The 56,870-nt window shown below is 61.1% G+C and carries 54 protein-coding genes, 1 tRNA gene and 1 pseudogene (1 of these 56 running past the window's edge); 30 read left to right on the forward strand and 26 right to left on the reverse strand.

All coding sequences use genetic code 11. The annotated features are described in order from the left end of the window. The 4 genes from I6I71_RS03640 to leuA all read right to left on the reverse strand — a co-directional run. Positions 1–778: the 5' portion of a Mur ligase family protein gene (locus I6I71_RS03640; protein WP_201822298.1), read on the reverse strand. The gene continues 512 nt to the left of window position 1, outside the view; 778 of the gene's 1,290 nt are visible here — the first part of the coding sequence; it begins with the start codon at positions 776–778; its stop codon lies off the left edge, out of view. Positions 779–788: 10 nt separating this feature from the next. Further along, entirely contained in the window at positions 789–1,787 is a 999-nt protein-coding gene (locus tag I6I71_RS03645) for a DNA polymerase III subunit epsilon (RefSeq protein ID WP_201822300.1), read from the reverse strand. Positions 1,788–1,823: 36 nt separating this feature from the next. Then, positions 1,824–3,248, reverse strand: coding sequence for a hypothetical protein (locus I6I71_RS03650; protein ID WP_201822302.1), 1,425 nt, complete (start codon positions 3,246–3,248; stop codon positions 1,824–1,826). 65 nt (positions 3,249–3,313) lie between these two features. Beyond that, positions 3,314–5,143: a 2-isopropylmalate synthase gene (leuA, locus tag I6I71_RS03655; RefSeq protein ID WP_052205576.1), complete on the reverse strand. Its 1,830-nt coding sequence runs from the start codon at positions 5,141–5,143 to the stop codon at positions 3,314–3,316. A gap of 414 nt (positions 5,144–5,557) precedes the next feature. On the opposite strand from leuA, the gene I6I71_RS03660 reads away from it, so the two are divergent. The 3 genes from I6I71_RS03660 (at position 5,558) to I6I71_RS03670 (ending at position 9,712) form a co-directional block, all read left to right on the forward strand. Next, positions 5,558–7,036, forward strand: coding sequence for an HNH endonuclease signature motif containing protein (locus tag I6I71_RS03660; protein ID WP_201822304.1), 1,479 nt, complete (start codon positions 5,558–5,560; stop codon positions 7,034–7,036). Positions 7,037–7,362: 326 nt separating this feature from the next. Further along, positions 7,363–8,733 (forward strand): N-6 DNA methylase, encoded by a 1,371-nt coding sequence (locus tag I6I71_RS03665; RefSeq protein WP_201822314.1) that lies wholly within the window; start codon positions 7,363–7,365, stop codon positions 8,731–8,733. Between the two features lie 757 nt (positions 8,734–9,490). Continuing rightward, positions 9,491–9,712 (forward strand): PspC domain-containing protein, encoded by a 222-nt coding sequence (locus tag I6I71_RS03670; RefSeq protein WP_083278895.1) that lies wholly within the window; start codon positions 9,491–9,493, stop codon positions 9,710–9,712. Here I6I71_RS03670 and I6I71_RS03675 read toward each other — a convergent pair. Then, a complete protein-coding gene (locus tag I6I71_RS03675; protein WP_201822316.1) occupies positions 9,647–10,510 on the reverse strand; it encodes an ABC transporter ATP-binding protein in 864 nt (287 codons plus the stop codon). The genes I6I71_RS03670 and I6I71_RS03675 overlap by 66 nt on opposite strands. Before the next feature lie 78 nt (positions 10,511–10,588). Further along, positions 10,589–11,419, reverse strand: coding sequence for a DMT family transporter (locus tag I6I71_RS03680; protein WP_201822318.1), 831 nt, complete (start codon positions 11,417–11,419; stop codon positions 10,589–10,591). Positions 11,420–11,509: 90 nt separating this feature from the next. Between I6I71_RS03680 and I6I71_RS03685 the strand changes: the two genes are divergently transcribed. After that, positions 11,510–12,775: an aspartate kinase gene (locus I6I71_RS03685; RefSeq protein WP_201822320.1), complete on the forward strand. Its 1,266-nt coding sequence runs from the start codon at positions 11,510–11,512 to the stop codon at positions 12,773–12,775. A 39-nt stretch (positions 12,776–12,814) separates the two neighbouring features. Then, on the forward strand, positions 12,815–13,846 hold the full coding sequence (locus tag I6I71_RS03690) for an aspartate-semialdehyde dehydrogenase (RefSeq protein ID WP_201822328.1): 1,032 nt from the start codon (positions 12,815–12,817) through the stop codon (positions 13,844–13,846). A gap of 151 nt (positions 13,847–13,997) precedes the next feature. Here I6I71_RS03690 and I6I71_RS03695 read toward each other — a convergent pair whose 3' ends face one another. Continuing rightward, positions 13,998–14,207 (reverse strand): hypothetical protein, encoded by a 210-nt coding sequence (locus I6I71_RS03695; protein ID WP_052205570.1) that lies wholly within the window; start codon positions 14,205–14,207, stop codon positions 13,998–14,000. 79 nt (positions 14,208–14,286) lie between these two features. Between I6I71_RS03695 and I6I71_RS03700 the strand changes: the two genes are divergently transcribed. Both I6I71_RS03700 and I6I71_RS03705 read left to right on the forward strand, forming a co-directional pair. Next, positions 14,287–14,598, forward strand: coding sequence for a hypothetical protein (locus I6I71_RS03700; RefSeq protein WP_052205569.1), 312 nt, complete (start codon positions 14,287–14,289; stop codon positions 14,596–14,598). A gap of 272 nt (positions 14,599–14,870) precedes the next feature. Next, positions 14,871–15,110: a hypothetical protein gene (locus I6I71_RS03705; protein WP_201823741.1), complete on the forward strand. Its 240-nt coding sequence runs from the start codon at positions 14,871–14,873 to the stop codon at positions 15,108–15,110. Here the strand turns inward: I6I71_RS03705 and I6I71_RS03710 are convergent. Then, positions 15,032–15,307, reverse strand: a pseudogene (locus I6I71_RS03710) (recombinase family protein). The gene I6I71_RS03705 and the pseudogene I6I71_RS03710 sit on opposite strands and share 79 nt — an antisense overlap. Before the next feature lie 249 nt (positions 15,308–15,556). On the opposite strand from I6I71_RS03710, the gene I6I71_RS03715 reads away from it, so the two are divergent. After that, positions 15,557–17,092 (forward strand): catalase, encoded by a 1,536-nt coding sequence (locus I6I71_RS03715; RefSeq protein WP_236587432.1) that lies wholly within the window; start codon positions 15,557–15,559, stop codon positions 17,090–17,092. Positions 17,093–17,193: 101 nt separating this feature from the next. Here the strand turns inward: I6I71_RS03715 and I6I71_RS03720 are convergent, their stop codons facing one another. The 8 genes from I6I71_RS03720 to I6I71_RS03755 form a co-directional block, all read right to left on the reverse strand. Further along, entirely contained in the window at positions 17,194–18,636 is a 1,443-nt protein-coding gene (locus tag I6I71_RS03720; protein ID WP_201822332.1) for a YkvI family membrane protein, read from the reverse strand. Between the two features lie 66 nt (positions 18,637–18,702). Beyond that, positions 18,703–19,275: an RNA polymerase sigma factor gene (locus I6I71_RS03725; RefSeq protein ID WP_201822334.1), complete on the reverse strand. Its 573-nt coding sequence runs from the start codon at positions 19,273–19,275 to the stop codon at positions 18,703–18,705. Next, entirely contained in the window at positions 19,262–19,621 is a 360-nt protein-coding gene (locus I6I71_RS03730; protein WP_201822336.1) for a Na+/H+ antiporter subunit G, read from the reverse strand. Before I6I71_RS03730 ends, I6I71_RS03725 begins: the two co-directional genes overlap by 14 nt. Continuing rightward, positions 19,621–19,899 carry a cation:proton antiporter gene (locus tag I6I71_RS03735; RefSeq protein ID WP_052205563.1) on the reverse strand — a complete coding sequence of 93 codons (279 nt, stop codon included), beginning with the start codon at positions 19,897–19,899 and terminating at the stop codon, positions 19,621–19,623. Before I6I71_RS03735 ends, I6I71_RS03730 begins: the two co-directional genes overlap by 1 nt. Before the next feature lies 1 nt (position 19,900). Further along, on the reverse strand, positions 19,901–20,326 hold the full coding sequence (locus I6I71_RS03740; protein ID WP_201822338.1) for a monovalent cation/H+ antiporter subunit E: 426 nt from the start codon (positions 20,324–20,326) through the stop codon (positions 19,901–19,903). Further along, positions 20,327–21,865, reverse strand: a complete 1,539-nt coding sequence (locus I6I71_RS03745; protein ID WP_201822340.1) for a monovalent cation/H+ antiporter subunit D family protein — start codon at positions 21,863–21,865, stop codon at positions 20,327–20,329. It abuts the gene before it with no gap. Then, positions 21,862–22,302 (reverse strand): cation:proton antiporter subunit C, encoded by a 441-nt coding sequence (locus tag I6I71_RS03750; protein ID WP_201822342.1) that lies wholly within the window; start codon positions 22,300–22,302, stop codon positions 21,862–21,864. The genes I6I71_RS03745 and I6I71_RS03750 overlap by 4 nt, the downstream gene beginning before the upstream one ends. Before the next feature lie 3 nt (positions 22,303–22,305). After that, entirely contained in the window at positions 22,306–25,215 is a 2,910-nt protein-coding gene (locus I6I71_RS03755; RefSeq protein ID WP_201822344.1) for a DUF4040 family protein, read from the reverse strand. 120 nt (positions 25,216–25,335) lie between these two features. Between I6I71_RS03755 and I6I71_RS03760 the strand changes: the two genes are divergently transcribed. The 4 genes from I6I71_RS03760 to I6I71_RS03775 all read left to right on the forward strand — a co-directional run bounded on the left by I6I71_RS03760 (position 25,336) and on the right by I6I71_RS03775 (position 34,576). Further along, entirely contained in the window at positions 25,336–26,715 is a 1,380-nt protein-coding gene (locus I6I71_RS03760) for a hypothetical protein (RefSeq protein ID WP_201822347.1), read from the forward strand. 345 nt (positions 26,716–27,060) lie between these two features. Then, positions 27,061–30,009, forward strand: coding sequence for an adhesin domain containing protein (locus tag I6I71_RS12020; RefSeq protein ID WP_236587384.1), 2,949 nt, complete (start codon positions 27,061–27,063; stop codon positions 30,007–30,009). Further along, positions 30,006–33,209, forward strand: a complete 3,204-nt coding sequence (locus I6I71_RS12025) for a G5 domain-containing protein (RefSeq protein WP_236587385.1) — start codon at positions 30,006–30,008, stop codon at positions 33,207–33,209. Before I6I71_RS12020 ends, I6I71_RS12025 begins: the two co-directional genes overlap by 4 nt. Positions 33,210–33,361: 152 nt before the next feature. Continuing rightward, positions 33,362–34,576 carry an ATP-binding protein gene (locus tag I6I71_RS03775; protein WP_201822349.1) on the forward strand — a complete coding sequence of 405 codons (1,215 nt, stop codon included), beginning with the start codon at positions 33,362–33,364 and terminating at the stop codon, positions 34,574–34,576. Here I6I71_RS03775 and I6I71_RS03780 read toward each other — a convergent pair. Next, positions 34,565–35,317, reverse strand: a complete 753-nt coding sequence (locus I6I71_RS03780; protein ID WP_201822351.1) for a hypothetical protein — start codon at positions 35,315–35,317, stop codon at positions 34,565–34,567. The two genes, I6I71_RS03775 and I6I71_RS03780, sit on opposite strands and share 12 nt — an antisense overlap. Before the next feature lie 315 nt (positions 35,318–35,632). Here I6I71_RS03780 and I6I71_RS03785 point away from each other — a divergent pair, with 315 nt between their 5' ends. After that, positions 35,633–36,799, forward strand: a complete 1,167-nt coding sequence (locus tag I6I71_RS03785; RefSeq protein WP_201822353.1) for a hypothetical protein — start codon at positions 35,633–35,635, stop codon at positions 36,797–36,799. Positions 36,800–36,953: 154 nt separating this feature from the next. Here I6I71_RS03785 and I6I71_RS03790 read toward each other — a convergent pair. Both I6I71_RS03790 and I6I71_RS03795 read right to left on the reverse strand, forming a co-directional pair. Continuing rightward, positions 36,954–37,030 (reverse strand) — tRNA-Pro (locus tag I6I71_RS03790). A gap of 121 nt (positions 37,031–37,151) precedes the next feature. Then, positions 37,152–38,042, reverse strand: a complete 891-nt coding sequence (locus I6I71_RS03795) for a metallophosphoesterase (RefSeq protein ID WP_201822355.1) — start codon at positions 38,040–38,042, stop codon at positions 37,152–37,154. A 24-nt stretch (positions 38,043–38,066) separates the two neighbouring features. Here I6I71_RS03795 and I6I71_RS03800 point away from each other — a divergent pair, with 24 nt between their 5' ends. Further along, positions 38,067–38,516 (forward strand): GatB/YqeY domain-containing protein, encoded by a 450-nt coding sequence (locus I6I71_RS03800; protein WP_201822357.1) that lies wholly within the window; start codon positions 38,067–38,069, stop codon positions 38,514–38,516. Positions 38,517–38,521: 5 nt separating this feature from the next. Here the strand turns inward: I6I71_RS03800 and I6I71_RS03805 are convergent, their stop codons facing one another. Next, positions 38,522–40,969 (reverse strand): transglycosylase domain-containing protein, encoded by a 2,448-nt coding sequence (locus I6I71_RS03805; protein ID WP_236587386.1) that lies wholly within the window; start codon positions 40,967–40,969, stop codon positions 38,522–38,524. A 143-nt stretch (positions 40,970–41,112) separates the two neighbouring features. Here I6I71_RS03805 and I6I71_RS03810 point away from each other — a divergent pair, with 143 nt between their 5' ends. The 4 genes from I6I71_RS03810 to I6I71_RS03825 are packed head-to-tail and all read left to right on the forward strand — an operon-like array spanning position 41,113 to position 42,954. Beyond that, entirely contained in the window at positions 41,113–41,475 is a 363-nt protein-coding gene (locus tag I6I71_RS03810; RefSeq protein ID WP_083278896.1) for a WhiB family transcriptional regulator, read from the forward strand. A gap of 27 nt (positions 41,476–41,502) precedes the next feature. Then, entirely contained in the window at positions 41,503–41,658 is a 156-nt protein-coding gene (locus I6I71_RS03815) for a DUF4177 domain-containing protein (protein WP_180950503.1), read from the forward strand. Beyond that, the gene (locus I6I71_RS03820; protein WP_201822359.1) at positions 41,658–42,131 is read left to right on the forward strand and encodes a RidA family protein; all 474 of its coding nucleotides are present in this window, start codon (positions 41,658–41,660) and stop codon (positions 42,129–42,131) included. Before I6I71_RS03815 ends, I6I71_RS03820 begins: the two co-directional genes overlap by 1 nt. Positions 42,132–42,141: 10 nt before the next feature. Continuing rightward, positions 42,142–42,954, forward strand: a complete 813-nt coding sequence (locus I6I71_RS03825; RefSeq protein ID WP_201822360.1) for an MBL fold metallo-hydrolase — start codon at positions 42,142–42,144, stop codon at positions 42,952–42,954. A gap of 82 nt (positions 42,955–43,036) precedes the next feature. Here the strand turns inward: I6I71_RS03825 and glxR are convergent, their stop codons facing one another. Further along, on the reverse strand, positions 43,037–43,720 hold the full coding sequence (glxR, locus tag I6I71_RS03830; protein WP_052205548.1) for a CRP-like cAMP-activated global transcriptional regulator GlxR: 684 nt from the start codon (positions 43,718–43,720) through the stop codon (positions 43,037–43,039). 62 nt (positions 43,721–43,782) lie between these two features. Next, the gene (locus tag I6I71_RS12160) at positions 43,783–43,905 is read right to left on the reverse strand and encodes a hypothetical protein (RefSeq protein WP_256388253.1); all 123 of its coding nucleotides are present in this window, start codon (positions 43,903–43,905) and stop codon (positions 43,783–43,785) included. Between the two features lie 23 nt (positions 43,906–43,928). Between I6I71_RS12160 and nth the strand changes: the two genes are divergently transcribed. Genes nth through I6I71_RS03850 form a run of 4 tightly spaced genes read left to right on the forward strand, consistent with a single transcriptional unit; the run spans position 43,929 to position 47,190 of the window. Continuing rightward, the gene (gene nth, locus I6I71_RS03835) at positions 43,929–44,735 is read left to right on the forward strand and encodes an endonuclease III (RefSeq protein WP_201822362.1); all 807 of its coding nucleotides are present in this window, start codon (positions 43,929–43,931) and stop codon (positions 44,733–44,735) included. Beyond that, the gene (locus tag I6I71_RS03840) at positions 44,728–45,333 is read left to right on the forward strand and encodes a TlpA family protein disulfide reductase (RefSeq protein WP_236587387.1); all 606 of its coding nucleotides are present in this window, start codon (positions 44,728–44,730) and stop codon (positions 45,331–45,333) included. Before nth ends, I6I71_RS03840 begins: the two co-directional genes overlap by 8 nt. Further along, on the forward strand, positions 45,334–45,990 hold the full coding sequence (locus I6I71_RS03845) for an NUDIX hydrolase (protein WP_201822364.1): 657 nt from the start codon (positions 45,334–45,336) through the stop codon (positions 45,988–45,990). Between the two features lie 21 nt (positions 45,991–46,011). Further along, complete coding sequence (locus I6I71_RS03850; protein ID WP_201822371.1) at positions 46,012–47,190, forward strand: MarP family serine protease; 1,179 nt, start codon at positions 46,012–46,014, stop codon at positions 47,188–47,190. Positions 47,191–47,206: 16 nt separating this feature from the next. Here the strand turns inward: I6I71_RS03850 and I6I71_RS03855 are convergent, their stop codons facing one another. The 3 genes from I6I71_RS03855 to I6I71_RS03865 all read right to left on the reverse strand — a co-directional run bounded on the left by I6I71_RS03855 (position 47,207) and on the right by I6I71_RS03865 (position 49,383). After that, complete coding sequence (locus I6I71_RS03855) at positions 47,207–47,974, reverse strand: alpha/beta fold hydrolase (protein ID WP_201822373.1); 768 nt, start codon at positions 47,972–47,974, stop codon at positions 47,207–47,209. 9 nt (positions 47,975–47,983) lie between these two features. Beyond that, entirely contained in the window at positions 47,984–48,514 is a 531-nt protein-coding gene (locus I6I71_RS03860; RefSeq protein ID WP_052205542.1) for a phage holin family protein, read from the reverse strand. 77 nt (positions 48,515–48,591) lie between these two features. Then, on the reverse strand, positions 48,592–49,383 hold the full coding sequence (locus I6I71_RS03865; RefSeq protein ID WP_201822375.1) for an HAD family hydrolase: 792 nt from the start codon (positions 49,381–49,383) through the stop codon (positions 48,592–48,594). 184 nt (positions 49,384–49,567) lie between these two features. On the opposite strand from I6I71_RS03865, the gene ssd reads away from it, so the two are divergent. The 7 genes from ssd (at position 49,568) to I6I71_RS03900 (ending at position 53,917) form a co-directional block, all read left to right on the forward strand. Beyond that, positions 49,568–50,587, forward strand: coding sequence for a septum site-determining protein Ssd (gene ssd, locus I6I71_RS03870; protein WP_201822377.1), 1,020 nt, complete (start codon positions 49,568–49,570; stop codon positions 50,585–50,587). Then, positions 50,584–51,723 (forward strand): TadA family conjugal transfer-associated ATPase, encoded by a 1,140-nt coding sequence (locus tag I6I71_RS03875; RefSeq protein WP_201822384.1) that lies wholly within the window; start codon positions 50,584–50,586, stop codon positions 51,721–51,723. Before ssd ends, I6I71_RS03875 begins: the two co-directional genes overlap by 4 nt. Beyond that, positions 51,720–52,484, forward strand: a complete 765-nt coding sequence (locus tag I6I71_RS03880) for a type II secretion system F family protein (protein ID WP_201822391.1) — start codon at positions 51,720–51,722, stop codon at positions 52,482–52,484. The genes I6I71_RS03875 and I6I71_RS03880 overlap by 4 nt, the downstream gene beginning before the upstream one ends. After that, positions 52,481–53,059 (forward strand): type II secretion system F family protein, encoded by a 579-nt coding sequence (locus tag I6I71_RS03885; protein WP_201822399.1) that lies wholly within the window; start codon positions 52,481–52,483, stop codon positions 53,057–53,059. The genes I6I71_RS03880 and I6I71_RS03885 overlap by 4 nt, the downstream gene beginning before the upstream one ends. A gap of 72 nt (positions 53,060–53,131) precedes the next feature. Next, entirely contained in the window at positions 53,132–53,323 is a 192-nt protein-coding gene (locus I6I71_RS03890) for a DUF4244 domain-containing protein (protein WP_070494245.1), read from the forward strand. A 19-nt stretch (positions 53,324–53,342) separates the two neighbouring features. Then, positions 53,343–53,615, forward strand: coding sequence for a hypothetical protein (locus I6I71_RS03895; protein ID WP_201822403.1), 273 nt, complete (start codon positions 53,343–53,345; stop codon positions 53,613–53,615). Next, entirely contained in the window at positions 53,612–53,917 is a 306-nt protein-coding gene (locus tag I6I71_RS03900; RefSeq protein ID WP_201822405.1) for an Rv3654c family TadE-like protein, read from the forward strand. Before I6I71_RS03895 ends, I6I71_RS03900 begins: the two co-directional genes overlap by 4 nt. Here I6I71_RS03900 and I6I71_RS03905 read toward each other — a convergent pair. Further along, complete coding sequence (locus I6I71_RS03905; protein ID WP_201822415.1) at positions 53,914–56,313, reverse strand: DEAD/DEAH box helicase; 2,400 nt, start codon at positions 56,311–56,313, stop codon at positions 53,914–53,916. The two genes, I6I71_RS03900 and I6I71_RS03905, sit on opposite strands and share 4 nt — an antisense overlap. A 175-nt stretch (positions 56,314–56,488) precedes the next feature. Here I6I71_RS03905 and I6I71_RS03910 point away from each other — a divergent pair, with 175 nt between their 5' ends. Further along, on the forward strand, positions 56,489–56,692 hold the full coding sequence (locus I6I71_RS03910) for a cold-shock protein (protein ID WP_052206482.1): 204 nt from the start codon (positions 56,489–56,491) through the stop codon (positions 56,690–56,692). Positions 56,693–56,870 lie beyond the last annotated feature (178 nt).

The following is a 56,870-nucleotide window of genomic DNA, read 5'->3' on the forward strand; positions in this document are numbered from 1 at the left end:
GCTGCAGCGACAACCCCACGGTGCGCTCCGGCGTGTGCAAGCCGTCCGCGTCCACGCTGTAGGAGGGGGTGGGGCGGCGGAACTCGCGGCCGTCTTCAAGTGGCTCGACCGCAAACCAGTCGTCCTCCGTGCGCACGATGTGCCCGCCGGAGCGTGGGTTGGTCACGGAATCACCGGTCCAGCCGGCGCCAGCGGCCACCCACACCACGTTCGGGTGATCAAAGGCAATGGAGGTAATCAGTACGTCATCGCAGTTCGCCACAATCGTGGCCTGCGGGTTTTCCTCTACGGCGGCGCGAAGCGCGCGCTCAATCTTGGTAATCTCGCCCACGCGATCCAGCTGGTCACGCGTCAAATTCAACAGCACGATCGCCTCCGGTTTGAGGCGCTTGGCCACGTGCGGCACGTGCAGCTCATCAACCTCCAGCACAATGTGGGAGGCGTCCTTGCCCGCCAGAAGTGCGGAGATAATGCCAGCGTCCATATTGTCGCCGCCATCATTGGTGGCCACCGTGTACTTAGAACGCAACGCGCTTGCCAGCATGTTGGTGGTGGTGGATTTACCGTTGGTGCCAGTCACCAGCACCGCCGGGCGACCAGCGGCGACCGTGTCCATAATGTTCGGATCAATTGCACCCGCAACCAGGCCGCCGATCATGCCGCCGGCGCCACGGCCGGTGGCCTTCGATGCTGTGGTGGCCAAACGCGCAGCACCCAACGCCAGTGAGGATCGCAGGCGGGCAAAGCGTCCTTGTGTAGAGCGCTTGTTGTCAGTCATGCAGGATAGGTTACTCTCCCGCACCCGCACTGTTGTCCGCCATTGTCTGCACGGCGGCTTCGAACTCGCTGGCAGTCAGAATTGGCACGTCTTTCCTGAAGGCGTGCATTGCTTTGCCGCGCAGCTCAACGCCCTTGGCCAACGCTTCGGACACCACTACAGATGTCTGGCGGGTGAGCTTCTCGGCGTACTTCAGCCCAGCGTCCACACCCGCGGCGATCAGCACATCGGGGTTCACGGTCACATCATCCGTCACCACAAACTCCATGCCGCGCTGCAGGCCTTCCGCAGGCGTGTACACCACACGCTCCGCGTTCCTGGCGTTCGCCGTCTGCGTGTGCCCGGCGGCGCGCGAGGAGTTACCGGCCTTCGCCGCATCCACCCGCACCTGCGAGCGCTGCAGGCCAAAACGGTCGCCGGCAAGGTCAGCCGGGTTCAGCGAGACCACCTCGCCGGCCTCTTTCAGCGCCAGGAACATGGCGATCAGGGTGCGCACACGCGCATCGCCAGACACCGGCACCACGCCGATGAGTTCCGCGACGTGCTCCAACCGTGCGTCCACAGGAATGTGGCCCTGCCTGCGCACAGTAGCCAGCACGTCCACAATCGCCTCTGGTTTTGGCACGTGCCCCACGCGTTGGCGGTGCTTATTACCACGCCCGCGCCGGGAGCGGTTCGCGCGCGCCGCAGCGTTCATCGCCCGTTTCGCCTCAGAGACGATCATGCCCCAGTCAAGGGGGGAGTCGTAGAGGACTAACGTTTTTGCGTCGATAAGCTTGTCCAGCGTGCGCAATTGCCTGGCAAAACGGGGTGCCTGCGCGAAATCGCCCACCTCAAGGCCGTGGGTGTGGCGCGGGCCCGGATCCGTGCCCGGGTTGAGCACCTGGTGGAATTCCTCGCCGATGCGCCCGGCGGCATCAAACGTGACCGCGTCAATGGTGAGCAGCCGCGCGTTGGAGGGATGGATCCCATTCGCCCGCACGGACAGCGCGACGTAGGGGTAAGTCATTCTTGCAGCGTAGCAGGGAGCTTTTGCTTGCCGACGCTACGGCGCAACCCTATACAACGGCTGATCCAACGGCACATTGCTTCGGACCTTGAACGGCCCAAAGTTCTGCTCGTGCGGGTGCTCGTTTGGCGGAGCAACCTCAGGCGCAGGTGCTGGTGCAGGCGCTTCCTCCACAGGGGCAGGTGCTGGTGCCGGAGCCGGAGCGGGCGCTGGTGCCGGAGCAGGTGCCTGGACCGGAGCTGGTGCCGGGGCCTGAACTGGGGCCTGGACCGGGGCTGGTGCGGGCGCCGGAGCCTCAACAGGAGCCGGAGCCGGTGCCTCAACAACTTGCGACGAGGGAGTCACAGGCTTGACTTCCTGCGAACTGGTGGACGGCTTCTCGCTGGAGGTTGCCGTGCTACTTTCCGGGCTGCTTTCCGCTTCGGAGGTGACTTCGGAGGTCTCTGCATGCCCGTAGTTGGCAACAACGGAGTCGCGCTCCTGCATAAACGACGAGGTCAACGCGCTCAAGCCGCCAATGGTCAAGGCCAAGGCGCCAGCCGCGGCGATCATGCCAACGGCGTGCAAGGTGCGCTTGCGTGCGCGGGACGGGGTGCCTGCGGAAGAAGCACCAGCGGCAGCCACTGCAGGTGCATCGACGTCAGTCACGGCACTTACAGCGTCATCATCCGCACTGTAGTGTTCAGCCGCAGACACGGCCGGAATCACAGACGTCTGCGCAGCCGACTCCGCCATCGGCAGCGGGCGGACCTTGCGAGTGTCCTCCAGCGGCGGGATCGGGCTAATAGCCGGGAACTCGCCGGTGTTTACAGCGCCGATAGACAGCGAGAGCACTGGCGCCCCACCGATCGGGGAGTGGTAGCCACGTGCCACCGGGACCAGGCCGCGGCGCTCCATGGAACGCAGCGTCGGCGCAACCTCTGCACCCTGCGCCGGGTCCAGCTGCGCTACCTCAACACCGTCGATGTATGCGGAAACCTCACCAGCATCATCAAAGCCAAGCGTGACCAGGATCTGCTTGCGTTCCAAGTCCTTGGCCTGCTCGGCCTCTGGGAGGTAGTCCAGCTCAATGGAATGGCCATCTGCCAGGAATGCCCACGGCTGCGCCGGCGGTTCATTCACCGGCAAGATCAAACCCGGGCGTGGAAGGCGAACAACCAGCTGCACCGAGTCGCCCGCGGTGGCACGTGCAGTAGCGTGCGGGGTCAGGCCGCTGTGGGCAAGGGAGGAAAGCTCCCAAAACTCCTGCGCATCATGCCCACTCATGGTGCCAAGCACTTCATCTTGGAACGTGATGTCAAAGCCAGTGCCGTTAGGAACCAAGGCCACGCCCAAGTCCGCCACAGCGCTGTCCCCCAGATGGCGCATGACGGCAGGCGTGAGCACGTCCACGGCCGGGACGTTTCTCACCGCACCCAGGCCGTGATCCGGAATCACGTATGCCGACAACTGCTTGTTCATAACCGCAACCTTACACGTATGTACAAATGCGCACAATGAACGTTTCGGGGTGTCCGCAGGATGGACTACACGCCACCAGTCTTGCCTTCGGTCAGGCCGCGGTTGGCCGCAGACACAATCGCCTTCAAAGACGCGCGCGTGGTCGAGCCCGCAATACCCACGCCCCATGCGTTAGTACCGTCAATATCTGCGTAAATGTAGCAGGCTGCGTCCGCATCATCGCCCGCCGTGCGGGAGCGCTGGGAGTAATCCTGCACCTCAAAATCAATGCCCAGTGACTCCAAGGCGTTGGCAAACGCCGCAATAGGACCGTTGCCGGTGCCGTTGATCTCACGCGCCTCGCCGTTGAATATAACGTTGGCCTGAATAGCGGAATCGTCCTCATCGCTAGCCGCGCCGGTAACCTCATAGTCCACCAACTCCAGTGGGGAATCCAGATCCAGGTACGTGCTGGCGAAGATGTCCCACATGTTCTTGGAGTTAACCTCGCCACCTTCTGCATCCGTGATGTTTTGCACCACAGCGGAGAATTCCGGCTGCATCGCCTTCGGCATGTTGATGCCGTGGTCCGTCTTCATGATGTAGGCCACGCCGCCCTTGCCGGACTGGGAGTTCACGCGAATCACAGCCTCGTAGGTACGGCCCACGTCCTTCGGATCCACCGGCAGGTACGGGACCTCCCACACGGTCTCACGCAGCTCCTCCCACGTGACGTCCGTGCTGGAAGCGCCCGGGTGCACCTTCTGCGCCAGGGCGTCCAGGCCCTTGTTAATAGCGTCCTGGTGCGAGCCGGAGAACGCCGTGAACACCAGCTCACCGCCGTATGGGTGGCGCTCCGGAACGCGCAGCTGGTTGCAGTACTCCACGGTCTGACGGATCTTCTCAATGTCAGAGAAATCAATCTGCGGGTCCACGCCCTGGGTCATCATGTTCAGGCCCAAGGTGACCAGGTCCACGTTGCCGGTGCGCTCACCGTTGCCAAACAGGCAGCCCTCAATACGATCCGCGCCGGCCATGTAGCCCAGCTCCGCCGCAGCCACGCCGGTGCCGCGGTCATTGTGCGGGTGCAGGGACAGGATGATGCTGTCACGCTTGGCAAAGTTGCGATGCATCCACTCAATAGAATCCGCGTACACATTCGGGGAGATCATCTCCACCGTGGACGGCAGGTTAATAATGATCGGGTTTTCCGGGGTGGCGCCCATGGTCTCTACAACCGCGTCGCACACCTCCAGCGCAAAATCCAGCTCGGTGCCGGTGAAGGACTCCGGCGAGTACTCCCAGCGCCAGTTGGTGTCCGGGTAGTCATCTGCAATGTCACGAATCAGCTCACCAGCATCCGTGGCCAGCTTCTTAATGGAGTCACGATCCTTGCGGAACACCACCTCACGCTGCAGCTTGGACGTGGAGTTGTAGAAGTGCACAATCACGTTCTTCGCGCCAGAGCATGCCTCAAACGTGCGGCGAATCAGGTGCTCACGGGCCTGCACCAGCACCTGGATGGTCACGTCATCCGGGATCATGTTGTTCTCAATGATCTCGCGCACAAAGTCAAAGTCCGTCTGGGATGCGGACGGGAAGCCGACCTCAATCTCCTTGAAGCCCATCTCAACCAGCAGATTGAACATGCGGCGCTTACGCTCCGGGCTCATCGGGTCAATCAGGGCCTGGTTGCCATCGCGCAGGTCCACCGCGCACCACTGCGGCGCAACCGTGATCTTCTTGTCTGGCCACGTGCGGTCCGGCAAGGTGATGTCCTCAACCTCTTTGGCAAACGGCAGGTAGCGGTCTACCGGCATCTGGGAGCCGCGCTGCTTGTTCCAGCTTGGCTGGCCTTCATTACGAGGGCCGTTCGGGGTGATGATTTCGCGTGGCGCAAAAATTTCGTTGCTCATGTGGGTACTCCTAAATTACGTTTCGTACGGGTCCACGGCCGGCCAACAGAAACTCCGCGACGGGGTGCCGGCCGTGTTACCTGGCCTGATTCCCGCCGCGGCGTAGAAGGAGAAGCGCCTTTTGCGACATGTGGCGTAGCTTACACCACTTCGCGCGCAGTTGTGTGTTTTACATTCGCAGTGGGGCCGTTCGTCGATGCTGTTCGAACGCCCGTTTGGCATTTTCTTATCGACGGAAAGAGCGTGTGGAATCGGTCGCTATACTGAATGCAACCGCCAGTCTGGCTGGTGAATGTACGTGTGGAAATAGTGGAATACATGCTGGTTTAGCCCTTGCACATAGAACATTTAGGCGGGTATAATTAGGGGCATAAAACAACGGGAACATAGGGAACACAACACTGGGGGTAGACCGTGGGCGAACCATACTTCCGCACACAGCGACCAGAAGATCCACTAAGCGCAGTCAGCCAACGCTTCCGCGATGGCTACTGGGAGGTCTTCGGTCACTTCGCCACACCTGGGACAAGCATTGCTATTGATGATTTCGATCTGGAAGTAGTCGCCATCAAGCAAGCAACCGGCTGGGGCAAAGGTGAAATAGAGCAAGCGATCTTCTCGCACGCACGCCTGCAACATTTGCCGAAACTACGGGCACTCCAAGCCGAGACCCGTGTGATGGATCTGCAGCACCTGCGTGCCATTGACAATGTTCTTGCTGAACTCGGCCCAGACATCGCCGAGGAAGCCTACGGTCAATTTGATGCAATGTTGACGCTCACGTTCACCCCAACACGAGCTGGGCAACTCACCCCACAAACCGCAACGATTACCCGGCGTATCCGGGAAATGATTAAACGGATTGACCCAACGTGCGCCTACAACCCGAAGCGGCGCAAGCAGCGTATCGCCCAAGCACATGCTGCTGATGACACAGTCTCGTTTGAGCAGTCTGCACAGTCCGGGACTGTGAAAACGTTGGTGACGTTAGCGACGAATCCGTTAACTGCACAGGTAGTACGCGAGCATGTGTTGGCTACCGCTCGTGAACACAAAACATCGATGGCAGATGCGATGGTGAAACTACTGTCCGGGGAGATCACCCCAACGAAAACCACCCTGCACGTGTTCGTACCAAAAGGTCGTGAAGCTGGTGGGCCAGCCTACGTCCCAGGGGTAGGCGCCTTGACCCCAGAGGCAACCGTGGCACTCGATGACCTCCTAGCATCAGCGAAAATCACCGAAGTCGACATGGAACAAGAACTCCAGGCACACACGGATAGTTACACCCCAACCGAAGCAATGCGACGCGTGGTCTGTGCCCGTCACACCCACTGTGTGTTCCCGGGGTGTACGATGCCTTCGCGGTTATGCCAGTTGGATCACCGCATCGCGTTTAACCAGGGAGGCAAAACCACACCGAGTAACTTGTTTCCGTTGTGCCAGAAGCATCACAATTTGAAAACCGATAAGCGCGGCTTCTACGTCCCGGATCCTGATACCGGTGAAATCTTGTGGTTATTTTCCAACGGCACGTATGAAACCTGCATGCCGGATGGCTTGATTGACTACAACACTCAAGCGGCGGCCCCACGATGGAAGAGCAACCTTGAGCAAGTGTGTGCTCGTCGCAGTACTGTGGCGCAGTTTTACGCCAAAGGCCACAAAATCCTTGATGATTTTGACCACCACCACAACCTGGACCAAGCCGACGCGCAAATCAAAACACTGGAGGAAGAATACGGCCTTCACTTCCTCATCAAGGCGGTACTTCCGGAGCCGTTGCCAAAAGAACCCGATTATTCCGAACCACCCTTCCCAGACCCAGAGTATGACTACGGGTGGCCGGAAAACTACGACCCAGCAGAACTACTCGACACCCGACCCCAATAAGAAAAAGAGGCCATTTTTCCGAAGCGGTGGAGAAGACTCCCCCAACTAGCCAGAAACGTTAACCGGATGCTTGGCTCACCAGAGGGTTTTGCTCCAGGCACGGGTTGTCAACTAAGTCCTAACTTCAGACAGCGGGCGTGGACGTAGGTAGCAAAATTGGAACAATCTGCCCTAATTAAAAGCGTCTTGAGGTCGCAGTTGGCTCCAATGCGGGAGCGAAACGTCAGCTGTGCTGATATAGATTGGTCGATGGCTGCAGGGTTGCACTGTGCTGCCTTCGTTAGCCACTCGTTAGCTAAAAGGTTAGCTAAAAGGAGGTGCTGCAGGTGGGAGAAGAAGGGCAGGCAATTGAAGGACGGGAAATCCTGTTCGCGCTGTGGCGGTCCCTAGAGGAACTTGAGAAGGAAGGAGAAGGGGCAGATCTGATAGATTGCGCCCTCACTTTGCTCGCGCTCCGGGCCGTCCTAGAGCGTACAGATCCGCTGGCATGGGAGAAACTGAGCCATGACAGGGCGGTTGAGCAGGACAGCAAGATTAGATCGCTGAAACTCGCTGTCCTAGGCGCTAAAACTGCCAGAAAAGATAAAAATAACAATGATTGGGCCTCTCCAGACTTAGTGGCCCACTTAGTCTCTGCTGTATCCGATCCTAGGATCGGGGAGACTCCCCAGTCCACAATCTCCTTTGTAGCTGCCTACCAATTCCTCCTCGAAAAGTCTTCCCAATACTTGCAGCCCGACTTCTTAGGCCCCCCTCCACCCGCTTATGTCTGCAACCTCATCGCGGAGTTGCTTCGTCCATGCCAAGGATCGGCTTACGATCCATGCGCTAGATCAGGACAACTGCTACTAGAGCTTGACGGGCACCAGCAAGCCGTAGGCCTGCACGGAGAACGCTTACGGCTTTATGGCCAGGAAAACAATCCTAAGCGGTGGCAGCAAGCACATGAGCAAGCTCTGATCCGTGGCACCAACATCGATTTGGGAAAGGGGCCATTAGACGACCTGTTCGGAAATTACCTTAATGACGGGTTGGGGCTAGGGGGATGGTGGTTTCGACGAGAGCTTCATCCGGGACTGAAGTGCGATTTTGCGGTCTGCTATCCTCCTTCCTCTTTTATCGACTATGGGCTTGAGTATGTCCTACTGGACTCACGCTGGGAATTTGGGCCAGGAATCCCCGACCCCGCAGATTTTGCGTGGTTGCAGTTGGCTCTCCATCATTTAGTTCCAGGTGGCACGGCTGCAGTTGTGCTCTCTGCAGACACCCTTTCCAGTGATGAGCCAGAGCTCGCCCGCGTACGGCGGAATATGGTCGGCGAAGGGATCGTCCGATGCATCATTAGCTTGCCGTCGGCCCCGCAGTCTAATCACGCTAGTCCGACCGCATTGTGGGTGTGCACCCAGAAAGGCCCGGAGAGTTCAGTGGGCAGCATCGATCCACTCACTCAAGAAGTGCTACTGATTGACCTTGACAATGGGAAATTGCTTAACGAGAGCGCAACAGGAAAATTCGGAGAGGATATTGTCCTCCCTCAAAGAGTGGCTGATCTATACCATCGATGGGTTGAAAATTCATCCATTAACCCCAAAAATGAAGTTGCAGCTACGAGCATGAGTGTCTCCATAGCAGAGCTTTTGGGAAGTGGTGGAAATCTAGCTCCCGCCCATTGGCTTTCACAATACTCGACACGCTAGATGTGTTAGGAGAGCCAACCCCCTGCACGGTACCTGGTCACGCTCATGCAGCTGAGGAAGTCAGGAGGACCGACAGTGACCCGTCTAGCTAATTCGTCCACATTCTTGATGATCAAGTTGTCCCTCAGCAGCGGGCCTCAGCGTCTTCCACGTGAGATGTGTTGAGCGTCTCGCCGAACACTACGGCGGCCGAATCAGCAACACTGACACCACCGTCCGTGCCATCAAAGAAGCAGCCCAACGAGAAGGACTCATTGAGTAAATATCGGCAGAAAGGCAACCGCTAAAAGGCCCAGCTTTACGTAGCTGGGCCTTTTAGCGGTTGTCTAGGGCTTTTTAGTCGCCCTTCCTGTGGGAACGTACATGCGACAGATACATTAACGGTCCTATCAGAGGAATTAACACTAGAAAGGGCACTATCCAAACATCCGACCACCGTTTGTTAGGCTGCCTAAAAAATACAATCACGCTGACAGCTAATAGCACCACAGCCGCTAACGTGAGCAACATAAAAACATAATCCACCGGAGATGGTTCTAATGGAGAGGCCCCATCGCTTCTCAGAGCAGTTAACTGCATTTGTGAAATTTTACATCCACCCCTGATCAATCACATTACCGTTGCCATCTCCAACCACGCCCTGCGTAGCGTTCTTAGTGCTCCAGCTGATCTGTCCCCACGGCGACGGTACACCACGCTTCACCTCTACAGCACAGAGAAATGTAGCATTACCATCATTTGAGTACAGTTGCGCATCATGTTCCCACAAAATAAATGGCATCGATCTCAAAAAGATAAATGCATAGCAGGGGTCTGTGCCGGGGTAGCTGAAGTATATGAAACCTCTGCAAATACCGTCAGGATTATTTACGTAATCGCTACGCTCTGCGGAGTTCCCATGGTTGCCGTCTACCTACTGCAATGGCTCATCTACCCAAAGCGATACAACCGAGTGCTGGTCCGCCCACTGCAAGATTGAAAGCGTGTCGCGCTGGAGGTGGGAGGTGGTGATGGTTACGTGGCCGTCGGCAAGATGCGTGGCAGTACCCGGCAAATCAGGCAACCCAGACAAAGCAGGCACGCCACCCCCAAGCCCGAACGAGATTGCAGAGGGCACCGTCTCCGTCAGTTGGGCAGGGGTGCCTTCTACCTCGATGTTTCCGCGGTGCATGATGGCGATGCGGTGGCAAAGAAACTCTGCTTCTTCCAGGTAGTGGGTGGTCAGCACCATGGTCACCCCGGCGTTGTTGAGCGCTTTGAGCAGTCCCCACACGTGCCGGCGGGATTCGGGGTCCAGGCCGGTTGTGGGCTCATCAAGAAACACCAAGGTTGGGTTGCCCACCAGGGCACATGCGAGGTCGAGGCGCCGCTGCTCGCCGCCGGAGAGTGAGCCGACTTTGACGTCGCTGCGGTGCTCAAGCTGGACGCGGCGCAGCACCTCATCAGTGGGCAGCGGTGCGGAGCACGTGCCCGCCCACATAGTTACTGTCTCTTCAACGGTCAGTGCCTGGGGCAGGCCGCCGGATTGCAGCATGATCCCGGTGTACGGGCGCACGCTGGCACGGCCGCTGACCGGATCGTGCCCCAGCACTCGCACGGTGCCTTCGCTAGGTTCGGCCAGGCCCTCCATCACTTCCAAGGTGGACGTTTTGCCCGCGCCGTTGGTTCCCAGCAGCCCGTAGACCTCGCCGGGGGCAACGTGCAGGCTGATGCCATCAACTGCGGTGAAGTCGCCGTAGCGGCGCTTCAGCCCTGTAACTTCGATTGCTTTTTCCATGCCTCCAACTCTGCCCACAGCAGGTTGTTGCTGGTAGAGGCGTTTGTCACCAATCAAACATGACAAATGTCACCAGGATTACCGCACGCTGGCACGCGTGAGCATCGCCGCGCTTATGAGCATGATGCTTATCGACGCCCCCGTTGCCGCCCACCCCGCCCCCGAAGTAACCCGAAACGTTTCCCCAAGGAGAAAGATGCCGAGTGTAAACGCCACGATCGGCTCCACCACTTTCGCAGCCGGCAGCGAGGTGCCCAGGTTGCCTGCGGCGAAGGCGTATTGCTGCACGATCGTGCCCGCCGTGGCGGCCAGCAGCATCGCCCACAGCTGCCAGGAGGTGAGCAGGCCCATGATGCCGCCGGTGACAAAGTCGTCCACGGCCACTTTGGAAAACAGGGCTTGGTAGCCAAACAGGGCGCCGCAGCTTATGCCGTAGGTGAGGGATTGGGTTGCGGTGGGGCGTCGATAAGCAAAAGCGAAAGCTCCCGCAACCACCGCAACCGCTGAGATGACCACGATGACCCACTCCCAGGCAAGCGGCTCGCGCGTGCCGGCAAGCGGGCGGCCGAGCAGCACAACCCCGGCCACGCTGATGGTCAGCAACGCACCCCAAAACGCCTCCTCCGGGTGCATGCGGCGATGCTCCTGGCGTGCCGAAAACAGCAAGGTGAGCATCAGCGACAGGGCGAGCACAGGCTGGACCACCAGCAAGGATCCGAACGCTAACGCCGCAGCTTGGAAGGCATATGCAAGGAATGCCACCCCCATCGAGGCCCACCATGCCGGCCGACGCATCGAGCGAAGCGGGGAGACACCCGCGCGCATGATGCGGTGGCGCCACACGGTACCTGCGGCCATCGTCGCGGCTGAGATCAGCGCGAGGATTGCAGACAGGTAAATATTGTGCACAGTGAATGATATTAATGCGGGTGTTCCGGCTGTGGATTTGAGACGCTATTCTTGTATGTCGGAATGCACGCGGACCCGTGGGAGGTACGGATGGCCCTGATCGTTCAGAAATACGGCGGATCGTCGCTAGAAAGCGCCGAGCGTATTCGCGCCGTGGCTCAGCGTGTGGTGGCTACCAAACGCGCGGGCAACGACGTGGTTGTCGTCTGCTCCGCAATGGGCGACACCACCGATGAACTTCTAGACTTGGCAGCGCAGGTCAACCCAACCCCACCCGCTCGCGAGATGGACATGCTGCTCACCGCCGGTGAACGCATCTCCAACTCCCTTGTGGCCATGGCAGTTGCCGCACAAGGTGAGGCCGTGCAGTCCTTCACCGGCTCCCAAGCCGGCGTGATCACCACTGAGCGCCACGGCAACGCCCGCATTATTGAGGTCACGCCGGGCCGCGTCAAGGAAGCCATTGACCAAGGCAACATTGCCATCGTCGCCGGCTTCCAGGGTGTCAACCGTGACACCAAGGACGTGACCACCCTTGGCCGCGGCGGCTCCGACACTACCGCAGTAGCGTTGGCGGCAGCACTAGGTGCGGACGAATGCGAGATCTACTCCGACGTAGACGGCGTCTACACCGCAGACCCGCGCATCGTCCCGGACGCCCGCAAGCTGGACAAGCTCTGCTTCGAAGAGATGCTGGAACTGGCCGCGTCCGGCTCGAAGATTTTGGTCCTGCGCAGCGTTGAATACGCGCGCGCCTGGAACGTGCCCATGCGAGTACGTTCCTCTTACAGCAACGACCCCGGCACCCTTGTCGCCGGAGCATTGGAGGATATCCCTGTGGAAGAAGCAGTATTGACCGGTGTAGCCACCGACAACGCGGAGGCAAAGATCACCATCCTGGGCATCCAGGACACGCCAGGGGAAGCCGCCAAGGTGTTCCGCGCGCTGGCAGACGCAGAGATCAACATTGACATGGTGCTGCAGAACATCTCCTCCATTGAGAACAACAAAACGGACATCACCTTCACCCTGCCCAAGGCAGACGGTGCGCGCGCCATGGAGATGCTCGGCGCCATGAAGGACGCCGAAGGCTGGGACGATATCACCTACAACGACCAGATTGGCAAGGTCTCCCTGGTTGGCGCCGGCATGAAGTCCCACCCGGGTGTCACCGCAGACTTCACCGAGGCGCTGCGTGACTCCGGCATCAACATTGACATGATCACCACCTCTGAAATCCGCATCACCGCAGTGGTGGACCAGGACGAGCTGGCAGAGGCCGCACGCGCCATCCACAGCAAGTTCGAGCTAGGCGGCGAAGAAGCCGCAATTGTCTACGCAGGTACCGGCCGCTAAACAGGCCGCTAAACAGGCCGCTAAAGGAGATTTCACGTTATGACCACCGTTGCTGTAGTTGGCGCCACCGGCCAGGTTGGCCAGGTAATGCGCTCCATCTTGGAGGACCGTTCCTTCCCATGTGACCGCGTTCGTTTCTTCGCCTCGCCCCGTTCCGCGGGCAAGGTGCTTCAGTTCCGCGACGCCCCCGTTGAGGTTGAAGACCTGACCAAGGTCACCGAAGAGTCCGTTGCGGACGTGGATATCGCCCTGTTCTCCGCAGGCGGAACCACCTCGCGCGAGTGGGCTCCCGTCTTTGCAGCCGCCGGCGCGAAGGTTGTGGACAACTCCTCTGCATGGCGCAAGGACGACGAGGTCCCCCTGATCGTTTCCGAGGTCAACCCGGCGGACGCCAAGGCGCTGCCGAAGGGCATCATTGCCAACCCGAACTGCACCACGATGGCGATTATGCCCGTGGTCAAGGCGCTGCACGACACTGCCGGCTTGGTTTCCTTGCGCGTGGCTTCCTACCAGGCGGTTTCCGGCTCCGGTGTCGCTGGCGTCCAGGCGCTCGCGGACCAGGTTGCAGAAATCGGCGTGCGCAACACGGAGCTCGCCGCTGACGGTTCGCAGCTTTCGCCGGCCAACCTCGGCCCGTACGTCGCACCGATCGCCTACAACGCATTGCCGCTTGCGGGCAGCCTGCTTGACGACGGCACCCACGAAACCGACGAAGAACAAAAACTCCGCAACGAATCGCGCAAGATTCTTGGCCTGCCAGAGCTGAAGGTGTCGGGCACCTGCGTGCGCGTCCCGGTGTTCACAGGCCACACGATGGTGGTACACGCCGAGTTTTCCGAGGCAATCACGCCCGAGCAGGCAACCGAGGTGCTTTCGGGCGCGCCGGGTGTGGAGGTTGTTGAGGTGCCGACGCCGCTTGAGGCCACCGGCAAGGACGTCTCCCTAGTGGGGCGCATCCGCCAGGACCAGGTTGTGGACGGCAACCGCGGCCTCATTTTCGTCGTCTCCGGCGACAACCTGCGTAAGGGTGCGGCGCTGAACACGGTCCAGATCGCCGAGCTCCTGGTCTAGCTATTGGTCTAGCTAATGGTCTAGCCCGCGGTTCCGGCCGCGGGCTTTTCATGCGAGCCTCTACCAACAGGGCCGACACGACGAATTATCGTGCCCCAACATCGCACGGCGAAGCGTCGCCATTAACGCTTTTGATTTATGAAAAAGGCCGCTATTCAGAAGTTGGTTTCCGGCTATCTTGCTCGATTGCCGCCAGTGGAAGAAGTAAAGAATAGATCGCCTGAATGGGATCAAATTCGTTTCCCGCTTCAATCCCGGCAAGCTGAGACTCGGCCCAATTCTTCATTCGCGGGGAATCCATTTCTTTCAGGGGACCCTCTAGAGTCTTCGTCAGGAGCCAGTGGAAATTCTCTGTGTTCACGCGGTTTCCAATCTGTTGCAGTGACTTGTGTTGTGTGTCAACTATTGCACAGCATTGAGACTTGTGCCACTATTTGCACATGGATAAGAAAACTAAGAAGAAAACTAAGACAGTCATTGCCGCGACCATTATCGCCGGAGCAGCGCTAGCCGGTCTGTCAATGCAACCAGCTTCAGCCGCCACTTCCCGAACTGTGGTCAATGAAGGAAATGCAGGCGGGGCAGCCCCGTACATTGCCTGGCGGGAGGTTTATAGCCTCTACAACAGCAAGCAAGAATGCGAGTACTGGCGCAGCGTTCGAGCTGAAGGAGACGAGGATCACCACTACTGGTGCGAGCTCACGGACACTAATACCTGGGCGCTCATGTACCGCATCAGCTTCCGTCCCTAGACGCTTGGGTTGCATCTGCTTGGTTAGGGCGCTGCGCGAGCGACCTTCGTAGCGGGTGCTGGGATCCCTAGGCACGGATCAGTTTCACTGCTTCGTCTTTCCGGTCTCTACGACGCACGTGGCCGGACTTTGCCTGCTTGAGTACAAGAAATCCTCTGTGGCTGTCTACGGGCACAGCGCTAGGGTGGAGCAACCGAGCTGGTCAACGCTAAAAAATGGGCGAGATACAGCGCCAGGAGCGCACTGGGCGAAGCCGCGGAACATACCTCCGCATGGCGCTGTGGGCCGCACTGCCGAAACTTGAAAAGATCCACTGGGATCATGTTGCCGCCGACTACGAGCCCCTAGCGATCAAAGATGCATCCGAGGAAATCACGCTCGGTTTCATGGAACAGGCACTCCAAGAAGATCGCGAGCGCGACAAAAAGACTAATCAGCTAGTGCTCGGTAGATCGTTGATCGGTGGACACCTAGCCGCCGCGCTTTTCGCCGCGGCGATCCCCTCTGCTTGACGCTCTCGAATAATCTCCCGCTCGAACTCCGCCAACGAGCCAAGAATGCCAAGCATCAGATCAGAGCGCGGATCACTCCCCGCTCCAAACACCAACGACTCTTTGACAAACCGAACCTGCGCGCCTTAATCGACGGCCGCATCAACAATGCACCGCAGATCCACCACCGACCGGGCAAGCCGGTCAATGCTCGCCACAACGAGAACGTCACCCGCACGGAGATAATCCAAGCAGGCACCCTAACCACCTAGAATTAAACCAGTCCAATTTTCGAAGGCTAGTTCATTCCTGCCGCGGGCTTTTTCATGCGAACCTCTACCAACAGACCCCAAGTGTGCTCTGCACTTCGGCGCAGGCTCTGGAAAATCTATAGGGTTGATGGGTACACGCATTCGATAACGCTGTAGAGGAGAAAAGCATTGACGGAGAAGAGTAGGGCGGAAGAGATCGTCGCAAGGGGCGAGCGTCCCGCTGGCAAGGGTCAGACCACCCAGCTGGGTGGGCAGCCGGTTGCGTCGGAGAACATTTCGATCACCCAGGGGCGTCAGGGAGCCAATGTGCTCAATGACATCCATCTGATTGAAAAACTAGCCCACTTCAACAGGGAAAACGTTCCGGAGCGTATCCCGCACGCCAAGGGGCACGGCGCCTTCGGCGAGCTGCACATTACGGAAGACGTGTCCAAGTACACGAAGGCGAAGCTGTTCCAGCCGGGCACTGTTACCCCGATGGCGGCTCGTTTTTCCACAGTGGCTGGTGAGGCTGGCTCGCCGGACACCTGGCGTGACGTTCACGGCTTCGCGCTGCGTTTTTACACCGAGGACGGCAATTACGACATCGTGGGCAACAACACGCCGACGTTCTTCCTGCGTGACGGCATGAAGTTCCCTGATTTTATTCACTCTCAGAAGCGTCAGCCGAACTCGGGCTTGCGTGATGATGAGATGCAGTGGGATTTCTGGACCCGCACCCCGGAAACCGCGCACCAGGTGACCTACCTGTTGGGTGATCGCGGCACCCCGAAGACCTCGCGTCACCAGGACGGCTTCGGTTCCCACACCTTCCAGTGGATTAATGAAGAGGGCACCCCGGTGTGGGTGAAGTACCACTTCAAGACCCGCCAGGGCTGGGAGTGCTTTACCGACGAGGAAGCTACCGAGAAGGCCGGTACCGATCCGGACTTCCAGCGCGCTGACCTGTTCAACGCCATCGAGACCGGCGACTTCCCTGTTTGGGACGTCAAGGTGCAGATCATGCCGTTCGAAGAGGCGAAGGATTACCGTTTTAACCCATTCGATCTGACCAAGACCTGGTCCCAGAAGGACTACCCGCTGATCCCGGTCGGCTACTTCGTGTTGAACCGTAACCCGAAGAACTTCCACGCCCAGATTGAGCAGTTGGCGCTTGACCCGGCGAACCTGGTTCCGGGTGTGGGTCTGTCACCGGACCGTATGCTGCAGGCACGCGTCTTCGCGTACGCTGACCAGCAGCGCTACCGTATCGGCACGAACTACAAGGATCTGCCGGTCAACCGCCCGATCAACGATGTGAACACGTATGCGGAGCGTGGTTCCATGGCGTACTTCTTCAACGAGGAGAACGAGCCGAACTACTCGCCGAACCGCACCGGCAAGGGCGCCGGCTACCTGGACAATGGCGAGGATTCCTCCTCCAACTTCACCGACTACGGCCAGGCGGAGAACCTCTACGTCAACCCGGACCCGCACGGCACCGACCTGGTGCGCGCGGCGTACGTGAAGCATGCTGAGGATGATGACTTCGTCCAGGCCCGTACGCTCTACCGCGACGTGTTCGATGATGGTGAGAAGGAGCGCTTCGTCCACAACATCACCAACAAGATGTTGGCAATCAAGAACAAGGACGTCGAGGAGCGCGTCTACGCCTACTGGGGCAACGTAGATGCGGACCTAGAGGTGAAGGTGCGCGAGTCGCTGGCGAAGAAGCGCGCCGACGCCCAGTAGCGCCGACGCCCAGTAAAACGTTTGCAGCTACTTACACCCGGCTACCAGCGATTTTTTCGCTTGGTAGCCGGGTGTAAGTAGCTGCATTTAGCGTTTATGCCCTACAGGCGCGTCTGGCCGCCTTCCTCCTCTTCGGCTGCTGCCTCGGCGGCCTCCTCAGCGTCGGCGGCGATGAGCTCGTCGATGGATTTGTCGTTCCACGGCTCATCGGGCTCGCGCTCGTACTCTTCGTGAGTGACCGGCTCGGTGTAGGAGACGTAGACAACGGGGTCGGAGTCGCGGTCTTCGTGGCTGAAGTCGACGTCGTCGTCGTCAAGAAGCTCTTGTGCCACTTCCTCCTCCAGAGCTTCCGACAGCTCCTCGTCATCAACCACGGACATGGACGTGACGTGCTCCAGCTCGCGCTGGTCGTTCTTGGTAAAGCGCTCGCGCGGGTCCATCTTCAGGCGCGTCAGTTCGAGTGCGCGGCGGCGTCGGTCGCCTTCCTTGCGCAACTTCGGTGCGCCGCGCAGCCACGCGACGGTGACAACGGCGATGAGCAGGACGCCCAAGTAGCCCAGGATCGGGTAGACAACGCTGACCAGTTCCTTAAAGCCCACAAAGGACAGGACGAAGCCGATGAGGCAGGCGGAGATGAAGATGAGGCGGAAGCGGTTTTCGCGGCCGCGGGCGAGGCGCTTGCCCAGGGCGAAGAACATGCCCAGGGAGGTGGCGAAGATCATGCCGAAGATGACCAGGGCCATGATGAGACCAAGCGTTGGGTGCACCTCATTGATCAGGGAGAGCAGCGGCATGTCTTCGCCGGAGACGGTCTCAATCTTCACCAGCAGGGAGATGGACAAAAGAAGCAGCATGATCAGGTAGCCCATGCCGCCGAAGAGGCCGCCGAGGCCGGCTGCGCGGGTGTCCAGCTGGTTGCCGCCAATCACGGTTGCCATGGAGGCAACGCAGATGACGTTGAGGCCGGTGTAGTTCAGCGCACCGATCCACCAGTTAGGCAGGGTGGTGTCTACGTTTTGTGCCACGTATGCGTTGAGCGCACCCCAGTCCGGGTGGGCGTTGATCAGGGTCCAGCCACAGCCGAAGATGACCATGATCAACAGCACTGGGGTGAGTGCGCCGATGGCGCCGGTGACTTTGTCCACGTCGAGCATGCCCACGCCGAGGGTGGCAACCAGCATGATGACGGCGCCGATCCAGACGGGTATGCCGAATTGCTGGTTGAGGTTGGCGCCTGCACCGGCGAACATGACAAAGCCGATGGAGAACAGGGTGACAATGGTGGCGATGTCAAGCACCCAGGACATGATCTTGGATGAGATGCCGCCGAAGACTTCCATGTGTTCGTCGGCCTGGAAGTAGGAGCCGAGTTGCAGGATGGTCACGCCGGCGATGATCATCAGTGCGGATGACAAGACGGCGCCCCAGATGCCTTGGGTGCCAAATGCAGCGAAGTACAAAAGTGCTTCCTGGCCGGAGGCGAAGCCTGCGCCGACCAGGGTGCCAATGAAAGCAAAAGAAATAATTGTTGCGGTTCTGAGCATGTGAGCCCGCTCCCAACGGGTTTTAGTTGAACAAAACAGTTCTCTTATCTTAGACCGTCTCAGAAATTACTGTGTGTTATCCGCGGCGCCGGCGCCGCCGGCGGCGATGAGGTCGGCGCGTGCCCGGGCGACGCGGGAGCGGATTGTGCCAACGCGCACGCCGGCGATTTTGGCTGCTTCTTCGTAGGTGTAGCCAAGGATTTGGGTGAGTACGATGGCTTCTTTGCGCTCGGGCGCAAGGCCGTCGAGCATGGCGCGGGCGTCCATGACTTCGGACCAGGTGGTGGCGTTGTCGGGGCTGGGTTCTAGGGCGGCGGCGACCGAGTAGTCGGAGTAGTCGCCTTCGGCGGAGCGGGGGCGTGCCATGTCGTGGCGTACGGAGTCCACCCAGGTGCGTCGGGCAAGGGACAGAAGCCAGGTGCGTGCGCTGGAGCGTCCTGCAAACCGCGGCAGGGCTTTCAGTACGCGCAGGTAGGTTTCCTGGGTTAGGTCGTCGGCGTATTCGCGCCCGGCCAGGTTGGTGAGAAGCCGCCAGACGTCGTCTTGTGTCTCGGCGATGAACTGCTCAAGGGCAGCGCGATCACCTCGTCCTGCTTGCAGGGCGAGGTTGGTCACATAGTCGTACTCAGGCCTGCTCACTGCCGTTAACCGGGGTTTGAACACCAGCACTAGCTTCGCGCTTGTCACTGACGGTCACGCCGTAGAGCACACGGCCCATGACAAAGGTGCCTACAGAGCCGACGATCCATACGCCTGCGATGGCGATGATGGCAAGCGCCAGTTCCCATGCGCTGAAGCCGGTGGTGGACCAAGAGTAGATCAGTTTGGCTACAACCAGGATGGGAAATGCCATGGTGACCAGGGGGCCGAGTAGGTTGGCGCGGGTCAAAGCGTCGGGTGCGCGCAGCTGCAGAAGGGTTGCGGCGATGATGAAGATGGTGGCCACGATGACAAGCGCGGCAACGATGATTTCGTAGATAGCCATTAGCGGCGCCCCCTTGAGATGATGCGGGCCATGGAGATCGTCGGCACCACGCCGCAGGCAAGGGCGGCCAGTACTGCGATGTCGTAGCCAATCATGGTTTCTGTGATCAGGGTCCAGACGAGGAAGATGGCCACCATGGCGTAGAACACCATGTCCGAGAGCACGGCGCGGGTCAGTTCGTCCTTGCTTAGGATCAGTGCGCCGAGTGCCACCAGCAGGCAGATGGCGATGATGATGATGCAGGCCATGATGATGGCTTCAAACGTGCTGGTAGGCATGCTAGCTCATCCTTTCTGCGGGCGGCAGGTCTTGCTCTGGGGTGGTGTCGCCGTGGTCAATGTATGGTTCCCATTCCACAGCCTGCGCATCAAATGGGATGGATTTCACGGCTGGGTTGACGTGCTCTTCCATGTCCGCCAACCCTTCGATGAGGTCTATCGGGTCTTCGCCGAATGCGGCTTGCACGATGAGGATTTCGGGTTCGCCGGGGTGCGCGCTGTGCCGCAGTCCCACCGACATGGTGCCGGGGGTGACGGTGATTGAGGTGGAGAACCAGAACAGTTCCCAGTCTGTGGTCAGGCGCAGTGGGTAGTAGATCACTACGGGTTTGAGCCCGGTTTTCGGTTTGAATGCTGCGGCGCTGGTTTGGATACCGGAGACAATGATTTCTTTGATGATCCAGAGGGCGTAGGCGATGTAGCGCATTTAGTTACCTCCCTGCAGTTCGGCCAGGTTGGGTACGCCGACTGGGTCGGTGCCAAGTACGGCGGTGGAGTAGGCGTCCACATTCAGCAGGCTGTCTACGGCGGTGGTGGAGGCATCCCACATTTGGCCGGCTCCAATGAACATAGCCAGTGAGAGGAGCATCATGCTTGCCGACGGCAACATGAACCGCCACCTCACATTCAACGCCTCCGGGTAGTTCTGCATTGGACGTCCCCAGAACACTTCCTTCCACACGCGCATCATGGACAGAAGCGCACCGAAGGAGGCGACGATGATGGTGGTGATGACCACCCAAGAGCGCCAATCCCCGGGCTGGGCTGCGGCCAGCATGATGGTGACCTTGCCAAAGATGCCGGAGAATGGTGGGAAGCCGACGATGGAGAACGCGCCGGCGACGAAGACGGCGGACGTCAGCGGGTCGCGGCGTGCAATGCCGGCGAGTTTGGAGATGGTGCCGGTGCCGTAGGTCTCTTCAATTGCGCCGACGTTGAGCACGAGTGCGCCGACGGTGATCATGTGGTGCACGGTGTAGAGCAGGCCCGCGGCCAGGGCGTAGCGGGCTGCGTCGCCGCCGCCTGCGGTAAACGCCAGCATGACCAGGATGAACGGCATGCCGTTGACCATTTGGTAGGCCAGGACGCGGCGCATGGTGTCCTCGGCAAGACCGGCGAAGCCGCCGATCAGCATGGAGATCACCATGATCACGATGATCAGCGTGTTCCAGCGCTCATCCATGTCAAAGATGACTACCCAGATGCGAAACAGCATGTAGACCGCAACCTTGGTGTGCAGGCCGGAGAACAGGCCCATCACCGCAGCGGAGGTGGATGGGTAGGTGCGCGGCAGCCAGGTGTGGACGGGGAACACGCCCGCCTTGGCGGCAACGGCGATGATGACTAGGCCGGTGGCCACGGTGATCGGGCCGTTGCCGGCGGCGGCGCCGCGCAGCGCGCCGATGTTCACCGCGCCGGCGACACCGTAGATGTAGCCCACGCCAACCAGCAGCAGGGTAGAGGCCGCCAGGTTCACCAGCACGAAGGTGCGGGCAGACAGCAGGCGGTGGCGGGTGCCGGTCATGGCGATCAGGCCGTAGGACGGCAGAAGCATGACCTCAATCATGACGAAGAAGTTGAACAGATCCGCGGTCAGAAGCGCGCCGGTGACACCCGTGACCAGCACAAGGGTCAGGGAGGTGAAGTAGCGTGCCTGGGTTTCACCCACGGCGATGGCGAACCAGTTGGCGGTGATCGCCACGATCATGGTTGCCACCAGCATTACGGCAGAGAACTGGTCGCCGCCGAAGGAGATACCTACGCCGCCTTGGTACTTGCCAATGACGTGGCCAATGGTGCCATGCGTTGAGGTGTAGGCGTAGAGCCAGATGCCGCCGGCGAGGTTGATGGCGGGGATGAGGATCGACAGAGCGTCGTTAAGCTTCTTGCTCGGGCTCAGCGCGGTGATGGCTGAAACGATGAGTGGAAGTGCAACGAAGATGGGAAGGACTGCTCCTGCGGTCATCGGTTCACCTCCGAGACATCCATGTTGTGTACCTCTTCAAGCTTCTTGGGGTTCAGGCGCGCGCGGCGGCCGGCGGTAGACAGGGCCGAGGGGCTCAGGCGCATCTTGTCGTATGCGGCGTCGGTGCCAGTCGGGTTGTCCGACGTGTCATCATCGCGGCCAAGGGACGCCAGCATCAGCAGGATTGTGGTGGTGGCCATTGCAATCACAATGGCGGTCAGCACAAACGCCTGGGGCAGTGGGTCGGCGATGTCCTCGATGGGGGTGCGAGACGGGAAGGCCTCTCCACGCCAAGCGCCAACGCCGGTGGCCAACAGTGTCAGGTTGCCTGCGTGGCCGAGCAAAGACATGCCGAAGACCACGCGGACCATGCCGCGCTGCAGGACTAGGTAAACGGCTCCCGCAACAAGCATTGCGATGGATAGTGCCATAACCATGGTTTAAAGCTCCTTCGCTGAGACGGGTAGCGGGTTGTCTGCCGGGTTGAGCGGCTTCGGGTGAGACGCGACGGCGTTCTCCGGCTGCTCCGGCTCCGGAATGGAAGGCAGCGGGTTATCCGGCTCATCGCGCGTGTAGTCGAGGTTGCGCACCTCTGTACCCGGCCGCAGGTAGCCGCCGAGTGCGTTGATGGCCTGGGTGACCATGCCAAGCACGGCCAGGTAAATACCAAAGTCAAAGATCAGGGAGCTGCTCAAGTGCTGGCCGACGATTTCCCCGTGCAGGGCGTAGAGGAAGCCGCCTTCAATAAGCCCGAGCAGGCCGGAGGAAATGGCAACGATGATGCCAATAGCCGCAAGCTTGATCGGGGTGCGCTGGCCCACCACGTACGCGTCCGCGCCGCGGGAGAGGTAGCTCATTGCAAATGCCGTGGCCATCACTAGCGCGGCAACGAAACCACCGCCCGGGGCATTGTGGCCGCGGAAGAAAATAACAATGGACAGGACCAAGAGCACCGGCGCCACCATGGCGGCGGCCTTGCGCATTGGCAGGGAGTTGAACTGGGACTGGCCGAATGGGCGCGGGCGAGTGCCGGCCTCAAACATGTGGCGCGGCATGGATTGGGTGACCGCGGCGATAACCACGGCGGCCATACCCAGCACGGAAAGCTCGCCGAGTGTATCGAATCCACGGAACTCAACCAGGATGGCTGCGACTATGTTGTCCGCACCGGTCACCTCACCGCCTTGGGTGATGTACCACATGCCCAGCTCAGAGCGGTCGTGGCGTCCCAGCAGCGTGTACACGCCGAGGAAGGCCACAATGCCGGAGAGCAGCGCGAACACCGTTGCGGTGACTTGGCGCCTGCGTGGGGTGCGCGGGAAGGTGCGCGGCTGGTAGCGCAGCACAATCATCATCACCACAACGGTCAGGGACTCCACCACCAGCTGGGTCAGCGCCACGTCCGGTGCACCCAGCATCAGCATCTGCAGCGTGATGCCCACACCCGTGGTGCCCAACAGCACGGTGGTGGCCAGGCGCGAACGGGTGGTGATCATGCCGATGACAGACAGGGCGATGATGCCAAACGGGATCAGGTCCCACCACACGTCCAGGCCCTCGGCGCGGGGTGCCAGTGGTACGCCGTCTACACCGTCTGTAAACAGTGCGGTGCTCAGGCCCAAGACAACCACCAGGAACAGCACTGGGAAGAGGTGGCGCGACGGGTTGAAGCCGTCAGCCACGGCACCCAGGGCGCGGCCGGCTGAAGTGGAGCCAACGTTTACGCCGTGGAGTACCTCGTTGCCGCTAAAGGGCAGCAGCTGCTTGTTCTCTACGGTGGCGAAGACTCGCTTGCGGGCAAAGATGACAAAGAGCACGCCGGCAACCAGCACGGCAGTGGAAACCAGAAGTGGTGCGGTTACGCCGTGCCACAGGGCCAGGTGGGAGTAGTATTCCTCGCCGGTAATCGCGGTCACGGCCGCAGAGATCGGGCCGTCCACCTGCGTGAGCAGCAGCGGCACGACCAAAGACATCAAGCCCGGCAGCGCGGCCGGTAGCCAGAGGCGCACCGGCGCTTCGTGGACGTGGGACATGTCCTTCGGGCCGTCCACAAACGCACCGAAGACAATCTTTGCGGAGTAGACAAAGGTCAACAGCGCAGCCACGCCACCGATGGTGAGCAGGAGCGCGCCGTAGCGGGAATCTTCAAACGCGCCTAGGATGGATTCTTTAGAAATGAAGCCGAACAGTGGCGGGATAGCGGCCATAGAGGCAGCCGCCACCACGGTGGAGGCAAACGTGAACGGCATCTTGTCGTACAACTTGCCCAAACGCCGCATGTCACGCGATCCGGCCTCATGGTCCACCACACCAATCAGCATGAACAGCGATGACTTGAACAGCGCGTGCGCCAGCGTGTGCGTCAGCGCCGCAGCCAGCGCAAGCGGAGTACCAATACCAATGGCGGCCACAATCCAGCCCAAGTGGCTCACCGTGGAGTACGCCGTGAGGTGCTTGAGGTCCGTCTTGGTAATTGCAAACGTTGCACTCATCAGTGCGGTGAACAGGCCAACAGACGTCAAGATCACGTTCCAGGTCGGCTGGTCCGCAAAGATGGTGGAGAAACGCAGCAGCAGGTAGACGCCAGCCTTCACCACAGCCGCTGCGTGCAGGAATGCGGACACCGGAGTGGCGGCCGCCATGGCTTCTGGAAGCCAGAAGTGGAAAGGGAACTGCGCCGCTTTAGTAAACGCGGAGGCAGCCACAAGCACCGCCACTGTGGTGGTGAGGGAGGGGTTGTCCCGCCAGACGTCGTGAAGCAAAAGCTCCTGCATGGAGGTGGTGCCGGTGTTGACCGCGGCGATGGCAAGTGCTGCAAGCAGGGTCAGGCCGCCGAAGAAGGTCAGGATCAGCGTGCGGTAGGAGCCTGCCTCGCCGGAGGAGCCGGAGCGCGCGATCAGCATGAACGACGCGATAGAGACCAGTTCCCAGGCGATGAACAGCAGCACCACATCATCTGCAAGCACCAGCAACAGCACAGACAGCGTAAAGGCCGTCATGATGGTGTAGAAGCTGGTGTTGCCCTCGTTCTTGGGCAGGTAGGCGGCTGAGTAACACATCACCACACCGCCAATGACTAGGGCGAGTAGAGCGAAGAAGATGCCCAACCCGTCTGCCCGCATGGCAAACTCCACGCCGGTTCCCGGGCCGAAGATGTCACGGGCCCACGTAAAGCCCCAGGTCAGTGGTGTGCCCGCAGCGACGTCGCTTAAGTGAGATCCCAGCGCAATCGCAGCCGCAAACAGCAGGGCGGCGATTGGGTATCCGGCCGCGCGGTCCATCACGCGCACCAAGATTGGAGACAGGATCACCGCAGCCGCCACGAGTGCTAGCACGAGTGGAAGAGTCATGGTGAATATTTCTAGGTTGTAGGGGCTGGCTGATAAAAACGCGAATACCAGCGTAGCAACTGCTGCCACGACGGTGCGCCTCCACGTAAATTGGCAGTAGCTTTAGTTAAATACTGTGCCATGAAGTGGCGTCTGGGTATAGTTCCGCTGGTTTTTCTCGCGGCGGTGTTGTTGCCGATGCAGCCTGCGTCCACGTGGGTGAGCCAGGCAGACCCCTCGGACCAAAGTGCTCAAACCACTGACCCGCTGGCTGATACGCGCAGGGCAGCGTCTGATGCAGCGTCCCAGTTGAGTCTGCTCACCACGGGCACCGGCCAGTTGGTCAATGGTGTGGGGGAGTTGGATGAGGGCAAGGGGTTGCTTGTAGACGCCATTGCGCAGGCTCGCGGCGGCGCCCAGGAGCTCTCCAACGGCATGGTGCAGCTGCAGGCGGGCACTGGCCAGCTTGGTGCGGGCGCGACGCAGCTGGCTGATTCCGTCGGCGAGATTGTGGCCCAGGTCGCCGGCTTTGAGGCGGTGCGGGGCCAGGTGGTTGCGGCGATTGACCGTAATTTGGAGGCCACAAAGGACAGCAAAGACCCGGACGTGGTGGCCTCGCGTGAGTCGTTGCAGGAGCTTCGACACCAGGCGGCTACGGCTGAGATCCCGGCGGATGCGGTGGCGAAGATGAACCAGCTTCGTGACGGCTCCCGTGACCTTGCCAACCAACTAGCCGTACCGGGCTACGCGTATCACGACGGTATATATACAGCCACCAACGGTGCCGCGTCCTTGGCTTCGGGGCTTGCTGAGCTTGAAGGCCAGGTGCAGGAGGCAGCCGGGGGCATTTCCCAGCTTGTCGACGGCACGGCGAAGATCAACACTCTTGCCCAACAATCCTCCGCGAAGATGAGGGACGTGCGTGCGTCCCTGCCGCCAGCCGTGGCGGGGGCGGATGCTGGCGCTGGTGCTGTTGGCGTTGGGTTTTCCCCGATCGCGGCGATGCTTCTGGCAGCGCTGGCCGTGTTCGGTGGTCTGGCATTAGGTGCCGCCGGGTGGTTTGCCGCGACTATTGGGCGCGGGCGCGCGTGGGTCCTGGCACTGGGCACCGTGTTTGTCGCCGCAGCCGGTGTGGCGCTGGCGTGGATCGTTGGCACCAACCTGGGCGCAGTGGCGCTGGCCGGGATCGGCGGCGCGTTGGCGCTTGGCGTGCTTGCCTCGGCGGGCCTGACGCAGGTGTTTGCCGGTGTGTTTGGGGCGCGCGCCGGGCTTGGGCTGGCAGGCGTGTTGGCCGTGGTGCAGACCGGCCTGGTGGGCTGGGTGTGGCGTCAGGCGGCGAGCGCCCCGCTTGAAGGCGCGTGGGAGTCTGTCTCCCAGGTATTCCCCATGCACTGGATCACTGCCGCCGTCACTACCGCCGGCAACGCGGGGGACTACCGTGTGATCGTTTCCGCGGCGTTGCTTTGCATGATGGTAGCGGCAGTCGGCTTGGCTGGCGTGCGCCGTCCACGCGCTTTGTAATTCGCGCGATGTGACTGATGCCTCAGTCATAGAGAATTTTATACGTACTTACAGGTAGTGCGATATGCAGCGCCATACGCAGGCAAATCATGCTGGGTAAAAATCCTTGAAACTGCAAATGTCTCGGATGGCGGCAAAACTCCTAAGTTTTACCTTGTTATTCACTGTTGTTCCGGTTGATTTTTGGCCATAACCTGTGGAACAGTTGAGGCGTCTGCCCTATTGGGCATGCGTAAAGCTAATCGCATTGAGTGTTTACGTGCTGGACTGATCTGGTAGCGGCTAACGTCGCTTTCCTTGTTGTAGCGGTGCGCAGGTGCTTCGCGGATCTATGAAGGAGTAATTGTGACTGATTCGTCTCGTTCGATTCAGCGTTCGCAGAAACGGGCGCGTACGGGAATCGCGGCCTCGTCCGCGATTGCGCTCGCGCTTGGTGGCCTGAGCGTCGTCGGCCCGGGCCCGCTGGCACCGTACGCTGCGGCTGCCACATTGTCCGGCGGAATCCGCGACAAGTCCGGCGCGGTGGAGAAGGGCGCCCAGAAGGCCTCCGACCTGCCGGCCGGATCATGTGTTGTTTCAGAGACCGACACCGCTAACCACAGCCAGGCTGGTTTCAGCTGGAACACCCTAGAGCCAAGTACAGATAGCCCCGACAAGACCCTGTGGGGCTTAAGCGTCTCCTTTGATAACTCGAAGGACCGCACGTTCGCCGATTGGTACTTCACCAATGGGGCGAACCTTGGCGGCGTCTTGGGTACCGGCAAGGTGCCTTCCATGGAGGCCGGCCAGACCTTCCTTGACAAGAGCGTCACGCACAAGGCCGACGAAAGCATCGACATTACTGGTTCTCGCGCACAACGAAACCTGAATCTCTACGCAGAGCTGACCGATGCGAAAGTCAAGCAGTTCGCTTCGGCCACTGCCGCCAATCCCGTGCGCTATGCCTGGCAGAGCAATTACACGAAGGACAATCCTTCGGGCCTGAAAGCCACGGAAGGTGACAGCTCGGAATTCAAAGCTGTTGTAAACCCGTGGCCGAGCGAGAACATTGAATGTAACCCGATCACGGTGTCGTGGGAGAACTGGGAGAAGCACGTCATCGTGCCCGGTGACGAAACCAAGGTCGGTACCGTCAACATTCCTGCTGTGCAGAACGACGACGGTGGCGGTACGGACGATTCCATGTCCCGCATGGTCGTGGAGGCCTACGACGGCAACGGCAAGTTCATCGGCACCACGGACCCGGAAGCCTCCGGTGGTACGCAGAACCTGCGTATCGACGAAACGACCGGTGAAATCTTCTTCACCTGGCCGAAGTACCGCGGTACTGACTTGGCGACCGATAAGAACGTCAACTTCTCCGTTCTGGCGAAGCCGCGTACCGTTGACGAACTCCAGGCCGCTGTTGAGCACAACAACTCCGACAACTCCGGCGAAGGCAAGGCCTTCGATAGCTCCAACTCGCTGGATCGCTACAGCAAGGCGAACGTCATCGACTCCAAGGCGTTCTCGCTGGATGACACCGAGTACCACGACCCGAAGTATGACAAGACGGACGCTTCGATCATCTCCGGTGTCGATAGCGCTACCGGTCCTCTTGCTACCGAGCCGCAGAAGGTCACCTTCACCCAGACCCCTGATCTGATCAAGGAACTGGCGAAGAAGAAGGATCAGAAGGGGTTCGAAGCTAAGGCCACTCTTGACGAGAAGTACGTCTACGAGGGCTGGACCGTGGAGATTGACGAGGACTACAACGTCACCGTCACCGCTCCGGAGAACCCACGTCCGGGCACCTTCGCGCGCCCCGTGATCACGGTGGAGTACTCCAACGGCTCCACGGACGAGCTGGAACTCCTCGTGGTTGTCGACCCGAACAACACCCAGGTCACCGACCTGGTGCGTCCGGGTCTGACCAAGGGTCGTATTAAACAAGAGCTCACCGCCCAGATCGGTCTCAAGCCCATCATGAAGGGCCACAAGGCAGTTCACCCAGCGAAGTTTGAGGTTGACCCGGACACCGTACCGTCCGGTTGGACCGTTACGGTCGATGAAACCGGTAAGGTTACCGCGAAGGCAGACGATTCTGTCGCGCCGGGCACCGTCATCACCCCGAAGGTGAAAGCCACCTACCCGGATGGCACCGACGATGAGATTGAGACCCAGTTCCAGGCGATCGTGGACATCAAGGTCCCTGAGTACGACACGGTGACCAACAAGCCGAACGCCAAGGTCAGCCTGACTCCGAAAGTTCCTGAGCGTGGCCTCAGCGGTAACACCTCTGACGAGGCTCCGAAGCGCTACACCTTCGAGAACGGTCAAACCACGAATACCCTCACGAGTAAAGACGGCAAGACGTGGACCGTTAAGATCGACGAAAACACCGGCAAGATCACCACGACCATCCCGAAGGATGCGCCGGAAGGCGACATCCTGGATGTACCGGTTCTCGCCTACTACGATGGCGCTGACCCGCAGAAGGTGAAGGGCACCGTCGTTGTGATCAAGGGCGACGTCGCCCCGCAGTACAACGTGCAGGTCACCGGTCCGAACCAGGCTGTTGACCACCAGGTAACGGGTGCGCCGCAAGACTCGACCTACTCCTTCGGTAACGACGAGGACGGCAATCCGGTCACGGAGCAGAAAGTCGACGGCTGGAAATACAAGATTGACCCGAAGACCGGTGTTGTCTCCTCCACCCCGCCGGCAACCGCGAAGCCAGGCGACAAGAAGACCATCACCGTTACCGTCCAGACCCCGGACGGCTCCCGCCCAGAGGTTCCCGTCACCACCGTGGTGAAGCACACCAACAGCTGGGAAGCTGAGCCGACCTACCCTGTAGAAACGGTTTACCCGGGTGAGACTGCAACGTTGCCGGTTGCTCTTGAGAAGCCGGACAACGTCAACGTTGCGAAGGAAAACCCCTACAAGCTGGGCGATGTTCCGGCTGGTTGGAATGTCAGCATCGACGACAATGGCCAGATCACTGCAACCGCACCTGCGGATGCAAAGCCGGGCACGCAAGTCAAGATTCCGGTCACCGTGACTTACGAAGACGGTTCTACGGATATTGCATACGCTGTCGTCAATGTCCTCGGACTTCCGGAGCGTGAGGAACCGTTCGAGGTCGAGTACAAGTTCGACGAGTCCCTCCCTGCTGGTGAGTACAAGGTCGAAACCAAGGGTGAGCCGGGTGCAGCCAAGATGCACAAGGACGGCACCTGGGAGCGCACAAGGCACCGAAGAACGAGGTCGTCGTTATCGGCACCAAGCCTGCCGAGAGCGCCAAGGACGTGACTTGGAAGTTCCCGATTCCGTACCCGACTGAGGTTCGCGAGAACCCAGAGCTCAAGCCTGGCGAGATGAAGACCGTCCAGGAAGGCGAGAACGGCGAGAAGACCTATACCGCCAAGTTCACCGCCAAGGGCTCTGAGGCACAGGTTGCTGAGGAAGAGACCACCAAGGAACCGGTTACTCGCATCATCGAGGTCGGACCGGCTATCCCTGATCAGGAACTGACCAGCAAGAAGACCCAAGAGGTCCCGTTCGAGATCGAATACGTCTACGACGACACCCTCGAGTCCGGCAAGCAAGTTGTCGACGAAGAGGGCGTCCCGGGTGAGCAGACCATCACCTCCACCCAGAAGATCAAGGACGGCAAGCCGGACGGCGAGCCGAGCATCAACATCGAGCAGACCAAGGTCCCGAAGAAGGCCAAGATCCGCATCGGCACCAAGACCACCGGTGAAACCAAGAAGACCGTCGAGTCTGAGGTCCCGTTCGGTGTGAAGATCGAGTACGACCCGAACATGCCTGCTGGCAAGTCCGAGGTTGTCACCGAAGGTAAGCCGGGTAAGAAGACCACCACGGTCACCCAGAAGGTCACCAACTCCCAGCCGGATGGCGAGGCCACCGTCGAGGAGAAGATCACCGAGAAGCCTGTCGATCAGGTGATCAAGGTCGGCACCAAGCCGTCCGAGACCTCTGAGAAGGTCGAGTGGAAGGCACCGGTTCCGTTCGAGGTTGAGACCCGTCCGAACCCGGATCTGAAGCCGGGCGAGATCAAGATCGTCCAGAAGGGCGAGCCGGGTGAGAAGACCTACACGGCCAACTTCACCTCCAAGGGCGACGACTCTTCGGTCACCCCTGAGGAGAAGCAGACCAAGGCTCCAGTCAACGAGATCATCGAGTACGGTCCGACCACTCCTGACCAGACGCTGACGTCGAAGACGACCCGCGAGGTTAACTTCGAGACCGAGTTCATCGTGGACAACACGGTGCCGGTCGGCCAGACCAAGGTCGAGCAGGAAGGCGAGAAGGGCGAGGAGCTGATCACCTCGACCCAGAAGATCAAGGACGGCAAGCCGGACGGCGAGCCGAGCATCACCGTCGAGCAGACCAAGGCGCCGAGGAAGAAGATCGTCCGTGTCGGTTCCATGACCGATGGCACGTACGAGCTGGAAGAGAAGCTGCCGATTCCGTTCGACACCGTGATTGAGTACGACCCGGAGAGCCCTGCCGGCGAGTACAAGATCGTCACCGAGGGCAAGCCTGGTGAGAAGATCACCAAGATCACCCAGAAGATCGTGAACAGCAAGGTCGTCGAGGCAACGCGTGGCGACGAAACCACCACCACCGAGCCGGTCACCAAGGTGATCAAGGTCGGCACCAAGCAGGCAACTGCTACCGACAAGGTGGAGTGGAAGGAGCCGATCCCGTACCCGACGGAACTGCGTCCGAACTCGGAGCTCGCTCCGGGTGAGGTTCGGGTTGTCCAGGAAGGCAAGGACGGCGAAGCCACCTACACCGCAACCTTCACAGGTACCAGCGGTGAAGCCACCAAGACCGAGGTCACCGATCGCACCGAGCCAACTCCGCGAATCGTCGAGTTCGGCCCGGGCCTTGAGGACGACAGCGTCGTCTCCAAGACCACCCGCCTGGTCGAGTTCGAAACCGAAATCGTCGAAGACCCGAACCTTGAAGAAGGCAAGCAGGTCATCGAGCAGGGCGAGTTCGGCGAGGAGGTCGTCACCTCCACGCAGAAGCTTGTCGACGGCAAGCCATCCGGCGAGCCTGAGGTGAAGACCGAGCGCACGAAGGAGCCGAAGAAGGCGATCATCCGCGTCGGTACCAAGAAGCCTGCGAATCCGACTCCGCCGACCGACGAACCGACCCCACCGGTCGAGCCGAAGGAAGTCGAGCTTCCGTACACCACGAAGATCATCTACGACGAGACGCTTGAGCCTGGTCAGGAAATCGTGGACCAGGAAGGTGCAAACGGCAAGGTCGAGGTGACCGTCGAGAATGGTCAGCCTTCGGTGAACGTCGTGAAGGAGCCAATCGAGAAGATCATCCGTGTTGGCACCAAGCCGCCGGCTGGTCAGGAGTGGAAGGAACGGATCCCGTTCGAGGTGAAGGTCAAGCTTGACCCCACCATCCCGGCGGGTGAGCACAAGGTTGAACAGGAAGGCAAGCCCGGCCTGGTTCAGCACAACTCCGACGGCACTGAAGAGACGCTCGTTGAGAAGCAGGATCACGTCATCCTCATCGGCACCAAGCCGGCCGACCCGACTGACCCGGAGAACCCGGATCAGCCGACGCCGGAAGGTGAGCTCGATATCAACGTCCGCTACACCACCAGGATCGTTTACGACCCGAGCCTGAAGCCAGGCGAGGAAGTCGAAGACGTTGCTGGTAAGGACGGCCGCTACACCATCAAGGTTGTCGACGGCAAGCCTGTCGCCGAGATGGTGGAGAAGCCGGTCGAGCGCGTGCTGCGTGTTGGCACCAAGCCGCCTGCAGGCACCAGCTGGACCGAGGAGATTTCCTACGACTACGAGGTTGTAGAGGACTCCGAGCTCGAAGCTGGTAAGCACGAGATTGTGCAGCCGGGTAAGCCTGGCGAGCGCATCCACCGTGAAGACGGCAGCGTTGTAGAGAAGGCTCCGCAGAAGCTGATCATCAAGGTCGGTACGAAGAAGAAGGCCGATGAGCCGACGCCTCCGGCAGACCCGGACAACAAGAAGGGTTCGTCTGAGAAGGCAGAGCGTTGTGTTGCTAACGCTTTTGCAACGAACAGTCCGCTGCTGTGGATGCTTCCGATCGGTCTGCTGGCAGGTATTGGCTACGGCGTCAATGAGGCATTTGGTCCGCAGATTCAGGCTGCGTCCGCTGAGATCAACGCTCGCTTCCAGGAGAAGATGCCGACGCATGATTGGGGTGTTGGTGGTCACGGTCAGCGTCGTCAAGATCCGGAGTGGATGCGTGAGCTGCAGGCGAAGGCTGACGGTGTCAACCGCCAGTTCGCTGCCTACGGCGAGCAGTTGCAGCCGTTGGGTATCGCACTCGGCGTGATCGCCTCGCTTGCGCTGCTGGGCTCTTTGATTGCTCAGGCTTGTACTGAGGAAGGTTTCGATCAGGGTATGACGGTGTGGGGCCTCAAGGGTGGTTCCTCTGAGCCGGGCAAGCGTCCGAAGGAGTGGTCCTCCCAGGAGTAATTCGCTAGCTTTGAGCTTTAAGCGCTGAACCTGTGAAGGCGGTCCCTGTAAAAAGGGGCCGCCTTTCTGGTTGCGTGAGGGCTTGGAAAAGTTACGAGTGTAACCGTAACTCTGCGCTGAATTTAGAAATGTTACGACTATACTCGTAAATCATGCGTGCTTTTCCTCGTCCTCAATACCTTGCAGAGCTCACTGCTGTCCAAGGCGTTGACCTGGTGCGAGTAATCACTGGCGTGCGGCGTAGCGGAAAATCAACACTGTTGGAGCTCTACCGCGAGCATCTTGTTTCCAAGGGCATGAGCGCTAGTCAGATCTTGACCATCAACTTTGAAGACATGGCGTTTGACCACCTCCGGGACGCCACCGTGTTTCATAGCTACGTCCTAGATGCGATCGAGCGGGATGCGATTACGTACCTGCACGTGGACGAGGTTCAAGAGTTGGACCAGTGGGCACGGGTGATCAACTCTTTACGCACGGCGCAGAAGCTCGAAATATGCGTCACCGGCTCCAACGCGTCAATGTTTGCTGGCGAAGGCCTGACGTACCTGGCGGGGCGCTACGTCACCTTGGAGGTGTTCCCGCTTTCGCTTGCGGAGTTCCGCCAATTCACACAAACCCCTGCAGCGGAACCCGCTGAGGTTTCCTACCAGCGGTGGATGACCACTGGCGGCTTTGCTCGCAGCGTGCTTGAGCCCTCGCCGGATCTGGTGCGCCAGCTTAACCGCGATCTTTTTGATTCCATCTTTACCCGCGACATCGCCCTACGTGGCGAAATTCGTGACACTGCAGTGTTCCTCCGCGTCGCCGCCTTCGTTCTCGACAACGCGGGATCACCCCTGTCCGCCAACAAAATTGCCAACACACTTAAATCCAGCGGGATCAGTATCAGCACGGACACGGTTGACAGGTATTTGCATTTGCTTATCGACGCCCACCTGATCTACCCCTGCCACCGCTTCGACACGCGCGGACGCGGATGGTTGAAAACCACGCCGAAGTACTACTGGGTGGATGCCGGGTTGCGTGACGCGTTGACAGGTCGTCGCGGTTCCAATACCGGACATGACCTGGAAAACCAGGTCTACCTTGAGCTGCTGCGTCGCCGATTCGAGGTGTTTACCGGCATCGGCGCTGGCGGCAAGATCGACTTCCTCGCGCGAAAAGGCGACACCAGCATCTACGTCCAGGTCGCGCTCACGGCCATGGATGAGCGGGTGCTGGCACGGAAACTGTCCTCATTTGAGGGTTTGCCGGCGGGAGCGCGCTGCGTGCTGTTAACCGGGGACCGCATTGCCTTGGACACCGGCCACGTTCAACAGCGCAACGCGTTTGATTTCCTTGCAGGTGCTGGCCTACAGCTTTAGCTCGAACGGAAGCTGGATGCCCAACTTCGGCAGCGCAGCCACCAGGCCAACTAGTGCCACAAGCACGGAGATCACCACGCCAGCGATGACGTCAAAGTTGTTCTCGCCGCTCTGGCTGCTCATGGAGGACAGATCCACCCCCGGCACCACACCACCCGCGTAGTCGGATTCCTCCGGGAACGCGATGACCTTGCTGATGCCGCTGGCACACGCATTTTCCGCAAGCTTTACCGAGGTGCTCCATTTGTTCACGCGCTTCTCAAGCTGGCCGGAAGGCGTCGCCACCCAGGCCGCGTTGAGCTTGTCCACCTGCTCCTTGGTCAACCCATCCGTGTTCTCCAGCGGGAAGACTGTGGGGATCTTCGGGAAGCCGGTGTCCTTCACGGGCTTGACGGTGAAGTTGTTGAGATCAACGTCCTCCTGGGTTGCCCCAGTTGTGGGCTTTAGGGTTTCCAGGTCGCGCTTCGCCTGCTCGTAGACAGCTTGCACATGCTCTGTGCGTTCCGACGCCTCCGCGAACACCCCCTCAACCACCTTCACCACATCGCGCGCACGCTCATAGTCACCAATCTTCTTCGACTGATCAAACGTGCCACGTGCGTAGTTCAGCTCTTCCTTGCTGAACTTCACTGCGCAGCGTCCGTCCTTCTGCTCTCCAATCTCGGCGGCGTTTGCAGGAACGGCGAGGGCGGTCATGGCAACCGTGCAGGCGGTCGCGGCGGCAAGGGTACGCAGTTTCATGGGTGGCTCCTTCAATGCGTAGTGGATTCTGCGTTTCGCGGACGATCCAGGGTCCACCTATATAAACGCTTGCCCCGCCCGCCGAGTTACAGCCGCTTACCAAGTTTGTAGCTACCTACACCCGGCTACTAGCCGAAAGGGGCTCCACAGAACTCCGAGCCTCTTCTACTCGTGAACCGGAAGAGGGCCCCGTAAGCGCTAATACGCTTCAACGAGACCCTCACCGGCGAAGACAAGGTCATTCACCGGTCTGCAAGGCAGTATATAATCTTGCGGCATTAAGGGGTAATGAAACATGCAATTGGGAGGGAATTCATGCCAAGAAATATCTCGTGGATTTCAGAAGCTCGGTTCCAGCCATATCTCAAACAAGCCGGGGGCTTCAAGGAAAAGGCTTGGGATCTTTACGAGTGGAACGCAGCGATTTCTGCGGCACTGTTCGAAGTAGTACATCATGTTGAAGTCCTTATCCGAAACGCGATGATGCGGGAGCTTGAGAAGGTCCACCCGATGTCCTTTCCCTGGAATCGGCCGAACATGGACAATATCGCCTCTGTGGCAGCGCGCCTCACGGACCGAAAAACACAAAAGGCTCCAGACAAGAACGATATTATTTCCCAGCTCAACCTCGGTTTTTGGACTGACCTTGTCTATCCAAGCGATTTTCAGAAATCAGCGCTTTGGAATTCACACCTTCACCGTGCATTCCCAGGCCAGCGAGATTCCCAAATAGTCGGACTCGCCCTCGAGGACCTGCGTCAGCTACGCAACCGATGCTCGCACCAGGATTCACTGCTGACGATCGACCCCGCTATTGAAATGAAGAAGATCGAAAGACTAATAGCGTGGATTGATCCAGCAGCTGTCGAATGGATCTCTTCACTTTCACGAGTTGAGGACGTACTTAAGAAGCGTCCTAACGTTCCAAACGAACCCGACACCTTGATCGTTGCGTCTACGCGTAACCGTTCAGTAGTGAAATCTGGCAAGGGTAGCTTCCGCTACCCTTTATATGACTGCTACCGCTCAAAGCACGGGATCATTCTCGAAGACTCCGTACGTATAGGACGTGAAGTTACCTACCTCGGCTTTTATTTGCCCAAGGAGGACCCACACTCCACATCAGTCTCAACGTATGTGAGCTCCGAGCCTAAAGCCCACATAGCACGTGAACTCCCCCTCATTGAGGAACGCTATATTCCGCAGGAGTGGTCAAAAGAACATGCGAAAAAGCTGGAGTCCGGTGACGAGCGTTCACGGAAAATCGGAAAGCTCATGAAACACGGACTTGGAAATGGTTACACCGCTGACAAAAACTATGTCATCTACCTGCTGTCCGATCCGGCAGCCCCGGAAACCATTTCTAACCCAGTGGAAATAGTGCATAACGAAGCAGGCCAGGGGTCAGCGTTTGTGAAGCTCACGCGCTATCTAAGGATCGATGCCCTCCGCGGCGCACGCCAGACATCCGATCTTCGGTAACCAGGAGATGTCGGACTAGACACGCACCGGGTGCAGTCGACGACTAGACGGTTCAGCGTCGGGCGCTATCCGATGTTTGCGCCAGGCAAGCCGGGCACGCCAGCCTAACCCACAGAACGAGAAAACCTCCAGGGCGTGAACCCTGGAGGTGATGTGGTCGGGATAACAGGATTTGAACCTGCGACCTCTTCGTCCCGAACGAAGCGCGCTACCAAGCTGCGCCATATCCCGGTTGTATACCTTGCGGCTTTTGCCCCGCGGTACTCGCAACACTGTACTCCGCTTCTTGCCAGGGACAAAATCGCCACCCAGCCAGCGCGCAACCAGCACCAAACCAGCGCGCAACCACCCACTAGCTAGAGCGCTCAACCACCCGCAGCAGCACTGCCGTCGGCGGGCAGAACAGGCGCACCGGCGCGAACTTCGACTGGCCCAAGCCGGGGGAGACCTCCATCCACATGCGTCCATAACGGTGCAGGCCAGAGGCACGCTTGCGGTCAATGTCTGCGTTCGTCACAATCGCGCGCCGCCCCGGCAAACAGATCTGGCCGCCGTGGGTGTGGCCGGCAAGGGCGAGTTGGTAGCCGTCGGACTCGAAGGCGTCAAGGACGCGCCTGTAAGGAGCATGCAGAAGGCCAATTGTGAGGTCCGCATCGGGGTTGGGGGCGCCCGCCACCTTGGAGTAGTTATCAAGGTCGTGGTGCGGGTCGTCCACACCCGCCAAGGCCAAGCGCACGCCGGAGGCCTTGAACTCCAGGCGCTTGTGGGTGGCGTCTTGCCAGCCGCGTTCAATAAACGCCGCGCGCATGCCCTCCCACGGAAGGTCCACGTAAGACGGAGTGCGCTTGCCGCCGGTCAAATACTTCAGCGGGTTAACCGGCTTCGGCGCCCAGTAATCGTTCGTGCCAAAGACGAACGCGCCCGGCACGTTCAAAAGCGGGCCCAAAGCGTCGAGCACCCACGGCACCGCGCGCGTATCCGAAAGGTTATCGCCGGTGTTGATCACCAGGTCTGGCTCCAAATCGGCCAGTCCGGAGACAAACGACACTTTCTTCTTCTGCCCCGGAATCATGTGCAGATCCGAGATGTGCAGAATGCGGAAGTCGTCTTTACCGCGCTGTGAACCCTTCAGCGTGCCTGGCGGCAGCAACGGCAGTTCGTATTCGTGCAGCTGAAAGTGGGTGGTTTGGGTGATGGCCCACGTGAGCGTCGATAAGCCTAAAGCTCCAATGACCTTCTTCATTCACACCACTGTAATCTCGCAAGCATGAGTGCATTCAAAGACCAGATCCGCGCAGACATGAAAGAGGCCATGAAGGCCAAGGACAAGGACCGCACCGGCACCATCCGCATGCTGCTCGCCGCCATCCAACTCGCCGAGACCGAGGGCGCAAAGCACGAGCTCGAAGAGTCCGAGATTCAGAAGATCATCGCCCGCGAAATCAAGAAGCGCCGCGAATCCGCCGAGATCTACCAGACCAACGGCCGCGAGGACCTGGCAGCCCAGGAGCTGAAGGAAGCGGAGATCCTGGAGGTCTACCAGCCGAAGCAGCTGACGGACGAGGAGCTTTCCCAGCTTGTAGACGCCGCCGTGAACTCCACCGGCGCCACCTCCATGGCCCAGATGGGCCAGGTGATGAAGGAAGCTACCGCTGCCGCCGCTGGTCGCGCGGACGGCAAGCGCATCTCCGAGGCTGTGAAGGCGCGCCTGAGCTAGCTGGCCTAGTTGTTGAACAGGCTCTGGATGCCGTCAGCCACGTCACCGAACTGACGGCCAAGCTCATCCAGGTCTACCGGGGGATTCGGCGCGGGCACAGGCTCCGTCGGCGCGCCGGGTGAGGTAGTGGGGGCGCCCGGCGTGGTGGTTGCCGTGCCGGTGGGGGAGGTTGTGGTGGCGCCCGTGCCGTCGGAGATGTTGACGGTGACGATGGTGCCGCGCGTTAAGTTCGGATCACTTGCCGCCACGGACACCACCTGGCCTGCGGGCGCGCCGCCGCCGCTGACGGTGACCACGGTGACCGTAAAGCCTTGCGCCTCCAGCTTGGAGCGGGCGGCGGCGGACTGCATACCAATCACCTCGTCCAACACGCCGCGGCGCGTGCCCTTCTTGTACGTCCAGGAAGACTCAGGCAGGCCAGCAGAAGCCGCGCCTGGCACTTGGCCGGCGCCCTGGAACCACGTATCGGCAGCTTCGTTGCCGCCAAACAGGTTGCCGTAGGAGCACTGGCGCACCGGCCCGGTACACAGCGGGGAGGACTGGATGCCGTCGTTGAAAATGTACGGCGCAGCAGACACGCCGCGGGTAAAGGCGAGGAACGCCGAGGACTGGTGAGACTCCGTGGTACCCGTCTTCGCGGCAACCGGCGCGCGCCAGCCGTTGAAGTTAGCGGCGCGCTGTGCGGTGCCCTCGATGGTGTCCAGTGACATGCCCTGGGACAATGCGGCGGCGACCTCCGGGGCAATCGCCTGCTCACACGCAGGGCGCTCGATGTAGACCTCGTGGCCATCCTTGTCCGTCACGCTTCGGATCGGGTTGGGTTCGCACCACATGCCGCGCGAAGCCAACGTGGCGCCCACATTGGAAAGCTCAAGGGCGTTGACCGCCAGCGGCCCAAGGGTGAACGCGCCCATGTTTTCGTCCTTGGCGGCCTGCGCGATTGAACGGCCGTCCCCAAATGAGCCCTCATCAAGGTACGAACGCAGCCCCAAACGCACGGCCGTATCCACCACCGGGGCGACGCCCACGCGCTGGATCAGCTCAATAAACGTGGTGTTGGGGGAGTGGGCGAGCGCCTCCGCCAGCGTCATGCGCGGCGGGTACACGCCGGCGTTTTCCACACAGTACGCATCCGGCGGGCAGCCGGCCGCGCCACCTTTACCCATGCCGTACACCACAGAGCGGGTGGGCACCTCCAACACGGTGTCCAGGCCGTAGCCCTGCTCAAGTGCCGCGGCGGCAGTGAAGATCTTGAACACGGAACCCGCACCATGGCCCACCAGGGACGCCGGCTGCGGCAAAATCGTCTGACTCTGCTCTAAGTCCAGGCCGTAGTAGCGGGAAGATGCCATCGCGGCAATCTCACGCGTCTCCGTACCCGGAATGATGATGTCCATGACGTTGGCAACGCCTGGCGTTTCCGCCGCAACGTTGTTGCGCACTGCACCGTTTGCTGCCGCCTGAATCGCCGGGTTGAGCGTGGTGTGAATGGTGTAAGAGCCGCGCTCCAGCTCCTCTTGCGTCAGGCCCTTCTGCGCCAGGTAGTGCAGGGCGTAATCGCAGAAGAAGCCGGCGTCCCCGGCGGCAATGCAGCCGTCTGCAAGCAAAGCTGGCTTCTCCAACATGCCAAGCGGCATGCCTGCATTCCTGTCGGCCTCTGCTTGGGTGATGTAGCCCTCTGCAGCCATGTTCTGCAGCACGATGTTGCGGCGCGTCGTGGCACCTTCCGGGTTGGTGTACGGGTTGAGCGCCTCAACGGACTGCAGCAGGCCGATCAACAGCGCCGCCTGTGCCGGGTTCAACTCCACAGCCGGGATGCCGAAGTAGGTCTGTGCGGCAGCTTCGATGCCGTAGGCGTGGTTGCCAAAGCTGACCAGGTTTAGGTAGCGGGTGAGAATCTGATCCTTATCCAGCGTCTTGTCCAGATCAGAGGCCATGCGCATCTCACGCAGCTTGCGCGGAATCGACTGCTCGGTTGCGGCCTTGGCGTCCTCGTCCGAATCGGCCTCCACCAGCCACAGGTAGTTCTTCACGTACTGCTGGTTGATTGTGGACGCGCCCTGCTCCACCCCACCGGCCAAAATATTGGTCACCATTGCGCGGGCAAAGCCCTGCATGTCTACGCCCTCATGAGTGAAAAAGCGGCGGTCCTCCGTAGCCACCAGGGCGTCCTTGGCGTATTGGGAAATCTGGTGGCTCTCCACCTCATAGCGGCGCTGATTAAAAATCGTGGCAATCGTGTCCCCGTTGACATCTGTGATGGTGGTCACCCCTGGGACAGCGCCGTCGGACATGTCCGAAAGGTTGGACTGCATCGTCTCATCTGTACGCGCAATAGCCATGCCGCCGAGCCCCGCGATCGGGGCAGCACACAACGCCACTGCCAGCGCAGACGCCAACGTCGCGGTGATCAGCTTTCCAAGAGATTGCCCGAAGGACCGAATGCCAGACACGCTTTTACAGTAAACGATGCGTCGATGTGGTGGAATAGCCCACTCCCCCCAATCTGTGATCAATTCGACACCTGCCGGGGGCTGTGAATACACTTACACATGCAATATGCAGAGTGTTGCAAGAAATTTGAAAGGGGTTTGCCATGACCGCCACGTTGAGTCGCACCGCCTACGCTGAGCCTGCAGCCCGAGTAACTGCGCGGAAATGTGACGCATCCGGCAATTTGGTGTTTGACCGTGGGGATTGGGTAACGCAAGCGAACTGCCGCAACGGTGACCCGGACGCCCTTTTCGTCCGTGGGGCTGAGCAGCGCAAGGCTGCAGTTGTGTGCCGTCGTTGCCCGGTGCAGCTGGAATGCCGCGCCGATGCACTGGATAACCGTGTGGAGTTTGGCGTTTGGGGTGGTCTGACTGAGCGTCAGCGCCGCGCCGTTCTTCGTAAGAATCCGCATGTGACGGACTGGGCAGAGTATCTGTCTTCCGGTGCCGCAATCGAAGGTCTTTAATCCTGAGATCCCGGTATGGTGGTTGCCATGACTAAATGGGAATACGCCACCGTACCGTTGCTCTCGCACGCCACTAAGCAGATCCTGGACACCTGGGGTGAAGACGGGTGGGAACTCGTCGCCGTCACCCCGGGCCCGAACCCGGACAATGTTGTGGCTTACATGAAGCGGGAGGCTCAATAATGTCGTGGAAAGCTCGCCTAGCTGAGCTGGGCATTGAACTGCCCACTGTTGCTGCGCCCGTGGCCAGCTACGTCCCCGCCATCCGGGTGGGTAATCAGGTTTGGACTTCGGGGCAGTTGCCGCTTGTGGACGGTGCGCTGCCCGCCACCGGCAAAGTCGGCGCAGCAGTCAGCGAAGCCGATGCTGCCGAATATGCCCGCCAGTGCGCGCTGAATGCTCTGGCCGCTGTAGATGCCTTGGTGGGCCTGGATAACGTCGCCCGCATTGTGAAGATTGTCGGCTTTGTTTCCTCTGACCCTGCCTTTACCAGCCAGCCCGCAGTAATTAACGGTGCCTCGGACCTGATGAAGGAAATCTTTGGTGACGCAGGCGAGCACGCACGCTCCGCCGTTGGCGTTGCCGTCCTGCCGTTGGACGCGCCGGTGGAAGTGGAGCTGGTTGTTGAGCTAGCTGAAGCGCCAGCAAAGGCATAGGGTAGAAGACATGAAGCACCCTGCATATAGCCAGTTGCGTCCAGTGACGGCGAACGCCGCCGTCGTGCTCGCCCCCAACCCCAGCTACGGCTCCCTTGAGGGCACGAACTCCTGGGTAATCCGGGATCCTGAGGATGAGTACAGCATTGTTGTTGACCCGGGCCCAGCAGATGAGGGTCATCTCAACGTGCTGCAGGCCAAAGCCGACAAGGTCGCCCTGATCATTTTGACCCACCGCCACCACGACCACGCCGATGGCGCGGAGCGTTTCCGTCAGCTCACCGGCGCACCGGTGCGTGCATTTGACCCGAACTACTGCTCCGACGGCGTTGAGCCGCTGCAGGACGGGGAGGTCATCTCCGTTGACGGTGTCACCCCCAAGCTGAAGGTTGTCCACACCCCGGGCCACACCTCTGACTGCGTGTGCCTGTACGTCTACCCGGGTGAGCCTGAAGGTGCCCCTGAGGGCATCATCACCGGCGACACCATCGCGGGCCGCCACACCACGATGATCTCTGAGACGGATGGTGATCTGGGCCTCTACCTGGAGACGCTGGCCAAGCTGGAGGAAGACGGCCGCGGCGTCATGCTGCTGCCGGGCCACGGCCCAGAAGGCGAGGATCTTTCGGCGTACGCACGCAAGTACATCGACCGCCGTAACCAGCGTCTTGAGCAGATCCGCGAAGCTCTGGCCACCCACGGTCAGGACGCGGACATCAACACGCTTGTAGACGCGATTTATGACGACGTTGACCCCGTCCTGCGCGGCGCCGCCGAGCAGTCCACCCGCGTTGCCCTGCGCTACCTGCAGGCAGACCAGTAAGGTCATTTCAGTACTGACGAAAATGCCGCCCTTTTTGGGGCGGCTTTTCGTTTGCGTAGCTCAGGCGAACTAGCGAGCAGATTTAGCGGGCGCGGCGAGCTAGGTGCTCCGTGTCCACGATGAGCACGCTCTTGCCCTCCAGGCGGATCCAGCCGCGGTGAGCGAAGGTGGCCAGTGCCTTGTTCACGGTCTCACGGGAAGCGCCAACAAGCTGGGCGATCTCTTCCTGGGTCAGGTCGTGGTTGACGCGCAGGGCGCCGCCTTCCTGCATGCCAAAGCGGTTAGCCAGCTGCAGAAGCGTCTTGGCCACGCGGCCCGGAACGTCCGTGAAAATGAGGTCTGCCAGCGACGCGTTGGTACGACGCAGACGACGCGCCAGCACGCGAAGCAGCTGCTGGGAGATCTCCGGGTGGGTGTCAATCCACTGCTTGAGCATCGTGGAGTTCATCGTTGCCGCAGTGACTTCCGTGACGCACACGGCGGAAGAGGTGCGCGGGCCCGGGTCGAAGATGGACAGCTCGCCGAACATGTCGGATGGGCCCATGACGCTGAGCAGGTTCTCGCGGCCGTCGGGGGCATGGCGGGCGAGCTTCACTTTCCCGTCCACAATAATGTAGAGGCGGTCGCCCGGTTCGCCCTCATCAAAGATGGTGGTGCCACGCGGGAACGTGACAGTCTCCATATCCGCAATCAGGGCGGCGACAGCGTCAGGGTCAACGCCCTGGAAGATGCCTGCCCGTGCGAGGATTGCCTGCACGTCTTCCATCGGAACCTCCTGTAACATATTCCTGTGACGTAATCAGTCTCTAAACCATGTTGAGACTACCATCACACGGCAGTGTTCGTGGCCAAATCCCCCGTAGTGCCTAGCGCGGCCTGTTCCATCCGCTCCATGCCAATGGTAAACAGCCCAAGAAATAGCGGAACAATGATGGCGGCGATGATGGTCATGGGGATGATTGTAGGGTGTGCGTATGGCGTCGATAAGCAAAAGCTCCCACCGGCGGGGCAAACACCCCGCAGCAAAGGGGACCGAAACCCGGCTGGGGCTTGTGCGGCGCGCACGGAGAATCAACCGTACGCTGGCGAAAACCTATCCTGATGCGCACGCTGAGCTGGACTTCTCCAACCCGCTTGAGCTGCTTGTGGCAACCGCACTGTCCGCGCAGACCACAGACGTGCGCGTAAACCAAGTCACCCCCGCACTGTTTGCAAAGTATCCAACCGCCGAAGCCTACGCGGAGGCTAACCAGGCGGAAGTTGAAGAAATCATCCGCTCCACCGGATTCTTCCGCTCCAAAGCCGCCAACCTCATCGGGCTGGGACAAAAACTGGTCAGCGATTACGGCGGTGAGGTCCCAGTGGCGCTGGAAGACCTGGTCACCCTGCCCGGCGTTGGGCGCAAAACCGCGCACGTGGTTCGCGGCAACGCCTTCGGGCTGCCCGGTTTGACGGTGGACACCCACTTCCAACGCCTGGTGAAACGGCTGATGTTTACGCAGGAAACTGACCCGGTAAAGATTGAACACGCAGTGGGCGAACTGCTGGAAAAACGCGAGTGGACCATGTTTTCCCACCGCATCATTTTCCACGGGCGGCGCGTATGCCATGCCCGGAAGCCGGCGTGTGGGGTGTGTCCGATAGCATTTGACTGTCCAAGCTTCGGCGCCGGACCTATAAACCCGGAAGAAGCCGCTGCACTGGTCAAAGGCGTAGAACGCGAACATATTCTGCGCATGGCCGGATTTGAAGAGCCCGGAATGGAGGAGGCGAGTGAATAAGCAAGCAATGGCATCTGTGGTTGCCGCTGGTGTGGCCACAGTGTTCATCCTTGCTGGGGCGTTTGCCCTGCTCCGCGGTGGGCCCGATGGGGGCCCGGACGCGTCGTTGGCTTCTTCGTTCGACCCCTCGATGAGCGCCCAGCGCTCCGAAGTCATGGCGCCTGCCGCGGAGTACTCCGGCAACCGCCCGGACTGTGTTGCCGGTGGTGTTGGCGGCGTTGATCTGCCGTGCCTTGGTGGCGCGGAGGAGCCGGGCCAGTTTGCGGACGTCACGCTGGTCAACGTGTGGGCGTGGTGGTGCGTGCCGTGCCGCGAGGAGCTGCCGGTGCTAGACCAGTTCGCCCGCGAGCACCCTGAGGTCAGCGTGGTTGGCGTACATGCGGACGCCAACGCTGAGAACGGCATTGCGCTGCTGGATGAACTAGACGTGTCTTACCCCAGCTACCAGGATGATTCCGGCAAGTTTGCAGGCCAGTTGGCGCTGCCGAACGTGGTGCCGCTGCTGCTGGTGTACAAGGACGGCGAGCAGGTCGGCGTATACCCGCAGACGTACGCGAGCGTGGAAGAGCTTGAGGCGCTGATCGGGCAGGTTAACTAGATGGACGTAGCGCTCACCCCTGAGCGCGCACCCAGCTGGCTGCGCCCGCTCATTGACGCTTTGGGCGACCCGGATCCTTCCGAGCCGGCTGATGCCGCAGTGCTGGTGCTGTTCACTGGCGCGGATCAGGGTGATTTGCCTGAAGACGCCGCGTTGTTAATCACCCACCGCCATCCCAACATGCGCCACCACTCTGGCCAGATGGCGTTTCCCGGCGGCCGTATTGACCCGGAAGACCGCGGGCCGGTGGATGCCGCCCTGCGCGAGGCAACCGAAGAGACCGGCCTTGAACGCCACCGCGTGACGCCGCTTGCGGTGTTAGACGTGATCACCACAGGTGGCTCGCGCAAGCGTGTGCGCCCAGTGATTGCCTACGCCGCGGACCCCGGTGAGGTGTATCCGGCCAGCGAGATTGAAACCGATGACGTGTTCTTCATTCCGATTGCACACTTGGTGGATCCGTCGAAACGCTTGAAAGTGAAGTTTCAGAGGTGGTCCGGTCCGGCGTTCTGGGCGCGCTGCTACCTGGTGTGGGGTTTTACCGCCGGGGTGATAGCCAAGCTTCTAGACGCCGCCGGTTGGTCCCGCCCCTGGGACCACACCACCCGCCATCCGCTTGATGACGCCTTGGCACGTTCCTGCAACGATGAGCGCTAAACGCCAGCTACACTAACGCCGATGTTTTTGGATTTGGCTCTGGTTGCACTGATTGTGCTCTCGCTTATTGGCGGGTGGCGCTCTGGTGCGCTGGCGTCCGTCTTCGCTGCCATTGGCGTGGTGGCCGGGCTTGTGGTGGCGCTGGCGATCGCACCCTTTGCGCTTGACGTGACAGATTCGCGCGTGCTGCGTATTGCGATCTTGGTGCTGCTGGTTGTCGGTTTTGTGGCCGTGGGCAACATCGCCGGCTCGGCTGCGGGTGCGCAGGTACGTGGCAGCGTGCGCAGGCGGTGGGTGCGCCGCGTTGACTCCCTTTTCGGCGCCGCGTTCCAGGCTTTGGCGATGAGCCTAGTGCTGTGGTTTATCTCCATCCCGCTGGCGGCATCCGTGCAGGGTCCGGTGGGCGACACGCTGCGCGCCTCCAAGGTGTTTGGGACGATTGACCAGGTAGCGCCTGCAGGCATTAGCCAGATGCCGCTGCGTATGGCCGCGATGCTGGACCAGTCCGGTTTGCCGCCGCTGGTACCGCCGTTCGGCCCGAGGGTTGCGCAGGTGGACGCGCCGGATCCGGCGCGTGTGCGTGAATCCATGTTGGCTGAGGTCCGTCCGGCCGTGGTGCAGGTGCTGGGTGATTCCAGCGTGTGCCAGCGCCGCCTCACCGGCAGCGGCTTTGTCATTGATAATGACTACGTTCTGACCAACGCCCACGTTGTCGCCGGCACCAACGTTGTCGCGCTGGACACCGTCATTGGTGTCAAAGAGGCCGAGGTGGTGCTCTACGACCCGGATGTGGACATCGCCGTCCTCCACTCCCCGCAGCTGGGCATCGACCCACTCCAGTGGTCCGCCCAGGAGCTTTTGCCTAACGACGCCACCGTGATCCTCGGCTACCCCCAATCCGGACCCTTCGAAGCTGCCCCCGCCCGCGTACGAGGTCGCCTGAACATCTCCGGGCCTGACATCTACGCAGCTGGGCGTGTGGATAGGGAGGCGTACGCCATCCGCGGCAGCGTCCGCCAAGGCAATTCCGGCGGCCCGCTGGTTGACGTGGATGGTGACGTAGTGGGCATGATCTTCGGCGCCGCGATGGACAACGCCGAAACCGGCTACGCCCTGACCGCATCGCAGGTGCGCGAGCGGATTGGCGACGTGCGCACGCTTCGCGTTCCCGCGGATACGCAAGCTTGCGTCGGCGGGTAGCAGCTGGCGTGGTGCTCTAGCGCAGGGTGCTGATCAGCGTTTCCACGAAGCGGTCCGGGTCCTCGATGTGGGGCGCTGCACTGAACCAGGAGCTGGCGTCAGGGGCAGCAGCGCGAGAACCAACGCCAGCACCACGCCGCAGGCCAGGCAACACTGGCCGCAGCCGGGAGGTTTCCACGATGTGGGGCAGGGCGTGGTCAATCTCGCGCGCCAAGGTTCTTAAGTGCAGGAACTCCTCGAAGCGTGGGGTGTTGTGGAAGGCGGGGGAGGTATCAGCGGCCAGGCTGGCTCGCCAAATGTGGTCTTTCACGCGAGCGCTGGCGCCCAGCAGGCGTGGGCTCACACGGGCACCATAAGCAGCCAGGCCGCGGCTGGGCGGAAGCGTAACAACGCGCTGGATAACCTGCGGGTTTCGTGCAGCGGCAGCGCGGGCGATGATGGCGCCAGTGTCAGCGCCGACAACGGTGGCTGTTGTGTGGCCGAGGGTGTGGATGGCACCGTGGACGTCCCCAAGCAAAATGTGCAACCAGCTGCCCGCGCGATGAGCGGGCTTGTCACTCATGCCGTACCCGCGCAGGTCAAGGGCCGCAACGTGGTAGCCGTGGGAGGCAAGCGGGGCGATGACATCCTTGAAATCCACCCATGCGCCGAGCGCGCCGTGGATCAGCAGGATCAACTCTGAAGACGCCGACGCGGCGTCCGCCACGTGAAGGCGAACGCCGCGTGTGTGCAGCATGCGGTGGGTGAACTCACCGTCGAGCTCCACCACGTTGGGGGAAACCACGTTCGGGGTTTAGCGCGAGGTGCCCGAGGTGTACAGGCCAGCCTCGTTCTTGGTCAGGTTTGCCTGCGCCTGGCCCGGGACCAGGTTCTTGAGCTCATTAACGCTGTCGATGGTGCGCTTCGGCGCCTGAATCTTCTTCACGCTGCGGAAACCGATCAACGCCATGAGGCCAGCCAGGGCGATCATGATAAGGAAGACGATGAGGAACGCCCAGCCGCGGTGCATCCAGGACGCCAACATCTCAGCGAAAGCGAAGAAGAGGAAGAAGGTTGCGTAAAGGGCGATAACGCCGGCGGCGCCGAAGAGGCCACCGCCTACCGCGCCCTTCTTTACAGAACCCATAACCTCGGCCTTGGCCAGCTCAATCTCGCCGCGGACCAGGGTGGATACCTGCTCAGACGCATTCGAGATTAGCGTGCCAATGGAGTCATTGCCGGGCTTGGTGGTGCCGGTTTCATAAAGCGGAATGGAATTCACCACGGAGTCTGCCATGGAGTCCACTGCGTCGGTGCCGCTGGTGTACAGGCCTTTGTTGCTCACTGTTTATACCTTCCTGAACGTTTATTTATCCCATACAACACTAGCCACATTTAGCTGGCCGCGCTGAAAACATGCTGCTACGCCGAGCGCTTATCTTTCAGCAGCTGCCTGGTCAGTAGCGTCGCGGCCAGGGCCACGGCGGCGATACCTGCAACAACGCTGGCGCCGATGGTGACCTCGCGGGCGTTCGGCATTTGGATGAGCGGCTCCGGGTTTTTGAAGATGCGGATCTCCCAGCCGTTGGCGGCCGCGTGCTTCTTCAGCGCGCGCTCTGGGTTGACGGCCACGGGGTTGCCTACCATCTCAAGCATGGGGATGTCCGTGGCGGAGTCGGAGTACGCGTAGCTTTCGGCCAGGTTGTAGCCGTGCTCTTCGGCGAAGCGGCGGACGGCGTCTGCCTTGGCGTCGCCCTTGAGGTAGTTGGTGATCTCGCCGGTCAGGCGGCCGTCTTCCACACCCATTTCGGTGGCAACGACGGTGTCAATGCCCAGCTCGCGCGCGATTGGCTCCACCAGGATGGACGCGGAGGCGGAGATGATAATCACGTCGTGGCCTGCGGCTTTGTGCTGGTTAATCAGCTCGCGGGCTTCGGTGTAGATGGCAGGGGTGACTACGGTGCGCATCGTTTCCTGGGTGATGCGCTGAACGTCTTCAACCTTCCAGCCCTCAACAAGTTGCGCGAGTGCGTCGCGCGTGGAGTCCATCTTCTCGCTGGACTGTCCTACCAGCATGTATGACACTTTTGCCCAGTAGAGTTCGAGGGCTTCGGCGCGGGTGATCATGCCGTTGTGCATGAATTCTTTGCCGAAAGCGAACGCGGATGACGTTGCAATGATCGTTTTATCCAGATCAAAGAACGCAGCAGTCATAGTTTGTGAGTGTACTGATTTGCGCGGAGAGAACACTCTGGGACAGGCCTTGTTTCGGCGAATTCCCAGGTGGTTCAAAAAGTTATCCACAATTTCGTGTTGATGCGTCAACAAAAATCGGGGGTTATCCACAGGTTTTTGCGCGGCCGTTGATGTTTGGTTTCACGGATTGCACGCTGTTTTTATGAATCAGCGCAGCTCAACACCTATCGCTGTGGCAGTGGATGATCCGCTGCTGCACCCGGAGGCCATCCACATCGCCGCCGCCACAGGCAGGCCCATCATTGAGGTCCCCGACCCGGCTCAGCTCGCCCGCATTCAGCAGAGAGCCTTCGCCGTGCTTACAGACGCCACGTGTAACCCCACTCCCAACACCTTCCACATCACGCACGATGTTGACCCAGCGACTCCCCGCACGTTTGCCTTGCCGCTGCAGGCGGCGGAGCTGCTCAAGGCGCTAGGCGCACTGTATACGCAGCTCACGCAGCGCACGCCGGCGGCTAGCCGCGGCGGGAAGGTGATTGCGCTGGTTGGGGCGTGTGGGGGAGTGGGGGTGTCTACGTTTGGGGCGTCGATAAGCAAGAAAGCTCCCGGTGCCACCTTGGTGGACGGGCATGCGCACTCCGGCGGGCTGGATCTGCTGCTGGGGCTGGAGGATGTTCCGGGCGCGCGCTGGGGTGAGGTAGCCTTTGGCGAGGGGGCGATTGCGCGTGCGGACGTGCGCCGCGCGCTGCCCGTGAGCAGTGACGATGTTGCCGTGCTGACGTTTCCGCGCTCCATGCTTGCTGACGTTGCACTGCCCCAACCCAACGACATCGACGCCGTTGCCACTGCTTTGGGTTCCTCGGGCGTGACCGTGCTGGACGTGCCGGTGGAGCTGGTGCCGCAGCGTTGTGACCTGGCGCTTGTGGTGGTGCCGGGGCAGCTGCGGGCGGCGGCGTCGGCGGCGCGGATTGTGGCGCAGTTGGCCGCGAAGAGCGTGCCGCATGGGCTGGTGTTTCGCAGGCACGGCTGGGAGTCCCTGAGCGCTGGGGAGGTGGAGCGCATTGCGATTTCCAACGTGGTGGCGGAGCTGGCCGATTGCCGGGGGCTGACCAAAACCGTGGAGCGCGCCGGGCTGCCTGCGAGGTTGCCGCGCCCGCTTGCTCGTGCGGCGGATGCGGTGCTGGCTGAAGTTGGCGTTGGGGCTGGGGGTGCGCGATGAGCACGCACGAGGAGGTTTTGGCCAAGGTACAGCGCAGGCTTGCAGACGAGCCGGGCGCACCCACCGCCCAGCGCCTTGCCCAGCTGATTCGCGAGGAAGCGGTGGTGATCAGTGACTTGGACGTGCTGGATCTCATGCGCCGCCTGCGCGAAGACACCACGGGTGCCGGGCCCTTGGAGGCGCTGCTGGCCAGCGGGGACGTGACGGACATCTGCGTCAACGGTGCGGATGCGGTGTTTGTGGATTCCGGCCACGGCTTGGAGCGCGTCACCCAGCAGTTGTTCGCTGCGGAAGAGGACGTGCGGCGTTTGGCCACGCGCCTGGCGCTTCGCTGCGGGCGCAGGTTGGATGACGCGCACCCCTTTGCGGACGGCCACCTGCGCCGCGCAGACGGCACGTTGCTGCGTTTTCATGCGGTGTTGGCGCCGACGTCTGCACACGGCACCTGCATTTCTTTACGAGTCCTCCACACCGCCACCGCTCGCCTGGACGACCTGGTCTCACGCGGTTCGGTGCCCGAAGACGTCGCCGAGGTGCTGCGCGCCGTCGTTGCTGAGCGCAAGACGTTTTTGGTTGTCGGAGGCACTGGCTCCGGAAAAACCACGCTGCTGTCTGCCCTCCTGGCGGAGGTGGACCCAGCCGAGCGGATCCTGGCCATCGAAGACACCCTGGAGCTGACACCTTCGCACCCGCACGTGCTGAACCTGTCCACACGCGGGGCGAACACGGAGGGCGCCGGCGAGATCACGATTGCAGACCTGGTGCGCCAAGCACTGCGCATGCGCCCGGATCGCATTGTGGTTGGTGAGATCCGCGGCGCCGAGGTCATCGACCTGCTGGCGGCGTTTAACACCGGCCACGACGGCGGCGCGGGCACCCTGCACGCTAACTCCATCGAGGAAGTGCCTGCACGCTTAGAGGCGCTCGCCGCCTTGGGCGGTTTGGACCGCGCCGGGTTGCACGCGCAGCTGGCAGCGGCGGTGGATGTGGTTGTGGTGGTGCGCCGGCTGGCAAGCGGGAAGCGCTGCGTACAACAGATCGGCGTGCTCGATGCGGCCGATGGCGTGGTGCGCATGCGCGTGGTGTGGGACGCCGACACCGGCGCGCACCCTGGGTTTGCGGAGGTGGCGCCATGAGTGTCAAGGTTGCGCTGCTGTGTGCTGCGGCGTTGGTGCTGCACCCGCCAAGGCCTGCGAGCCGGGTGGATGCTGCTTCTCGCCCTTTCAGCCCCGCCTGGATCCCGGTTGGGGTGGGCGTGGTCAGCCTGGTCGCGTTCAGTGTTGGGCGCGCTGGCGTGGTCATTGCCTTGGCTATGGCGGCGGCTGTTGTGGTGTACACGCTGCAGGAACGTCGCAACTCGCGCCTTCGGTTGGCCGGGGCACAGGCGGCCGCAACGTTCATTGGGCACCTGGCCGAAGGCGTGAGTGCCGGTGCGACCATGGCGGATGCCGCAGCGCGCGCCGCAGAACGCCTCCCCGCAGGCGTACCTCGGACTTTGCTTCACGACGTCTCCCTGCTCACCACCTTCACCCACCAAGGCAGCCTGCCACCGACCCTGACCACCCCTGAGCTAGAACGGGTGGCGTGTTTGTGGCGCTGCGCGCAGACCCGTGGTGTGCCTATTGCCAGCCTGTTGGCCACCGCCCGCGATGAGATAGACACCCGCCTGCAACACCGCGCCGCCACCGATGCCGCACTCACCGGGCCAAAGACCACCGCCACGGTGCTCTCGCTGTTGCCGCTTGGCGGGATAGCCATGGGCAGCGCCATGGGTGCTAACCCCGTCGGACTGCTGCTCGGTCCGGGGATCGGCTCGGCGCTGCTGTTGGTGGGCACCGCCTTCGTATGCGGCGGCGTGCTGGCCTCCGGGGCGATTATCAGGAGGGCCGCCGCATGATTTCTCCACTGACCTTTGTGTTGATGGCGCTTGCTGTGTTGGTGGGTGTGCCGTCGCCAAGCAGGCGCGTGTCAACAGCGGGAACTGGCGCGGGTACTGGTGAGCCCGCGCAACACCGCCCTCGCGATGGCCCCCCGACGGCGGATCACAACCGGTGTGCCAGTGACATCGCCCTGTTCGCCGCCTGCGTCACCGCGGGGCTTCCCCCTGCGCTCGCGGCGGCAACGGTGGCGGACACCTACCCATCCGGGGCGAGTCCCTGGCACACCACGGCCGCACTTTTGGCGCTTGGGGCACACCCCGAGCGCGCCTGGTCCGAACTGTGCCCCCTGCCTGGGGGAGCGGACCTGACAGACCTTGTCACCTTGTCCAACGCGTCCGGTACTGCGCTTGCCAACGGCTGCACGCGCATCGCCGAACGCCTCCGATCCACCTCCGCCGACGCCGCCACGGCGAAAGCGGAACGCGCCGGGGTGCTCATCGCCATCCCCTTGACGGCGTTTTTCCTCCCGGCGTTCTTCGTCCTTGGCCTGGCACCAGTGGTGATCAGCCTGGGCGCAGACATGCTCAATTAATGCACTAACAAAAACGTGAAAGGAACAATCATGAACCGCATCCACACTTTTGCCCTGATCGCACAGCTGAAAATGGGCGATTACCTCGCGCAAACAGCAGAGAAGCTGCGTAACGATAGAGGCTTATCCACCATCGAATACGCCTTTGGCTCTTTGGCGGCCGCCGCCCTTGCCGGCGTGCTGTACATGGTGGTCAACAGCAACGGCGTAAGTAGCGCCATTGAGTCCGTGATCACGGACGCGCTCAATGACCGCCCCAAGTAGCCGCACCCAAGGTTGAGCCATGAGCACCATCGAAACCGCACTGTCCATGACCGTGCTGGTCACCGTCACCGCGGCCATCATCGGGGGTATTGCCACCATCGCGGCGTTTATCTCCGCAGTGGACATCGCGGGTGCGGCGGCCCGCTCGGCCGCCATCGGCGTGAGCTACCAACCCCCGCGCGGTGAGGTAGCGATCAGCGAATCCGCAGGCCTAGTCACCGCCACCGCGCGCGTCCCCGCAGCCATTGGCACCATGCGCGCCCAGGCCATCTTCCCCGTGGAGTACCAATGAGCACCGTCACCTCTGCCGGCATCGTCAGCGCCGTCGTCGCCCTGGCCGCCTCCGTGGCGGTGATCGGCGGTTCGGTTGCGGATTCCCACCGCGCCCAGGTAGCCGCTGAGCTCGCCGCCGTTGCGGGCGCCACCGCCCTTTACCAGGGTGCAGACGCCTGCGCGGTTGCCCGACGCACCGCTGAGCTCAACTCGGCCACCTTGGAGCATTGCTTGCTTATCGACGGCCACGTCACCACCACAACCGCCATCCCCCGCACCATCCGCACAGCCACCGGCCACGCCCGGGCGGGCCCGCTTTAATCCTTCTCTTTCTTCATGACGGAGGGGCTCTGCCCCGACGTCATGCTCTGCCCCGACGTCATGGTGACAAGCGCGCCAAGCAGCTTGAGCGCGGCGTGTTTGTCCAGCGGCTGGTTGCCGTTGCCGCACTTCGGCGAGTGCACACACGAGGGGCAGCCGTCCTCACACCCGCAGGCGCGCACCGCCTCGTAGGTGGCGGTGATCCATTCGTGGAAGCGGCGGAAGCCCTCGTCGGCGAAACCTGCGCCGCCGGGATGGCCGTCGTAGACAAACACGGTGGGCAGCATCGTGTCTGGGTGCAGTGCGGTGGATACCCCGCCGATGTCCCAGCGGTCGCACGTTGCAAGCAGGGGCAACAGGCCAATGGCTGCGTGTTCCGCGGCGTGCAGCGCGCCGGGAATTTCGCCTGCGGAAATGCCCATCGCGTCCAGTGTCATGGGATCGATGGTGTAGGCCACCGCCCGGGTGATCAGGCGTTGTTCTGGCAGGTCGAGCGGGATGTGTTCGGACACGGTGCCGTCCGCAAGCCGGACCACATAGCCCGTCACCCGGTCAACCACCTCAACATCCACATTGGCCACCCACAGCCCCGGCGAGGGGTTGGTCAGCTCAGTTGGTGTGCCCAGGATGGTGATGTCCGTGGTGGAGCGCGCCTGCGTGGTGTAGTCCGGGGTTTCCGGCGTCACAAGCGCCACGTAGTCCTCCAGGTCCAGCGTGTCCACGACGAATTGTTCGCCCTGGTGGATGTACACGGCGCCGTCGTGAACCTGGCTCATCGCGCGCGCCGCATCCACGGTGCCAAGCAGGCGGCCGTCGGTGACGTCCACAATCGCCACCTCCTGGCCGGACCCGCCGCGCAACGACACGTTCGCGTGCGCCGTCTCCGGGGAGATCTCCCCCTGCAGCTGCGGCACGGCAAAGTAGTGCTCCCCGCGCTTGCGCAGGAAACCGCCGTCGACCAGCTCGTCCACCACTTCGGCAGCACCGAAGGTCTCAATGTCCGCGCTGGTCAGCGGGCGCTCAACGGCCGCGCAGTACACATGCCCACGAAGCAAATACGGATTGGAGGGATTAAACACACTGTTTTCCACCGGCTTGCGCAAAAGCGCCTCCGGGTGATGCACCAGGTAGGTATCCATCGGGTCATCGCGCGCCACCAGCACCGCCACCGAATGCTGACCCCGCCTGCCCGCGCGCCCTGCTTGTTGACGAAACGACGCAACCGTCCCCGGAAACCCCGCCATCACCACAGCGTCCAACCCACCAACGTCAATGCCCAACTCAAGTGCATTGGTGGTGGCCATGCCGAGCAACTCGCCCTCATCAAGTGCGCGCTCTAACTTGCGACGATCCTCCGCCAGATAGCCCGCACGATATGACGCCACCCGCTCGGCAAAATCCGGCCTGCCCAAAAGAACCAGCTCCTCCTGGGTGCGCATGGCCACGATCTCCGCCGCGCGCCGGGAGCGGACGAAGGTGAGGGTACGTGCGCCGTCTGCAATCAGCTGCGCCATGATGCCAGCTGCCTCGGTGGTGGCGGCGTAGCGCACCGGCGCACCATTGTCCGCGGTCGGGGCGTCCGGGCCCTCGATAAAGCCCGGTTCCCACAGGGCGATGGTGCGCTCACCGGTGGGCGCACCGTCCTCCGTCACCGCAATGACCTCGCGCCCGCACAACCTGGACGCCTGGCCCGCCGGATCCGCAGCGGTTGCAGAGGCAAAAATAAACGTCGGCGTTGAGCCGTAAGCCTCCGCAATCCTGATCAACCGACGCAGCACCAACGCAACGTTCGCCCCAAACACCCCGCGGTAGGTGTGGCACTCATCCACCACCACGTACCGCAAATGCCGAAGCAGCCGCGCCCACCGCTGATGACCAGCCAAGATTCCCGAGTGCAACATGTCCGGGTTGGTGAACACAAACCGCGACTGCTCCCGAATCCCCGCCCGCGCCTCCTGCGGCGTATCCCCGTCATACGGTGCCGGGCTGATATTGGCCGCACGCAGTCCTGCCGCACCCCGCACCATCTGCGTGGTTGCCTGCAACTGGTCAGAGCCCAACGCCTTCGTCGGCGTCACATACAACGCACACGCCTTCTCATCCGCAGCCAGCGCAGACAACACCGGCAGCTGATAACCAAGCGACTTGCCTGAAGACGTCCCCGTTGCCACCACCACATCACGCCCCGCCCACGCATGCTCCGCGGTTGCTGATTGGTGGATGTAGGGGTGGGTGACGTCGGCGTGAACAAGCAACTGCTCCAAACTCGGCTCAACCCACGCTGGCCAGCTGGCGAAACGCGCCGGGCACGGCGGCACCTTCTCAACATGCGTGATGGTGGAATGCGGCAGACGGCGCTTGAGGGAACCAATGAGACTGTCGCCGAAATCTTCCATGCAAGCAGGGTAGCCGCGCAGGCCAATTCGTGGCAGACTGGGAAACGTTCACAGATTTTGTGCGCGCCCTACGGCGGCGCTCGCGAGGATTGTGCACGCGGGCGCCAGGTCTTTCGAAGTCCTGGTGGACGACAACTCCAAGAACATCACGTCTTTCGAAAGGTCCAAACACACAATGGCAACTGGAACTGTCAAGTGGTTCAACGCAGAAAAAGGCTACGGCTTCATCGCACCAAGCGACGGCTCCGCAGACCTCTTCGTTCACTACTCCGAGATTCAGGGCTCCGGCTTCCGCACCCTCGAAGAGAACCAGCAGGTTGAGTTCGAGGTTGGCGAAGGCCAGAAGGGCCCGCAGGCCCAGCAGGTAAACGTCATCTAGCGTTTTGTTACCTCGGGCGTTTACCGCTCTTGATAGTCCCCGCCCCGGTGGTGGGGGCTTTTTCGTTGGGGGAGTGGCTGACAAAGTTGACAACGCGGTTTGCGTTTGCCCAGGTCACCACCCTGGCATTGAGGGCGTCACGTCACATTTGTCAGAGGGGAACCGCAGATCCTGACAA

It is taken from the genome of Corynebacterium riegelii, assembly GCF_016728505.1.
GTDB lineage: Bacteria > Actinomycetota > Actinomycetes > Mycobacteriales > Mycobacteriaceae > Corynebacterium > Corynebacterium riegelii.

Bases quoted from the DNA above. Each gene is read 5' to 3' on its own strand.
- I6I71_RS03645 (WP_201822300.1), bottom strand. From the start codon at position 1,787: ATGACTTACCCCTACGTCGCGCTGTCCGTGCGGGCGAATGGGATCCAT.
- I6I71_RS03650 (WP_201822302.1), bottom strand. From the start codon at position 3,248: ATGAACAAGCAGTTGTCGGCATACGTGATTCCGGATCACGGCCTGGGT.
- leuA (WP_052205576.1), bottom strand. From the start codon at position 5,143: ATGAGCAACGAAATTTTTGCGCCACGCGAAATCATCACCCCGAACGGC.
- I6I71_RS03670 (WP_083278895.1), top strand. From the start codon at position 9,491: ATGTTCCCACAAAATAAATGGCATCGATCTCAAAAAGATAAATGCATA.
- I6I71_RS03675 (WP_201822316.1), bottom strand. From the start codon at position 10,510: ATGGAAAAAGCAATCGAAGTTACAGGGCTGAAGCGCCGCTACGGCGAC.
- I6I71_RS03685 (WP_201822320.1), top strand. From the start codon at position 11,510: ATGGCCCTGATCGTTCAGAAATACGGCGGATCGTCGCTAGAAAGCGCC.
- I6I71_RS03690 (WP_201822328.1), top strand. From the start codon at position 12,815: ATGACCACCGTTGCTGTAGTTGGCGCCACCGGCCAGGTTGGCCAGGTA.
- I6I71_RS03700 (WP_052205569.1), top strand. From the start codon at position 14,287: ATGGATAAGAAAACTAAGAAGAAAACTAAGACAGTCATTGCCGCGACC.
- I6I71_RS03705 (WP_201823741.1), top strand. From the start codon at position 14,871: ATGGCGCTGTGGGCCGCACTGCCGAAACTTGAAAAGATCCACTGGGAT.
- I6I71_RS03720 (WP_201822332.1), bottom strand. From the start codon at position 18,636: ATGCTCAGAACCGCAACAATTATTTCTTTTGCTTTCATTGGCACCCTG.
- I6I71_RS03730 (WP_201822336.1), bottom strand. From the start codon at position 19,621: ATGGCTATCTACGAAATCATCGTTGCCGCGCTTGTCATCGTGGCCACC.
- I6I71_RS03735 (WP_052205563.1), bottom strand. From the start codon at position 19,899: ATGCCTACCAGCACGTTTGAAGCCATCATCATGGCCTGCATCATCATC.
- I6I71_RS03740 (WP_201822338.1), bottom strand. From the start codon at position 20,326: ATGCGCTACATCGCCTACGCCCTCTGGATCATCAAAGAAATCATTGTC.
- I6I71_RS03745 (WP_201822340.1), bottom strand. From the start codon at position 21,865: ATGACCGCAGGAGCAGTCCTTCCCATCTTCGTTGCACTTCCACTCATC.
- I6I71_RS03750 (WP_201822342.1), bottom strand. From the start codon at position 22,302: ATGGTTATGGCACTATCCATCGCAATGCTTGTTGCGGGAGCCGTTTAC.
- I6I71_RS03755 (WP_201822344.1), bottom strand. From the start codon at position 25,215: ATGACTCTTCCACTCGTGCTAGCACTCGTGGCGGCTGCGGTGATCCTG.
- I6I71_RS03760 (WP_201822347.1), top strand. From the start codon at position 25,336: ATGAAGTGGCGTCTGGGTATAGTTCCGCTGGTTTTTCTCGCGGCGGTG.
- I6I71_RS03775 (WP_201822349.1), top strand. From the start codon at position 33,362: ATGCGTGCTTTTCCTCGTCCTCAATACCTTGCAGAGCTCACTGCTGTC.
- I6I71_RS03780 (WP_201822351.1), bottom strand. From the start codon at position 35,317: ATGAAACTGCGTACCCTTGCCGCCGCGACCGCCTGCACGGTTGCCATG.
- I6I71_RS03785 (WP_201822353.1), top strand. From the start codon at position 35,633: ATGCCAAGAAATATCTCGTGGATTTCAGAAGCTCGGTTCCAGCCATAT.
- I6I71_RS03795 (WP_201822355.1), bottom strand. From the start codon at position 38,042: ATGAAGAAGGTCATTGGAGCTTTAGGCTTATCGACGCTCACGTGGGCC.
- I6I71_RS03800 (WP_201822357.1), top strand. From the start codon at position 38,067: ATGAGTGCATTCAAAGACCAGATCCGCGCAGACATGAAAGAGGCCATG.
- I6I71_RS03810 (WP_083278896.1), top strand. From the start codon at position 41,113: ATGACCGCCACGTTGAGTCGCACCGCCTACGCTGAGCCTGCAGCCCGA.
- I6I71_RS03815 (WP_180950503.1), top strand. From the start codon at position 41,503: ATGACTAAATGGGAATACGCCACCGTACCGTTGCTCTCGCACGCCACT.
- I6I71_RS03820 (WP_201822359.1), top strand. From the start codon at position 41,658: ATGTCGTGGAAAGCTCGCCTAGCTGAGCTGGGCATTGAACTGCCCACT.
- I6I71_RS03825 (WP_201822360.1), top strand. From the start codon at position 42,142: ATGAAGCACCCTGCATATAGCCAGTTGCGTCCAGTGACGGCGAACGCC.
- glxR (WP_052205548.1), bottom strand. From the start codon at position 43,720: ATGGAAGACGTGCAGGCAATCCTCGCACGGGCAGGCATCTTCCAGGGC.
- I6I71_RS12160 (WP_256388253.1), bottom strand. From the start codon at position 43,905: ATGACCATCATCGCCGCCATCATTGTTCCGCTATTTCTTGGGCTGTTT.
- nth (WP_201822362.1), top strand. From the start codon at position 43,929: ATGGCGTCGATAAGCAAAAGCTCCCACCGGCGGGGCAAACACCCCGCA.
- I6I71_RS03845 (WP_201822364.1), top strand. From the start codon at position 45,334: ATGGACGTAGCGCTCACCCCTGAGCGCGCACCCAGCTGGCTGCGCCCG.
- I6I71_RS03850 (WP_201822371.1), top strand. From the start codon at position 46,012: ATGTTTTTGGATTTGGCTCTGGTTGCACTGATTGTGCTCTCGCTTATT.
- I6I71_RS03865 (WP_201822375.1), bottom strand. From the start codon at position 49,383: ATGACTGCTGCGTTCTTTGATCTGGATAAAACGATCATTGCAACGTCA.
- ssd (WP_201822377.1), top strand. From the start codon at position 49,568: ATGAATCAGCGCAGCTCAACACCTATCGCTGTGGCAGTGGATGATCCG.
- I6I71_RS03875 (WP_201822384.1), top strand. From the start codon at position 50,584: ATGAGCACGCACGAGGAGGTTTTGGCCAAGGTACAGCGCAGGCTTGCA.
- I6I71_RS03880 (WP_201822391.1), top strand. From the start codon at position 51,720: ATGAGTGTCAAGGTTGCGCTGCTGTGTGCTGCGGCGTTGGTGCTGCAC.
- I6I71_RS03885 (WP_201822399.1), top strand. From the start codon at position 52,481: ATGATTTCTCCACTGACCTTTGTGTTGATGGCGCTTGCTGTGTTGGTG.
- I6I71_RS03890 (WP_070494245.1), top strand. From the start codon at position 53,132: ATGGGCGATTACCTCGCGCAAACAGCAGAGAAGCTGCGTAACGATAGA.
- I6I71_RS03895 (WP_201822403.1), top strand. From the start codon at position 53,343: ATGAGCACCATCGAAACCGCACTGTCCATGACCGTGCTGGTCACCGTC.
- I6I71_RS03900 (WP_201822405.1), top strand. From the start codon at position 53,612: ATGAGCACCGTCACCTCTGCCGGCATCGTCAGCGCCGTCGTCGCCCTG.
- I6I71_RS03905 (WP_201822415.1), bottom strand. From the start codon at position 56,313: ATGGAAGATTTCGGCGACAGTCTCATTGGTTCCCTCAAGCGCCGTCTG.
- I6I71_RS03910 (WP_052206482.1), top strand. From the start codon at position 56,489: ATGGCAACTGGAACTGTCAAGTGGTTCAACGCAGAAAAAGGCTACGGC.